The organism is Meiothermus ruber DSM 1279 (assembly GCF_000024425.1).
In the GTDB taxonomy this organism is placed as follows: Bacteria; Deinococcota; Deinococci; order Deinococcales; family Thermaceae; genus Meiothermus; species Meiothermus ruber.
Window position 1 is genome coordinate 934,842 of sequence record NC_013946.1, and the last position, 55,794, is coordinate 990,635.

At 62.8% G+C, this 55,794-nt stretch carries 53 protein-coding genes and 1 riboswitch (2 of these 54 running past the window's edge); of the genes, 25 read left to right on the forward strand and 28 right to left on the reverse strand.

The genetic code is table 11. From position 1 onward, the window contains the following. From pgeF to MRUB_RS04820, 5 genes are all read left to right on the forward strand, one after another. Window positions 1-87: the 3' end of a peptidoglycan editing factor PgeF gene (gene pgeF, locus MRUB_RS04800; RefSeq protein ID WP_013013231.1), read on the forward strand. The gene continues 648 nt to the left of window position 1, outside the view; 87 of the gene's 735 nt are visible here — the last part of the coding sequence; its start codon lies beyond the left edge, outside the window; its stop codon occupies window positions 85-87. A gap of 37 nt (window positions 88-124) precedes the next feature. Next, the gene (locus MRUB_RS04805) at window positions 125-682 is read left to right on the forward strand and encodes a YqeG family HAD IIIA-type phosphatase (protein WP_013013232.1); all 558 of its coding nucleotides are present in this window, start codon (window positions 125-127) and stop codon (window positions 680-682) included. A gap of 99 nt (window positions 683-781) precedes the next feature. Then, a complete protein-coding gene (locus tag MRUB_RS04810; protein WP_013013233.1) occupies window positions 782-3,439 on the forward strand; it encodes an ATPase, T2SS/T4P/T4SS family in 2,658 nt (885 codons plus the stop codon). 97 nt (window positions 3,440-3,536) lie between these two features. Beyond that, window positions 3,537-4,895 carry a dipeptidase gene (locus MRUB_RS04815; protein ID WP_013013234.1) on the forward strand — a complete coding sequence of 453 codons (1,359 nt, stop codon included), beginning with the start codon at window positions 3,537-3,539 and terminating at the stop codon, window positions 4,893-4,895. A gap of 144 nt (window positions 4,896-5,039) precedes the next feature. Further along, a complete protein-coding gene (locus MRUB_RS04820; RefSeq protein WP_013013235.1) occupies window positions 5,040-6,269 on the forward strand; it encodes a PEGA domain-containing protein in 1,230 nt (409 codons plus the stop codon). A 164-nt stretch (window positions 6,270-6,433) separates the two neighbouring features. On the opposite strand, the gene MRUB_RS04825 is transcribed toward MRUB_RS04820, so the two are convergent. After that, window positions 6,434-7,342, reverse strand: a complete 909-nt coding sequence (locus MRUB_RS04825) for a manganese catalase family protein (protein WP_013013236.1) — start codon at window positions 7,340-7,342, stop codon at window positions 6,434-6,436. Between the two features lie 105 nt (window positions 7,343-7,447). On the opposite strand from MRUB_RS04825, the gene MRUB_RS04830 reads away from it, so the two are divergent. Further along, entirely contained in the window at window positions 7,448-8,377 is a 930-nt protein-coding gene (locus MRUB_RS04830; RefSeq protein ID WP_013013237.1) for a LysR family transcriptional regulator, read from the forward strand. Here MRUB_RS04830 and MRUB_RS04835 read toward each other — a convergent pair. Further along, on the reverse strand, window positions 8,374-9,528 hold the full coding sequence (locus MRUB_RS04835) for a 23S rRNA (cytosine(1962)-C(5))-methyltransferase (protein WP_013013238.1): 1,155 nt from the start codon (window positions 9,526-9,528) through the stop codon (window positions 8,374-8,376). The two genes, MRUB_RS04830 and MRUB_RS04835, sit on opposite strands and share 4 nt — an antisense overlap. Window positions 9,529-9,773: 245 nt before the next feature. On the opposite strand from MRUB_RS04835, the gene MRUB_RS04840 reads away from it, so the two are divergent. The 9 genes from MRUB_RS04840 (at window position 9,774) to MRUB_RS04880 (ending at window position 18,387) form a co-directional block, all read left to right on the forward strand. Continuing rightward, on the forward strand, window positions 9,774-10,088 hold the full coding sequence (locus tag MRUB_RS04840) for a V-type ATPase subunit subunit G family protein (protein ID WP_013013239.1): 315 nt from the start codon (window positions 9,774-9,776) through the stop codon (window positions 10,086-10,088). Between the two features lie 8 nt (window positions 10,089-10,096). Beyond that, window positions 10,097-12,103, forward strand: a complete 2,007-nt coding sequence (locus MRUB_RS04845; protein ID WP_013013240.1) for a V-type ATP synthase subunit I — start codon at window positions 10,097-10,099, stop codon at window positions 12,101-12,103. A gap of 122 nt (window positions 12,104-12,225) precedes the next feature. Beyond that, entirely contained in the window at window positions 12,226-12,522 is a 297-nt protein-coding gene (locus MRUB_RS04850) for a F0F1 ATP synthase subunit C (RefSeq protein ID WP_013013241.1), read from the forward strand. Between the two features lie 67 nt (window positions 12,523-12,589). After that, the gene (locus MRUB_RS04855; protein ID WP_013013242.1) at window positions 12,590-13,156 is read left to right on the forward strand and encodes a V-type ATP synthase subunit E; all 567 of its coding nucleotides are present in this window, start codon (window positions 12,590-12,592) and stop codon (window positions 13,154-13,156) included. After that, on the forward strand, window positions 13,116-14,144 hold the full coding sequence (locus MRUB_RS04860) for a V-type ATPase subunit (RefSeq protein WP_043956428.1): 1,029 nt from the start codon (window positions 13,116-13,118) through the stop codon (window positions 14,142-14,144). Before MRUB_RS04855 ends, MRUB_RS04860 begins: the two co-directional genes overlap by 41 nt. Beyond that, window positions 14,141-14,461, forward strand: a complete 321-nt coding sequence (locus MRUB_RS04865; RefSeq protein WP_013013244.1) for a V-type ATP synthase subunit F — start codon at window positions 14,141-14,143, stop codon at window positions 14,459-14,461. Before MRUB_RS04860 ends, MRUB_RS04865 begins: the two co-directional genes overlap by 4 nt. A 29-nt stretch (window positions 14,462-14,490) precedes the next feature. Further along, window positions 14,491-16,230, forward strand: coding sequence for a V-type ATP synthase subunit A (locus tag MRUB_RS04870; RefSeq protein WP_197057647.1), 1,740 nt, complete (start codon window positions 14,491-14,493; stop codon window positions 16,228-16,230). A gap of 10 nt (window positions 16,231-16,240) precedes the next feature. Then, the gene (locus MRUB_RS04875; RefSeq protein WP_013013246.1) at window positions 16,241-17,641 is read left to right on the forward strand and encodes a V-type ATP synthase subunit B; all 1,401 of its coding nucleotides are present in this window, start codon (window positions 16,241-16,243) and stop codon (window positions 17,639-17,641) included. An 80-nt stretch (window positions 17,642-17,721) separates the two neighbouring features. Then, window positions 17,722-18,387 carry a V-type ATP synthase subunit D gene (locus tag MRUB_RS04880; protein WP_013013247.1) on the forward strand — a complete coding sequence of 222 codons (666 nt, stop codon included), beginning with the start codon at window positions 17,722-17,724 and terminating at the stop codon, window positions 18,385-18,387. On the opposite strand, the gene MRUB_RS04885 is transcribed toward MRUB_RS04880, so the two are convergent. From MRUB_RS04885 to nrdI, 7 genes are read right to left on the reverse strand one after another with little or no spacing between them, the layout of a single operon-like run. Further along, window positions 18,384-19,388 (reverse strand): pyridoxal phosphate-dependent aminotransferase, encoded by a 1,005-nt coding sequence (locus MRUB_RS04885; protein ID WP_013013248.1) that lies wholly within the window; start codon window positions 19,386-19,388, stop codon window positions 18,384-18,386. The two genes, MRUB_RS04880 and MRUB_RS04885, sit on opposite strands and share 4 nt — an antisense overlap. Window positions 19,389-19,446: 58 nt before the next feature. After that, window positions 19,447-20,349 (reverse strand): adenosylcobinamide-phosphate synthase CbiB, encoded by a 903-nt coding sequence (gene cbiB / locus MRUB_RS04890; protein WP_013013249.1) that lies wholly within the window; start codon window positions 20,347-20,349, stop codon window positions 19,447-19,449. A gap of 13 nt (window positions 20,350-20,362) precedes the next feature. Next, a complete protein-coding gene (locus MRUB_RS04895) occupies window positions 20,363-20,773 on the reverse strand; it encodes an acyl-CoA thioesterase (RefSeq protein ID WP_013013250.1) in 411 nt (136 codons plus the stop codon). Continuing rightward, window positions 20,770-23,022, reverse strand: coding sequence for a 5-methyltetrahydropteroyltriglutamate--homocysteine S-methyltransferase (gene metE / locus MRUB_RS04900; RefSeq protein WP_036199901.1), 2,253 nt, complete (start codon window positions 23,020-23,022; stop codon window positions 20,770-20,772). Before metE ends, MRUB_RS04895 begins: the two co-directional genes overlap by 4 nt. 16 nt (window positions 23,023-23,038) lie before the next feature. After that, window positions 23,039-24,328, reverse strand: a complete 1,290-nt coding sequence (gene nrdF / locus MRUB_RS04905; protein WP_013013252.1) for a class 1b ribonucleoside-diphosphate reductase subunit beta — start codon at window positions 24,326-24,328, stop codon at window positions 23,039-23,041. A gap of 10 nt (window positions 24,329-24,338) precedes the next feature. Then, window positions 24,339-26,414 (reverse strand): class 1b ribonucleoside-diphosphate reductase subunit alpha, encoded by a 2,076-nt coding sequence (gene nrdE / locus MRUB_RS04910; RefSeq protein WP_013013253.1) that lies wholly within the window; start codon window positions 26,412-26,414, stop codon window positions 24,339-24,341. After that, a complete protein-coding gene (gene nrdI, locus MRUB_RS04915) occupies window positions 26,377-26,757 on the reverse strand; it encodes a class Ib ribonucleoside-diphosphate reductase assembly flavoprotein NrdI (protein ID WP_013013254.1) in 381 nt (126 codons plus the stop codon). Before nrdI ends, nrdE begins: the two co-directional genes overlap by 38 nt. A 175-nt stretch (window positions 26,758-26,932) precedes the next feature. Continuing rightward, a riboswitch (adenosylcobalamin-variant (AdoCbl-variant) riboswitch) is annotated at window positions 26,933-27,004 on the reverse strand. A gap of 155 nt (window positions 27,005-27,159) precedes the next feature. Between nrdI and MRUB_RS04920 the strand changes: the two genes are divergently transcribed. Then, window positions 27,160-27,549 carry a SaoD/DsrE family protein gene (locus tag MRUB_RS04920; RefSeq protein ID WP_013013255.1) on the forward strand — a complete coding sequence of 130 codons (390 nt, stop codon included), beginning with the start codon at window positions 27,160-27,162 and terminating at the stop codon, window positions 27,547-27,549. Window positions 27,550-27,626: 77 nt separating this feature from the next. Continuing rightward, on the forward strand, window positions 27,627-27,977 hold the full coding sequence (locus MRUB_RS04925; protein WP_013013256.1) for a hypothetical protein: 351 nt from the start codon (window positions 27,627-27,629) through the stop codon (window positions 27,975-27,977). Here MRUB_RS04925 and MRUB_RS04930 read toward each other — a convergent pair. The 3 genes from MRUB_RS04930 to MRUB_RS04940 are packed head-to-tail and all read right to left on the reverse strand — an operon-like array spanning window position 27,944 to window position 29,373. Further along, window positions 27,944-28,711, reverse strand: a complete 768-nt coding sequence (locus tag MRUB_RS04930; protein WP_013013257.1) for a carbon-nitrogen hydrolase family protein — start codon at window positions 28,709-28,711, stop codon at window positions 27,944-27,946. The two genes, MRUB_RS04925 and MRUB_RS04930, sit on opposite strands and share 34 nt — an antisense overlap. After that, window positions 28,708-29,046, reverse strand: coding sequence for a hypothetical protein (locus MRUB_RS04935; RefSeq protein WP_013013258.1), 339 nt, complete (start codon window positions 29,044-29,046; stop codon window positions 28,708-28,710). The genes MRUB_RS04930 and MRUB_RS04935 overlap by 4 nt, the downstream gene beginning before the upstream one ends. 15 nt (window positions 29,047-29,061) lie before the next feature. After that, complete coding sequence (locus MRUB_RS04940; protein WP_013013259.1) at window positions 29,062-29,373, reverse strand: hypothetical protein; 312 nt, start codon at window positions 29,371-29,373, stop codon at window positions 29,062-29,064. A gap of 189 nt (window positions 29,374-29,562) precedes the next feature. Between MRUB_RS04940 and MRUB_RS04945 the strand changes: the two genes are divergently transcribed. Together MRUB_RS04945 and MRUB_RS04950 are read left to right on the forward strand one after the other, a co-directional pair. Continuing rightward, window positions 29,563-30,789 (forward strand): aspartate kinase, encoded by a 1,227-nt coding sequence (locus MRUB_RS04945; protein WP_013013260.1) that lies wholly within the window; start codon window positions 29,563-29,565, stop codon window positions 30,787-30,789. Between the two features lie 80 nt (window positions 30,790-30,869). Next, window positions 30,870-31,385 carry a phosphoribosyltransferase gene (locus MRUB_RS04950; RefSeq protein WP_013013261.1) on the forward strand — a complete coding sequence of 172 codons (516 nt, stop codon included), beginning with the start codon at window positions 30,870-30,872 and terminating at the stop codon, window positions 31,383-31,385. Window positions 31,386-31,459: 74 nt separating this feature from the next. Here the strand turns inward: MRUB_RS04950 and MRUB_RS04955 are convergent, their stop codons facing one another. Continuing rightward, window positions 31,460-32,449, reverse strand: coding sequence for a malate dehydrogenase (locus MRUB_RS04955; protein ID WP_013013262.1), 990 nt, complete (start codon window positions 32,447-32,449; stop codon window positions 31,460-31,462). Window positions 32,450-32,621: 172 nt separating this feature from the next. Between MRUB_RS04955 and MRUB_RS04960 the strand changes: the two genes are divergently transcribed. Both MRUB_RS04960 and hspR read left to right on the forward strand, forming a co-directional pair. Further along, window positions 32,622-34,355, forward strand: a complete 1,734-nt coding sequence (locus MRUB_RS04960) for an NAD-dependent malic enzyme (protein WP_013013263.1) — start codon at window positions 32,622-32,624, stop codon at window positions 34,353-34,355. Window positions 34,356-34,508: 153 nt separating this feature from the next. Further along, entirely contained in the window at window positions 34,509-35,240 is a 732-nt protein-coding gene (gene hspR / locus MRUB_RS04965) for a heat shock protein transcriptional repressor HspR, fused homodimer type (protein ID WP_013013264.1), read from the forward strand. On the opposite strand, the gene murJ is transcribed toward hspR, so the two are convergent. The 6 genes from murJ to mqnB form a co-directional block, all read right to left on the reverse strand. After that, a complete protein-coding gene (gene murJ, locus MRUB_RS04970; protein WP_013013265.1) occupies window positions 35,237-36,739 on the reverse strand; it encodes a murein biosynthesis integral membrane protein MurJ in 1,503 nt (500 codons plus the stop codon). The genes hspR and murJ overlap by 4 nt on opposite strands. A gap of 146 nt (window positions 36,740-36,885) precedes the next feature. Then, window positions 36,886-39,606, reverse strand: a complete 2,721-nt coding sequence (locus tag MRUB_RS04975) for an AAA family ATPase (protein ID WP_013013266.1) — start codon at window positions 39,604-39,606, stop codon at window positions 36,886-36,888. A gap of 8 nt (window positions 39,607-39,614) precedes the next feature. Next, the gene (locus tag MRUB_RS04980; protein WP_013013267.1) at window positions 39,615-40,778 is read right to left on the reverse strand and encodes a metallophosphoesterase family protein; all 1,164 of its coding nucleotides are present in this window, start codon (window positions 40,776-40,778) and stop codon (window positions 39,615-39,617) included. Between the two features lie 98 nt (window positions 40,779-40,876). Next, a complete protein-coding gene (locus MRUB_RS04985; RefSeq protein WP_015586461.1) occupies window positions 40,877-41,815 on the reverse strand; it encodes a DUF1385 domain-containing protein in 939 nt (312 codons plus the stop codon). A 57-nt stretch (window positions 41,816-41,872) separates the two neighbouring features. Then, window positions 41,873-42,475, reverse strand: a complete 603-nt coding sequence (locus MRUB_RS04990) for a cyclase family protein (RefSeq protein ID WP_013013269.1) — start codon at window positions 42,473-42,475, stop codon at window positions 41,873-41,875. Continuing rightward, window positions 42,472-43,140, reverse strand: a complete 669-nt coding sequence (gene mqnB, locus MRUB_RS04995) for a futalosine hydrolase (RefSeq protein WP_013013270.1) — start codon at window positions 43,138-43,140, stop codon at window positions 42,472-42,474. The genes MRUB_RS04990 and mqnB overlap by 4 nt, the downstream gene beginning before the upstream one ends. Before the next feature lie 558 nt (window positions 43,141-43,698). On the opposite strand from mqnB, the gene MRUB_RS05000 reads away from it, so the two are divergent. After that, a complete protein-coding gene (locus MRUB_RS05000) occupies window positions 43,699-44,616 on the forward strand; it encodes an ABC transporter ATP-binding protein (RefSeq protein WP_013013271.1) in 918 nt (305 codons plus the stop codon). Further along, window positions 44,609-45,361 carry a hypothetical protein gene (locus MRUB_RS05005; protein WP_013013272.1) on the forward strand — a complete coding sequence of 251 codons (753 nt, stop codon included), beginning with the start codon at window positions 44,609-44,611 and terminating at the stop codon, window positions 45,359-45,361. Before MRUB_RS05000 ends, MRUB_RS05005 begins: the two co-directional genes overlap by 8 nt. Window positions 45,362-45,445: 84 nt before the next feature. Here the strand turns inward: MRUB_RS05005 and MRUB_RS05010 are convergent, their stop codons facing one another. The 6 genes from MRUB_RS05010 to MRUB_RS05035 form a co-directional block, all read right to left on the reverse strand. Continuing rightward, entirely contained in the window at window positions 45,446-47,116 is a 1,671-nt protein-coding gene (locus MRUB_RS05010) for a glycerol-3-phosphate acyltransferase (protein WP_013013273.1), read from the reverse strand. 43 nt (window positions 47,117-47,159) lie between these two features. Then, entirely contained in the window at window positions 47,160-47,897 is a 738-nt protein-coding gene (locus MRUB_RS05015; RefSeq protein ID WP_013013274.1) for a TerC family protein, read from the reverse strand. Between the two features lie 207 nt (window positions 47,898-48,104). Further along, entirely contained in the window at window positions 48,105-48,653 is a 549-nt protein-coding gene (locus MRUB_RS05020; RefSeq protein ID WP_013013275.1) for a class I SAM-dependent methyltransferase, read from the reverse strand. A gap of 2 nt (window positions 48,654-48,655) precedes the next feature. Next, window positions 48,656-49,357 carry a TerC family protein gene (locus tag MRUB_RS05025; protein WP_013013276.1) on the reverse strand — a complete coding sequence of 234 codons (702 nt, stop codon included), beginning with the start codon at window positions 49,355-49,357 and terminating at the stop codon, window positions 48,656-48,658. 23 nt (window positions 49,358-49,380) lie between these two features. Then, a complete protein-coding gene (locus MRUB_RS05030) occupies window positions 49,381-50,340 on the reverse strand; it encodes an alpha/beta hydrolase (RefSeq protein ID WP_013013277.1) in 960 nt (319 codons plus the stop codon). A gap of 29 nt (window positions 50,341-50,369) precedes the next feature. After that, window positions 50,370-53,048 (reverse strand): phosphoenolpyruvate carboxylase, encoded by a 2,679-nt coding sequence (locus tag MRUB_RS05035; RefSeq protein ID WP_013013278.1) that lies wholly within the window; start codon window positions 53,046-53,048, stop codon window positions 50,370-50,372. 98 nt (window positions 53,049-53,146) lie between these two features. Here MRUB_RS05035 and MRUB_RS05040 point away from each other — a divergent pair, with 98 nt between their 5' ends. Both MRUB_RS05040 and ribF read left to right on the forward strand, forming a co-directional pair. Next, window positions 53,147-53,659 carry an NUDIX hydrolase gene (locus tag MRUB_RS05040; RefSeq protein ID WP_013013279.1) on the forward strand — a complete coding sequence of 171 codons (513 nt, stop codon included), beginning with the start codon at window positions 53,147-53,149 and terminating at the stop codon, window positions 53,657-53,659. Between the two features lie 3 nt (window positions 53,660-53,662). Next, a complete protein-coding gene (gene ribF / locus MRUB_RS05045) occupies window positions 53,663-54,550 on the forward strand; it encodes a riboflavin biosynthesis protein RibF (protein ID WP_013013280.1) in 888 nt (295 codons plus the stop codon). Here the strand turns inward: ribF and MRUB_RS05050 are convergent. The 3 genes from MRUB_RS05050 to mtnA form a co-directional block, all read right to left on the reverse strand. After that, entirely contained in the window at window positions 54,547-54,960 is a 414-nt protein-coding gene (locus tag MRUB_RS05050; RefSeq protein WP_013013281.1) for a hypothetical protein, read from the reverse strand. The genes ribF and MRUB_RS05050 overlap by 4 nt on opposite strands. Window positions 54,961-55,061: 101 nt before the next feature. Next, the gene (locus MRUB_RS05055; RefSeq protein ID WP_013013282.1) at window positions 55,062-55,688 is read right to left on the reverse strand and encodes a ComF family protein; all 627 of its coding nucleotides are present in this window, start codon (window positions 55,686-55,688) and stop codon (window positions 55,062-55,064) included. Window positions 55,689-55,691: 3 nt separating this feature from the next. After that, window positions 55,692-55,794: the 3' portion of an S-methyl-5-thioribose-1-phosphate isomerase gene (mtnA, locus tag MRUB_RS05060; RefSeq protein WP_013013283.1), read on the reverse strand. Its footprint extends 881 nt past the window's final position; only the last 103 of its 984 coding nucleotides appear in the window; its start codon lies off the right edge, out of view — the gene reads right to left on this strand; it ends in the stop codon at window positions 55,692-55,694.

The following is a 55,794-nucleotide window of genomic DNA, read 5'->3' on the forward strand; positions in this document are numbered from 1 at the left end:
TATGCCGATACGGCCTTCTTTTCGCACCGCAGGGATCGGGGTCAGACCGGCCGTATGTGGGCTGTCATAATGCTGCCCAACCATTAGCCCTGTTCTTCCTTATAGAAGTTTTCGTTACACTGGAATGGTGCTCAAGCCAAGGGCCCAGCTTAACTCGGTGACCGAAGTGACCCCCGCCTGGCTTCAGGAGCGGGGCTTGCGGGCAGTGCTGCTCGACCTGGACAACACCTTGGTGCCCTATAGAACCTATGGCGAGGTTCCCGAGGCCTTGCAGGCCTGGCTACAGACCCAGAAGCAAGCGGGTATCCCGGTGATGCTGGTTTCCAATGCCACTTCCCGGCGGGTGCGCTACTGGTGCGAGAAGCTGGGAATTCCGGGCTTTGGGCCGGCAGGTAAACCCTGGTTTGGTTTTCGCGAGGCCCTGCGGCGGCTGGGCCTGCGCCCTGAAGAGGTGGCGGTGGTGGGTGATCAGCTCTTTACCGACGTGCTGGGGGGCAACCTGGTGGGGATGTACACCGTGCTGGTACCGCCGCTGGCCCAGAAGGAACTGGGATACACCCGCCTGGTGCGAAAGCTCGAGCGCTGGATACTGGGCAATACCAACCGCAAACGTCCTGTGGGAGCCCAAGAGGAATTTGACCCAAAAGATTTTGCGCCGAACCCCAGAATAAGCAAAGACTAGGAGGAAGCCGCGTGATGCCTTGTAGGTATACAAACGTTGCCCTGTTCACTGGCTCATTGGTCTTGGGTATCCACTGCTTGGTGTAGGAGGACTGGTTGAATGGCCAACGTCTTGACAATTGGAGATAAACGGCTGGGCGCTGCCCTGTTGGACATGGGGCTGCTGGGGGATGAAGAACTGCAGCGAGCCCTCGAGCAGCACCGTGAAGTGGGGGGGAACCTCTCGGAGATTATCGTCGACCTGGGCTTGCTCTCTGAGCGACGCATTGCCCAGGCCATTGAACAGGCCTTTGGTATTCCGCTGGTGGAGCTAGCCGACATGGAAATTTCACCCGAGGCCAAGTCGCTCATTCCGGCAGAGCGGGCGCGGGATCTGGGTGCCATTCCCTTCAGCGTGGAGGGGGGCACCTTGCGGGTGGCCCTGCTAAACCCGTTGGACAACCTGGTGCTTGAGGAGCTCGAAGACCTCACCAATCAGATCATCGAGCCCTACCTGGCTACCCCGTCCTCTTTTCGCTACGCCCTGGCGGTGCACTACCCCGAGCTGGGCCTGCCGGTGCCCCCGCCGCCCTCGGCTGCCTCGCAGGGCGAGATGCAACTGGGTGAAATCCTGGTCAGCAAAGGCTGGCTGAGCCGGGAGGATCTCGAGGCCGCTTTGGTTGAGCAGGAGAAGACCGGTGAGCTATTGGGTCGGCTGCTTGTGAACAAATTCGGCCTGGCCGAGGAACGGCTTTACCAGGCCCTGGCCGAGCAGGCCGGTATCGAGTTTAGGGCGGAACTGGACGACCTCGAGCTGCAACAGGAGGTCTCGGCCTATTTGCTGCGCCCCGATGCGCTGCGCTACCAGGCTATACCAGCCCGTCAGGATGGGCAGCAGGTGCTGGTGGTACTGGCCGACCCACGCCACCGACACGCTGTGGCCCGGTTGATCGAACGCCCCACCAAGTTCATCCTGACCCTGCCCAAGGTTTGGGAAGCCTTGTTTGGCAAAGCCTATCCTGAAAAGAGCCGCCTGGGGGAAGCCTTGGTGCAGGAAGGTAAGCTGGGACGCGCCGCTTTACAGGATGCGCTTTCGGTGCAGCGCCGCATGGGCAAAACCCGGCCTCTGGGCGAAGTGTTGGTCGAACTGGGTTACGTGAGCGCCCAGGATGTGGAAGAGGCCCTGGCCAAACAGCGGCAGGGCGGGGGCCGCCTCGAAGACACCCTGGTGCAGTCGGGCAAGATCAAGCCAGAGATGCTGGCGAAGAGCCTGGCCACCCAGCTTGGCTACCCCTACATCGACCCCACCGACTCGCCCCCCGATCCTTCGGTGCTCACCATGGTGCCCGAAAGCACGGTTCGGCGCTACACCATTTTTCCCCACCACCTCGAGGGCAACACCCTGGTGGTCTTGATGAAAGACCCCCGCAATATCCTGGCCATCGACGACCTACGCATGATCACCAAACGCGATGTGATGCCGGCGGTCTCAGCGGAAGCGGCCATTACCAAGCTTATCGAGCGGTTCTATGGCAGCACCACCGGGGTGGAGGAGCTGGCCCGGGAGTTTGAGGGTAAGAAAAGAGAAGAAGAGGCTGCCGATACCAGCGCCCTCGACGATAACGCGGTGGTCAAGCTGGTCAACAGCATTATCCGCGAGGCCTTCTTGCAGGATGCTTCGGACATCCACATCGAGCCCCGCCAGTCGGATATCCTGGTGCGCATCCGAATCGATGGCACCCTGCGGGAGTACATGCGCCTGCCCAGGGGGGCCGGGCCGGCGATTGCCTCGAGGATCAAGATTATGGCCAACCTGGACATCGCCGAGCGACGCCTGCCCCAGGACGGCCGGGTGCGCTACCGCGACCGTTCCATTGACCTGGATCTGCGTCTTTCCACCCTGCCCACCGTATACGGCGAAAAAATTGTAATGCGTCTGCTGCGCAAAGCCGCCGACATCCCTGAAATTGAGCAGCTCGGATTCGCGCCGGATGTGTTTCAGCGCTTTGAAGACGTGATTTCCAAGCCCTACGGCATCTTCCTGATTACCGGGCCTACGGGCTCGGGTAAGTCCTTCACCACCTTCAGCATTCTGAAGCGCATCGCCACCCCCGACAAAAACACCACCACCATCGAAGACCCGGTCGAGTACGAGATCCCCGGGATTAACCAAACCCAGGTGAACCCGGTGGCCGGCCTGACCTTTGCCAAGGCCCTGCGGAGCTTCCTGCGGCAAGACCCCGATATCATCATGGTGGGTGAGATCCGCGACTCTGAAACGGCCAAGATTGCCACCGAGGCGGCCCTGACCGGTCACCTGGTGATCGCCACCCTGCACACCAACGATGCCGCAGGGGCCGTTACCCGGCTGGATGAGATGGGGGTGGAACTCTTCAACATCTCGGCGGCGCTGGTGGGGGTGCTGGCCCAGCGCTTGGTGCGCAAGATCTGCGAGCACTGCAAAATTCAGGTTGAGCCCGACCCAACCGTGCTACGCCGGCTGGAGCTGTCCAGGGAGGAGCTGCGTGGCAAAACCCTCTACAAAGGCACGGGGTGCGATAAGTGCAACGGCACCGGCTATAAGGGCCGTACGGCCATCCACGAGCTCATGGTGCTCGACGATGAGATCCGCCGGGCTATTGTGGAGGGGCAGTCGGCCACCCAGATTAAGGAGATCGCCCGCAGGGGTGGTATGAAAACCCTGCGCGAGGACGGTATTCAAAAAGCTTTCCTGGGCCTGACCACCCTGGAAGAGGTGATGGCCCGCACCAACGAGTAGGGCCGGTGGCTGCGGGAAGCCAATCAAGCGCTGTTTTCTGAGAGGGCTTATTGAGCCGATCCCCAGATGGGGCGCAAAGCGGTAGAATCGCTTTGCTATGAGCTGGCCCGATTACCTAAAACAACACCAAGCGGCTCACCTCGAGGACTTCCGTGCTTTTTTAGCCATCCCCAGCATCTCGGCCCAGCCCGCCCGCCAGGCCGACGTGCGGCGGGCTGCGGAATGGCTGGCCGGGCGGTTTCGCCAGGCCGGCTTTACCGCCGAGGTGTGTCCCACCGCCGGGCATCCGGTGGTGCTGGCCGAGTACTGCCCTTACCCCGACCGGCCCACGGTGCTTTTCTACGGCCATTACGACGTGCAGCCGGCCGACAACCCTGAGCGCTGGAACTCCCCGCCCTTTGAACCCACCGTGGTGGATGGGCGCATCGTGGCCCGCGGGGCCTCGGATATGAAGGGGCAGGTGATGGCCTTTCTGCTGGCCGCCGAGGCGCTGATCGCTACTGGGAGCCTCCACCTCAACGTGAAGGCCCTCATCGAGGGGGAGGAGGAGATCAGCAGCCCCAGCCTGCCGGCATTTATCGAGCAGCACCGGGAACGGCTGCGCTGCGACATGATCATCAACGGGGATAGCGGCCAGCTTTCCGAGACCACCCCGCTGCTGAGCCTTGGGGCGCGGGGTATTTGCGGCCTCGAGTTCGACCTGATCGGCCCCAGCCACGACCTGCACTCGGGCTCCTGGGGCGGCCAGGTGCAAAACCCCCTGCACGCTATGGCCGAACTGATTGCCTCGTTGCACAACCCCGACGGCAGCGTGGCGGTCGAGGGTTTTTACGACGATGTGGAACCCCTCAGCCCCGAATTGCGCGAGTGGTACAAGCGGATTCCCTGGAACGAAGCGGAGATGAAACAGAAGCTGGGGGTGCCCGAGTTTTATGGTGAGGCGGGTTATTCCCCCTGGGAGCGCATCACCGGACGGCCCACCCTCGAGGTCAACGGGATGTGGGGTGGCTACATGGGGCCGGGGGGTATGACGGTGATTCCCTCCACCGCGCATGCCAAAATCACCTGTCGCCTGGTACCCTACCAAGACCCCGATAAGATCGTGGCCCTGATCAGGTCGCACCTGGAGGCCCGCCTGCCCAAAGGTGTGCGCCTGGAGGTGCGGGTTAAGGAGTCGGGGGCCCCGGCGTTTCGCATGCGGGCCGACCACCCGGTGGCCCAGGTGGCCCGGGAAGTCCTCACCGAGCTGTACGGGGTGCCGCCGGTGGAGACCATGTTTGGTGGCTCGGTGCCCATTCTGAGTACCCTTAAGCAGCAGCTAGGCCACGATCCAGTGAGCTTTGGTTTTGGCCTCGAGGACGAGCTGATTCACTCCCCCAACGAGTTCTTCAGGCTCTCGAGCTTTGAAAAAGGCAAGCAGGGCTATGCCCGGCTGCTCATGCGCTTGGCTTCTTAGCTGTGGCCGGCCTGCCGCCAGAAACCCGCTCCAACAGGCCAGGCCCCACTAAAGAATTGCTCAACGCCAAGGTTAACTTTGGCTGAATGGGCTCTCACGACGGTCAGTCCCAGTATCCTACGCTGGGGGTGGAGGAGGCCATACATGAAGCGAATCTTCTCAACAACCCTTGGACTCTTGCTGGCAGGCTCTGCCCTGGCCGCACCCGAACTCAGCCCGCAGGGCATCATCGTCAACCCGGTGCCCACCGACCTCCAGGTGCGGGTCTGGGTCAACAAAGACCCCGGCAAGACCGGCAACCCGGTCTACCAGATTGGCGAGCGCATCCAGGTCTCGGTGCAGGTTAACCAGGACGCTTACGTCTACATTTTCAGCGTCAAGTCTACGGGCGAGATCGGCCTGATTCTGCCCAATGCCTTTGATCAGAACAACTTCCTGCGGGCCGGCGAGACCCGCACCTTCCCGCCCGCCACCGGCGCGCGCTATACCTTAGATGTGGCCGGCCCTGAAGGGCAGGATCGGGTGCTGGCCGTAGCCAGCCGCCAGCCCCTGTCGCTGGCCCAGATTGCCGATATCCAGACCGGGCGGGTGAACCTGCAGGGTGCGGACAACCTGGCCCGGGCCCTCTCGATTGTGGTGACCCCGCTGCCCCAGCAGGACTGGGTTTCCAACGTAGCATTTTTTATCGTGGGGCGGGCGGCCGTCACCCCTGTACAGCCTGTGCAACCCGCCACCGGTACCCTTAGTGTGAACTCGAGCCCCACAGGGGCCCAGGTGCTGGTGGAGGGCCGGGTGGTGGGCAACACCCCCCTCAGCCTGGTGCTGCGCCCAGGACGGGTGGATATTGAGCTGCGCCTGGGGGGCTACCAGACCTTCCGCACCTCGGCCCAGATCCGGCCTGGCGAGACCACGGTGGTCAACGCCAGCCTGGTGCCGGTGGTGCAAAACGGGCTGCTACAAATCAACTCCAACCCCCAGGGGGCCCAGGTGCTGCTCAATGGCCGGGTGGTGGGGACTACGCCGCTGAATCTGACCGTACAGCCGGGCCGCTACGACCTCGAGCTCCGTCTGAATGGCTACCAGAACTTCCGGGCCAGCCTGAGTGTGGGCAGCGGCCAGACCGTGCCGGTGAACGCCACCTTGCAGGCCCTGCGCGGGACGCTCGAGGTCTACACCAACGTGGAAGCGCGCATCTTCCTGGATGGCCGCGAGGTGGGCCAGACCCGGGGGGGCTTCCTGCGCCTGGAGGAGCTCGAGGGCGGCAGTGTCCAGGTGGTGGCGCTGGCCCCGGGTTACCGTGTGGCGTTTAGGGATGTTCGAGTCGAGGCCGGCCGCACGCAACAAGTGCGCCTCGAGCTAACGCGGGCTCGATAGTCAAAACCCGCCAGCCGCCCCTCTATTCTTCCTCCCCTCGCACTGCAGGGGAGGTTTTCTATATGGAGGTCGATTGAGCCCCAGCTTCCTTCAAACACAACACAAACAAACCACAATGGGCAGTGCTCGATACACTGCCCATTGAGCAAGCCCGTATTTTGCTGCTACTTGGCTTTCTCGTAGAGCTTCTTGGCGATCTCGTAGAGCTCCGCGGGGTGGAACTCGGGGGCGAACTCCGCCGCGTCGTGGCCGGCGTCAAACACCGGGCCGCCCTGGGGAGGCCCGTCCACCACCACCACCTCGCTCCCGTCCTCGGGGGAAGCCCCCCGCCAGATGAGGCCGAGGTCCTTGTAGTCCTCCGGGCTGAAGCGGTAGAGGTTGCGGTGGAAGCCCTGCTCCATGAACTTCTTGGCCTCGGGGAACTGGCTGTTGTCGATGCGGGGGATGGGCAGGAGCTTGGTCATCTCCACCCCGGTGAGGCTCTCCAGGGCCTTGCCGTAGGCGGCGGCGTGCACCCCGCCCCGCACCAACAGGTAGCCGATCATCTCCCGGGCCACGGGGTTGTCCGTCATCTCGTAGACCCGGAGCTTGTGGGTGCGGGCGGCCACCTCCAGGAAGAAGTTGTGCAGGAGATCCAGGATGAGGTTGCCGCTGGTGAAGACGTACTCCCCGTTCCAGTGCTCCCCCATGGCCCCCATGACCAGGCTGTTGCTCCCACCCGCGATGAAGTGGGCGGCGTTGCGGGCGTCCTTGGCGAAGCCCAAAGGCGCGGCCACGGGGTTTACCCCTTCCTCCTGGCCCTTCCCGGGGTTCTTGGCTAGGAGGGCGTTGATGGTGGCGGCTACCAGCTCAATGTGCCCCAGCTCCTCGGTGGCGATGTTGGCGATGAGATCGTAGTAGGGCTTGAGGGCCTGCTTCCCCCGGAAGTTGAAGGACTGGTACATGTAGTTCATCAGGGTGGACATCTCCCCGAACCGCCCACCTAGAAGGGCCTGTACAGCGCTCGCTGCATTGGGATCCTGCTCCTTGGGCGCGGGAAGTTCAATCTGCAACCGGTCGATCCTCAGGAACATCCTAGTCACCTCCTTGCCGGAGATTTGCTCCGGACGGTTTCAGGGTAGGATGCCGGAAGAAATAAGTCCAATAGATTATGACCCGTGCTAGTATAAACTAGATTTATGAACTTGGACCAGCTCCGCTATCTGGTGGCCCTGGACGAGGAGCGCCACTTCACCCGGGCAGCAGAACGGGTCTTCCTGACCCAACCGGCTTTGAGCATTCAGATTAAGCGCCTGGAGGAGGAGCTGGGGGTGGTGCTTTTTCACCGAAAAAAGCGCCCATTGGAGCCCACCGAGGTGGGCGAGCAGGTTATTGTCCAGGCCCGCAAGGTGCTGGAGGAGGTTGAGCGGCTCAAGGCCCTGGCCCGGGGGGAGGAGGGGTTCTTCCAGGGGCCTTTTCGACTGGGGGTCATCCCGACGCTGGCCCCTTATCTTCTGCCGCGGCTGCTACCCCGGCTGCGGGTGCGCTTTCCCGGCCTCGAGCTCTCCGTTCGGGAAGAACCCACCCCCAGCATCCTGCAGGGGCTGGTGGAAGGCCGCCTGGATGCAGGTCTGATTGCCACGGAAGAGGAGGCCCCCGGCCTCGAGGTTCACCCCCTCTTTAGGGAAGCCTTTCTGGCCTATGTCTCTCCGGAGCACCCCCTTTATGCCCGAACCGCCATCCATCCCCTCGAAATTCCCCTGGAAGACACCTGGGTTCTGGCCGAAGGACACTGTTTTCGGGAACAGGTGCTGGCTGCCTGCAGACCAGGCCAGGGTTCGAAAGGGGTGGAGTTCCAAAGCGGGGATTTGGAAACCCTCATCCGACTGGTAGAGGAGGTGGGGGGGCTTACCCTCCTGCCGGAGGTGGCCATCTGGACCCTGCCCAAGCCCAAGAAAATCCATCTGCGCCCTCTAAGCCCCCCTGGGGCCGGGCGTACAGTCTATTTAATTTTGCGCCAGGGAGCCCTTAAGCGACCTGTGGCCCTAAGGCTGGGTGAGGAAGGCAGGGCGCTGGCCCTGGCCTTGCAGCAGAGCGGGCATGGGGAAAAGCCACTCAGCAAAAGTTAGAAAACTTCCAGAATGGCAAACTTCAGATACTGGGTCTCGGGCACATTGAGCAACACCGGGTGATCCCAGCCCTGACCGCGTTTTTCTACCACCCGCACAGCGCGGTGGGCATCGGCGGCAGCCTCGGTGAGCATCTGGTAAAAGAGGGCTTCGCTCAGGTGGTGGCTGCACGAGGCGGTGGCCAGGATGCCGCCGCTGGGCAACAGCTTCATGGCCCGCAGGTTGATCTCTTTGTAAGCGGCGTAGGCCCGATCCAGGTCGCGTTTGCCCTTGGCGAAAGCCGGGGGGTCGAGCACAATCAGGTCGTACCGGGCTTTGCGCCGCTCCTCTTCGCGCAGAAACTCAAACGCGTTGGCCTCTCGGAAGGCGATGTTGGCGAGGCCGTTGGCCTGAGCGTTTTCCCTGGCTCTTTGCAGGGCGGCCGCCGAACTATCCACCGCTGTAACCTGCTTGAAATTTTGAGCGAGGTGGAGGGCAAAGGAGCCGTGGTAACTAAACACGTCCAGGGCGCTTTCTCCCCTAAAAGTTTTCAACCGGATGCGATTGTCGCGCTGGTCGATGAAGGCCCCGGTTTTCTGGCCTTCCATCAGATCGACGCGGTACACGATGCTGCCTTCCCGCACCATGACCGCGCTGGGTACCTGGCCCAGCAGGGGTCTGACCTCCAGGGGCAGGCCCTCGAGGCTGCGGGTTTTCTGGTCGTTTTTGGCTAGCAGACTTTGCAGGGGAAGCTCATCCTGCAGCACTTCTACCAGGGCGGGGGTCAGCGGCTCGAGGGCGGCCGAGCCTATCTGTAAAACCCCATGACCAGCGTAGTAGTCAAGCACCAGTGCGGGCAGCAGGTCGCCTTCGGCGTGCACCAGCCGGAAAGCCCCCTGGGGTTCTTGGGCAACCGCCTCTTTACGCCGCTGCAAGGCTTTACGCAGGTTTTCCAGCAGGGCCCTCTGGGGATCTGTGGCTGGGCCGAAGTGAAAAACTCGCACGCTGATCTCCGAAGCCGGGTTGTACAGGGCCCAGCCCAGCACCCTGGGGCCGGCCTGCACCGGGTAGAGGCCGGGCTGTGGGGGCCCTTCCAGCACGTCGCTTCGATATACCCAAGGGTGGCGGGCCAGCAACCGGGCTGCACCTCTGGCGTTCACGCGGACATTCATCCCGTGAGTCTATCGCTTTTTGCTGTTATATCAATCTGCAATCGCCCGATGCTTTTTGCCCTCGAGGCACTTTAATCTGTGCTTCCAGACCGTGCGTTCTTCAAGCTAACTAGTGTATGCTATCTCGCGTTGACACGAATCCTGAGAAGCCGCTATGATTCTTGGGGTTCATCTTTGAGCAAGTTTTCACTTGCTCGCTTTTTCGATGTGCCGAGCAAAGCGATGGCGACCAGAAAGGAGGGAACGTGGCTGGATCAGGACTCATAAAAAGCCTAGCGGAGCGCGAGCAGGCCCTGGCCAAGCAGCTCGAGGAGGCCAAGCGGGCCGCCGCCGCCAAGGTCCAGGAAGCCGAAGCCAAGGCCGCCCAGATTTTGGCCGAGGCCGAGCAGGCTGCACGGGACTTGGAGGCGCAGTACCGCGCCCGCACCACCGAAGCCGTGGCTAAAGTTGAGAGCGAAGCCAAGGCCAGGGCCGAAGCGGAGGCAAAGGCCATTGGCGAAGCGGCAGCGGCAAAGGTGGCCGAGGCGGTTCAGGCGGTACTGAAGGAGGTACTGCCTTGATCGCTCCTATGGAGAAGTTGATTGTGGCTGGCCCTAAGCGGCTGGCCCGGGAGCTTTTGGCCGAGCTGCAAAAGGCTGGGGTGGTGCACATCGACCCCCTGCGCCCGGATGAGCTGGGCGAGTATCGTCTATCCCCAACCGAAGAAGCCGAACTCAAGCGCTGGGAGGCGGTGGTTTCGCAAGCCGAACAGTCGCTGACGGTGGTTGGTCTGGCGACGGTGCCCAGCAGCAAACCGTTTACGGGCTCCCTCGAGGAGGCCGAGGCTGTGCTGCGTCCGGTGGCCAGCCGGGCCGAGGTGCTGGGCAAAGAGCGGGCGGCCCTGGAGGAGGAAATCCAGACCATCGAGCTGTTCGGCAAGGCCGCCGAAAAGCTGGCCGCGCTGGCGCATGGGCTCGACGAGAGCCCCCGCCTGGGGGTCATTCCCTTCCTGGTAGCCAAGCCCGAGGAGCTCGAGGCCGTTCGCAAGGCCCTGCAAGAGGCCCTGGCCGATCGCTTTGTGCTCGAGGCCGAGCCCCTGGAGAACCAGCTAGCCGCCCTGGTGGTGGTCAAGCGGAGCGAGCTCGAGGCGGCGCGCTCGAGCCTTTCCCGTCTGGGCCTGGCCGAACTGCGTTTTCCGGGTGCTTATGGGGCCATGCCCCTTGGGAAGGCGGCGGCCCGCATGAAGGAACGGGCCAGGCTGGCCCCCGAAGAGCTGGTGGGTATCCGCGAGGAGGTCGCCAGGCTTTCGCGGGAGTCCGGGGAAGCCCTCATAGCCCTGTGGACCCGGGCCAAAGACGAGGTGGCCCGCTACAAAGCCGTTGCCGATATGGCCGCAGGAAAGTATGGGGCCGCCCTGATGGGCTGGGTGCCCCAAAAGGCCAAGGGAAAAGTGGAAGAAGCCCTGGGCCGCCTGCGCGACCAGATCGTCTACACCTTTGAACCGGTAGATGAGCACCACGAGAGCCACCAGGTGCCGGTGACCCTGGAGAACCCGGCCTGGGCCAAACCCTTCGAGCTCTTGCATGGTTTTCTCAACACCCCGGCTTATGGCAGCCACGACCCCACCGTGATGATTGCCATCTTCTTCCCACTTTTCTTCGGAATTGTGGTGGGTGATATCGGAATTGGGCTGCTGTTCTTGCTGGCTGCCCTATGGCTGGCCGGGAAGTCCCGTCGAGGGGAGACCCTGCGCATCGATTTTCTGGGAGCTGCCTTCGGGCCCGATGTGCTGGGCAAACTAGCCACCATTGGCAAATGGATGGCGGGCTGGGCAATCTTCTGGGGGGTGTTGTACGGGGAGTTTTTTGGCACCTTCCTGGAGAAGTTGCGGCTGCCGGGCATTTTTGGTCTCAAAGACGGCTGGCGGGTGTTTTATCCAACCGGCCCCAGCTATGATCCCGACACCTATTACGGGCTAATTCCCATCATCATCAACCGCCTGGATTTTGCCCAAACAGCCAATGGGCTGATGGTCTTTGCTATCCTGTTTGGGGTGTTTCAGGTTCTTTACGCCTTCTTCCTGCGGATGCGCCTGGGCCTCAAGCATGGGCACATGAAGCATTTCTGGGAAGGCTTTGGCTACTTCTCGGGCCTGGTGGGTCTGGTGGCCTTTGCCTACAACTTCCTGACCCAGGCTAATATCCCCCTCCTCAACGTCATCTTTGGGGTGGGCATCATCTTATTTTTCGTCGGTGTAGCCCTCTCGCGTGAAGTGCTGATGATCGCTGAGCTGCCGGGCAAGGGTGGGCAGATTCTTAGCTATATTCGTTTGTACGCCGTGGGAGTGGCGGGGGGTGTGCTGGCCAGCCTGGCCAACCAGGTGGGTTTTGGCCTGGCAGAGCGTTTTGGCTTTATTGGCGGGATACTGGGCTTTTTGGTTGGTTTGCTCCTGATTCTGGCGATTATCGTCATTACCACCCTGGGTCACGTGATTCAGCCCATCCGTCTCTTGTGGATCGAGTTTTCCACCAACTTTGGTTTTTTTGAGGAGACCGGGAGGCCGTACAGGCCTTTTCGCTCGGTCAGGTCAGATTAAAATGCTCGGGTGCACCCTTATGATGTAGGGGTGCCCTTTCGTCGCCCAACGATACAAAGTCTCGTTCAGTCTAGTTCACCAACGTGCTGTAGCGCGTGAAATCAGTGAAGGAGAGAATCAGTATGAAGAACCTCAAGCTTACCAAGACTCTGTTGATCGTCGCTATCGTTATCCTGGCTACGGTGGCCTTTGCTGCTGAAGAAGGCGCGGCAACCGGCGCTTCGTTCGCTGCCATTGGCAAGGGACTGGCTATCGGCCTGGGTCTGCTGGGTACGGGTATGGCCCAGAGCGCGATCGGTGCAGCGGCTGTGGGTGCGGTGGCCGAGGATCGCCGCAACTTCGGTACGGCTCTGATCTTCTTCCTCATTCCCGAAACGCTGGCTATTTTCGGCCTGGCCTTCTCGTTCCTCATCAACTAGCGCGATGCCAGATAGCCAGTGGTATATCCGCCATTGGCTATCTGCAAGAAGCTTATAGAGGAGCCCAATGTCAAAACTCGAGGACATTCTGCAAAGTGAAGTGGCCGCCGAGATCAGCGCCATTGCTTCCGAAGCCGAGGCAAAGGTTCAGTCGATTCTAAGCCAGGCTGCGCAGCAGGCCGAGGCCCTCAAGGCCAGCAAAGAACGCCAGCTCGAGGCCGAACACGCCGCGGCTTTGCGCCGGGCCGAGAGCGCGGCGGAGCTGCTGGTCAACCAGGCCCGAATTGCGGCCAAAGGGCGGGTGGTGGATCAGGTTAAGGCCGAAGCGCTGCGGGCCCTGCAAGACCTGGCCGCGCAGCCGGGTTTTGCCGATACCCTCCAGAAGCTGGCCGAAGAGGCGCTGGCCGAGCTGGGGCAGGCCGAGGCGGTGGTGGTCAACCCGGCCCATACCGCCTTGCTGGCCGACTGGGCTCGGGCACGGGGGCTGGAGCTCAGGGCCGATGAGGCCATCCGGGATGGGGTGCGCCTGGTGGCCCGGGGCGGGCGCTCGTATGTGCAGAACGCCCTGACCGAACGCCTTGAGCGGGCCTGGGATGCGCTTTCCGCCAAGGCTGCCAGGGCTATTTGGGGGTAGTGTGCTGACCCGTAACGCCTTTGCCTATCTCAACGCCCGGGTGCGCTCGAGGCGAAGCCAGATGGTTCCGGAGTCTTTCTTTCAGCAAGCCTTGGGCCGACCCTTCCCCGAATTCATACGTCTGTTGTCGGAAACGGTCTACGGTGCCGACTTGCTGGGCGATACCCTGGACGATGTGGATCGGGCGGTTTCCAACCACCTTGCCCGCACGGTGGGCGATCTGCCAACCCTGGTATCGGGCGAGATGCGCGAGCTGGTGAGTCTGCCTCTGCTGCGGGCCGATCTGATCAACCTCAAGGCCATTCTGCGTGGCAAGCAGAGCGGCAAGGCCCCGGAGGAGATCAAGGCTGGGCTGGTGGGGGGAACCCTCAAGGAACCCATCCTTAACGCCATGTTGCAGGCACCCGATGCGACCAGCATGGCCCAGGTGTTGCAGCTTCCCGGACATCCTTTAGCCAAAGCGCTGCGCAATGCCCTGATTGGTAACCCTGAACCGCTGGCCCTCGAGGTCGCGTTGGATCGCGAGTTTTTTGCTGCTACTTTCAAAAAGGCCAAGAAGCTACGCCAGAACTTTATTGCAGCCTTCTACGCTTTGGAAGCGGATGTCACCAACCTGTCCACCGCTTTCAAGCTGCAGGCCCTGGGCGCGGCCAACCTCAACCTGGACAATTACTTTGTGCCAGGCGGTAAGCACCTGAGCCGGGCGGTTTTTGGTCGGATTGCAGCGGGGGATCTGGCGGCCCTGGAAGCGCTGAATGGTACCCCGCTGGCGCCTGTGGTGGGGGTGCGTACCTTGGGGGAACTCGAGCGCACCTCCCGGAGGGTTCTACTCGCCAAAGCCAGCACGGGTGCCACCGATAGCCTGGGGGGTGGATTGGTGCTCGACTACATCCAGCGAAAACTGTGGGAGGGTGCGCGCATCCGCCTTTTGGCCCGGCGGGCCTACTACAACCTGCCGGCTGATGCGGTGGCGAAGGAGGTCGCATGAAAATTGGGGTGCTGACCGATGCCGAAACCGCTTCTGGCTACCGCATGGCCGGCCTCGAGGCCGTGGTTGCGGCCCCCGAGGAAGCGGCCCTCAGGCTGGTTGAGATGATTCAGTCCAACCAGTACGCGCTGGTGGCGGTAGACCAGCGCCTGCTGAGTGATCCCAACAAGGCCGCCGAACGGGCCATGCGCGGGCGCAGCGCGCCGGTTTTGCTTTCGCTGCCCAACCTGCTCGATACCTTCAGCGGTGGCGGCGATGCCAAGGCCTACATGCGCCGGCTGGTGCGCGAGACGATTGGGTTTGACATCAAGCTGTAGTTTGGCTATCAGCCCTCCGAAGGAGGAACATAGTGGGAACCATCAAAAAAATCGCAGGGCCGGCGGTGATCGCCGAGAACCTGCAAGGCGCCAAGATGTACGACATCGTGCGCGTCGGTCACGAAAAGTTGGTGGGTGAGATCATCCGTCTGGACGGTAACACCTGCTTTATTCAAGTCTACGAAGACACCAACGGCCTCAAGGTGGGTGAGCCGGTGGTGACCACCGGCCTGCCCCTGGCCCTCGAGCTGGGCCCCGGCCTACTGAACGGCATCTTCGACGGGATTTTGCGCCCGCTGGACAAGATCCAAGCGGTGTCGGGCATCTTCATCAGCCGGGGTATCGAGGTTTCGTCGCTGGATCGCACCCGCAAATGGGACTTCACCCCCCTGAAAAAGGTGGGCGACGAGGTTAAAGGGGGCGACATCCTGGGCACCGTGCCGGAGTACAGCTTCACCCACAAGATTCTGGTGCCACCCGACAAGGCCGGCCGCATCAAGCACATTGTGGAGGCCGGGCAGTACACCATCGACGATACCATCGCCGAGCTCGAGGACGGCACCAAGCTGCGTCTGGCCCACTTCTGGCCGGTGCGCAAGCCCCGCCCCTTCACCCGCAAGCTCGACCCCAACCAGCCCTTCCTGACCGGGATGCGCATCCTGGACGTGCTCTTCCCCCTGGCTGCCGGGGGTACGGCGGCCATCCCCGGCCCCTTCGGCTCGGGTAAGACCGTTACCCAGCAGTCCATCGCCAAGTACGGGGATGCCAACATCGTGGTGTATGTGGGCTGCGGCGAGCGCGGCAACGAGATGACCGACGTGCTGGTGGAGTTTCCCGAACTGGAAGACCCCCAGACCGGCCGCCCCCTGATGGAGCGCACCATCCTGGTGGCCAACACCTCCAACATGCCGGTGGCGGCCCGCGAGGCCAGCCTTTACACCGGCATCACCCTGGCCGAGTACTTCCGCGACCAGGGCTACAAGGTCTCGCTGATGGCCGACTCCACCAGCCGCTGGGCCGAGGCGCTGCGCGAGATCGCCTCGCGCCTGGAGGAGATGCCCGCCGAAGAAGGCTACCCGCCCTACCTGGCCTCGCGCCTGTCCAGCTTCTACGAGCGGGCCGGCAAGGTGATCACCCTGGCCGGTGAGCAGGGCGCGGTCTCGGTGATCGGCGCGGTCTCGCCGGCGGGCGGTGACTTCTCCGAGCCCGTCACCCAGTCCACCCTGCGCATTACCGGTGGTTTCTGGGCCCTGGATGCCCAGTTGGCTCGAGCCCGCCACTTCCCGGCCATCAACTGGGCCCGCTCGTACTCCCTGTTCCTGAACATCCTCGAGCCCTGGTACCGCGAGAACGTGGCCCCGGACTACCCCGAGGTGCGCACCCAGATCATCACCCTCTTGCAGCGCGAGGCCGAACTGCAACAGGTGGTGCAGCTCGTGGGCCCCGATGCTCTGCAGGACGCCGAGCGGCTGGCCCTGGAAATTGGCCGTATCGCCCGCGAAGACTTCCTCCAGCAAAACGGCTTTGACCCGGTGGACGCGAGCTGCTCAATGGCCAAGGCCTACGGCATCATGCAGATGATCCTGGCGGCCTACAAGCAAGGCGAGCTGGCCCTGGCCAAAGGGGCGACCATCGCGGACTTCCTGAACGACCCGGTGATCGAGAAAATCGGGCGGGCCCGCTACGTGCCCGAGGAGGAGTTCCCCGCCTACAAGGCCGAGTTCGATCAGATGATCAAGACCGCTTTCCTGGGTGCGGTCAAGGCGTAAGGAGGTTTTGATGCTCAAGAAAGAATACAACGCCGTAACTTACGTCTCCGGCCCGCTTTTGTTCCTGGAGGGGGCCGCCGATCTGGCCTACGGCGCCATTGTGAACATTGACGACGGCACCGGCCGCATCCGCGGCGGTCAGGTGATTGAAGTCTCCGACCAGTACACGGTTTTGCAGGTTTTCGAGGAGACCTCGGGGCTGAACCTCGAGCGCACCACGGTATCGCTGGTGGAAGACGTGGCCCGCCTGGGCGTATCCAAGGAGATGGTGGGCCGGGCCTTCAACGGGATTGGCAAGCCCATTGACGGCCTGCCCCCGGTGGTGGCCGACAAGCGCCTGCCCATCAACGGTGCGCCCATCAACCCGGTGGCCCGCGAGAAGCCCGAGGAGTTCATCCAGACCGGTATCAGCGCCATTGACGTCAACATGACCCTGGTGCGCGGCCAGAAGCTGCCCATCTTCTCGGGCTCGGGCCTGCCCCACAACGAGCTGGCCGCCCAGATCGCCCGCCAGGCCAAGGTGCTGGGCGAGGGCGAGGGCTTCGCGGTGGTGTTCGCAGCGATGGGGATTACCCAGCGCGAGGTGAGCTACTTCATGCAGGAGTTCGAGCGCACCGGGGCTCTCTCCCGCTCGGTACTCTTCCTCAACAAAGCCGACGACCCCACCGTGGAGCGCCTGCTCACCCCCCGCATGGCCCTGACCGCCGCCGAGTACCTGGCCTTCGAGCACGACTACCACGTGCTGGTCATCCTCACCGACATGACCAACTACTGCGAGGCCCTGCGCGAGATCGGTGGGGCCCGTGAGGAGATCCCGGGCCGCCGCGGCTACCCCGGCTACATGTACACCGACCTGGCCTCGCTCTACGAGCGCGCCGGTGTGGTGCACGGTAAGAAGGGCTCGGTTACCCAGATTCCCATCCTCTCGATGCCCGGTGACGATATTACCCACCCCATCCCCGACCTCACCGGCTACATCACCGAGGGCCAGATCTTCATCGCCCGCGACCTGGCCCAGCAGGGCATCTTCCCGCCCATCAACGTGCAGCCCTCGCTCTCGCGTCTGATGAACAACGGCATCGGTAAGGGCAAGACCCGCGCCGACCACAAGGAACTGGCCGACCAGCTCTTCAGCTCCTACGCCCGCGGGGTGAACCTGCGTCGTCTGGTGGCCATCACCGGTGAGGACGCCCTCACCGAGATGGACAAGAAGTACCTGCGCTTTGCGGATAACTTCGAGAAGAAGTTCATCAACCAGGGCCAGAAGGAACGCTCCATTGAGGAGAGCCTCAACATTGGCTGGGCTTTGCTCTCGGACTTCCCGCCCTCCGAGCTCAAGCGCATCCGCCGCGAGTACATCGAGCAGTACCACCAGAAGACCGGCAAGCTGGAAGAGCTGGTGGGGGCGTAAAGCATGAAAGGCGGGGAAGGAGAAAAATAGAAAAGCATGCGACCGTACCTTTCTCTTTCCACGCCTTTTAGGGGTTAACTATGGCTGAACAAGTCTCACCGACACGCTCAACCCTGCTGGCCAAGCGCGACCAGAAGCGGCTGGCCTTGCAGGGGGTGGAACTGCTCAAAAACAAGCGGGATGCCCTGATTGGGGAGTTTTTCGCTCTGGTGCAGGACTCGCTCAAAGCCCGTGAGGCCCTCAACGACGCGGCCAAGGAGGCCTACTTCAGCCTGTTGATCGCCAAGGCCTTCGACACCCCCGAGGCGGTGGAGTCGCTCTCCAGCACCCCCCTGGAGGTGCACATGGAGGTGGAGAGCCTGTATGGGGTCAAGGTGCCCCGCATCTCGGCCCCCGAGGCCGGGGGTGGGCTGTCCTTCAGCCCCATCGGGGTGGGTGCCAAGACCCTCGAGGCCGCCACAGCCTTCCGCCGCCTGGCCGAGGCCATTGTCGCGGTGGCCAACACCGAGAACCGCCTGCGCAAAATCGGCGAGGAGATCAAGAAAACCAACCGCCGGGTGAACGCCCTGGAGCAGATCTCCATCCCCGAGATCAACGAGCAGATCAAGTTCATCACCGACACCCTTGATCAGCGCGCCCTGGAAGAGGTGACCACCCTCAAGCGCATCAAAGCCGCCATCCTGGCCCGCGAAGCCGAGGAGCAGGGCATCGTCTCAGCGCACATCGAGAAGGGCGCGGGGCTTTAGGTGGGGGCTGCCTCCAGGCAGCGGGGCAGGGCCTCGAGCAGGGCTTCTTGAGCCTCGACAGGCTGGGCCGAGAGCCGGAGCCATTCCGGCAGACCAAACGAGGTGCAGTCGCGCACCCGGATGCCTTCCGACCGCAACCGCCGGGCTACCAGGGTGGCCCGGCCTACTTTAACCAGCAGAAAATTGGCTGGGCTTTCCTGCACCTCGAGGCCCAGCGCACGCAACCCGTTGGCGAGCTGCTTACGCAGACGCCATAGTTCTTCGCGGGTGCTGGCCAGCCAGCCCTGGGAGCTGGGCTGCAGGGTGGCCTGTAAGAAGGCCTCGCCATGCACCCCCACGACCCAGGAGGGCGCCAGGTTGCGGAAGTGCAACAGGCTTTGCGGCGCAACCAGATACCCAGCCCGCACCCCAGTAAGGCCGTGGGCCTTGTTGGGGCTGTACATCCGCCAGGCGTTGGGCGGCAGGGCGGGGGGGTTGGGCAGCAGGTGGTAGTAGGCCAGGTCGAGCACCAGGGCAATACGGTACTGCTCAGCGATGTGGGCGGCTTCCTCGATAAAGGTGTAGATCTCGCCGGTGGGATTGTTGGGCACGCATAAAAAGGCCAGGGTGGCCCTGGGCAGCAGACTCAAAAAGCTTTCGGCATCAGCAGCACGCAGCAGGGGTAGCTCGGCCGGCTGGGCCGCCCGGGCATACTCGCTGAAGGTAGGGGGAAAGATAAGCATGGGCCCGCGCAGATAGCGCCAGCGTGTCAGGCGGTGGATGATTTCGCTGGTGCCTCCTCCCACCGCAACCTGCTCAGGGGCCACCCCATGAAACGCGGCCAGGGCCTGGTGCAGTTGGGTGTACAGGGGATCGGGGTACCGGCTGGGATCAGCGGCCTGGATGGCTGCCAGGGCGTAGGGATCGGGGCCCAGGCTGTTGGCGTTGGTGGAGAAGTCGTAGCGGGGGGCGGGGCCTGCATCGGTGCCCCCATGAATGGGCGTGAGTACGTCGTCGATCATGTGCCACGATTATGGAGGATAGCCAGGGCGGTTTATGTGGGCTATCCTCAAGTCGTATCTAGAACAGTCCCAGAATACCCCTACCCACCACCCAAGTGCTCAGGCCGGCCAGAATCCCCGCACCCCAGCCGACCCAGGCAGCCCGGCGCAGCCCGGCCTGGAGGTCGCGGGTGGTGGGAACGCGCCCGTTGGGGTGCAGGGTGTACGCACCCGGCTTGGACAGGCGCAGGCCCAGACATAGGGCCAGGCCGGCCATGGGCCAGCCGCTGTTGGGCGAGGGGGTTTTGAGCGCTTCCCTGGATAGGGTTTTCCAGGGACAAGCCAGGCCGCATAGCAACAGGCCGGTGATACGGGCTGGGATGTAGTTAAGGAGGTCGTCGGCCCTGGCGGCGAACTTACCCGCCCATTCCCAGCGGCCTCGGTACCCCCACAGGGCGTCGGCGGTGTTGGCAAAGCGGTATAGGGCGGCCCCTGGCAGACCTAGCAGCACGAACCAGAAAAGCGGGGCTACCAGGGAGTCGTTGAGGTTTTCGGCCAGGCTTTCCAGGGCGCTTTCGCGTACCTCACTTTCCGATAAGGACTCGGTGGGGCGGCTGACCAGGTTGCGCAGGCGCAGCCGGGCGGCCTCGAGGTTTCTTTGCAAAGCCTCCTCCACCGCAACCACCTCATCCAGAAGCATTCGAAGGGCAAAAAGGGGTTTGAGCAGGAGAGCAGCCAGGATGGCCCCAGCCCCCTCGCCTGCCCTGGCGATTAGAGCCTCGAGGCCAGCATACACCCCAAGGACCGCGCCACACCCCAGGAGCCAGTAAAAGCTACCCAATAGAAAGGCTTTGATGGGAGGATGGGCGATGAGGTTGCTGCCTACCGTCTTCAGATAGGTTCCCATCCAGACCACCGGGTGCAGCCGGGCGGGGGGTTCGCGGAAAAACCAGTCCAGGAGTAGGGCCAGAATAACCGCCATGCGACCTTGGAGGCTATTTTGCTGTGCGCGGTGCGAGGGCGTCCTGATTGCGAATGGTTTTGGGCCGCCCATCCTCACCCAGGGCCACCATGACGAAACCGGCCCGGCAGGCCAGAATGCGCTCCTCCTTGTCGATGGGTTCCACCCACATCTCCACCTCGAGCCGCATGGAACTACGCCCAACCGAGGTGACCCAGGCCACCAACTCCACAATCGAGCCTTGAGGAACCGGATGATGAAAGTCGATGGCGTCGGTGTGTACCGTGACCACTTTACAGCGCGCATAGCGGGTGGCGGCCACAAACGCGGCCTCGTCCATCCAGGCCATGGCCGTGCCCCCATACAGGTTGCCGTAGTGGTTGCAGTCGGGGGGGCGCACCAAGTGTACGGTGCGGGTCAGCTCTCGCTTGGCCGAGGAACTCATTGCTCACCTCTTGCACGCATTGCTTGTGCTGCTAGAACCATGTTTTTTAGAGCGACGCGCACCTCTGCCCAGCTTCGGGTTTTGAGGCCACAATCGGGATTGACCCATATCTTCTCAAGGGGAATATAACGCTCAATTTTTTTCAATAACTGGATTATCTCCTCGACCGAGGGTATTCGAGGGGAGTGGATGTCGTAGACCCCTGGACCGATGTGGTTAGGGTAGCGCCCCTCTCCAAACGCTTCCAATAACTCCATTTGTGAACGAGCAGCCTCAATGGAAATCACATCAGCGTCCATGGCAGCAATGTATGAAATAATGGAGTTAAAGTCTGAATAGCACATGTGGCTGTGGATTTGGGTGGCATCGGCTACCCCGGATGTGGCAAGACGAAAGCACTTGACTGCCCAGTCGAAATATTCAGGCCAGTCTTTTGGGCGCAAAGGGGCCGCTTCCCTCAAAGCGGGTTCGTCTACCTGAATTACCCGGATTCCTGCAGCCTCGAGGTCTTTTACTTCGTCTCGTAAGGCCAGGGCAATCTGGGTACAGGTGTCTTGAAGAGGCTGATCATCTCGTACAAAAGACCACTTCATTAAGGTTAATGGCCCCGTCAACATTCCCTTAACAGGTTTAGATGTGAGGGACTGTGCATAACCAATCCAATGGACTGTCATGGGAGCACTGCGGTGCACGTCTCCATAGATGATGGGGGGTTTGACCGCTCGAGAGCCATAGCTTTGCACCCAACCATGCTGGGTGATGGCAAAGCCCTCTAACTGCTCGGCAAAATACTCCACCATATCGCTGCGTTCGGGCTCACCATGCACCAATACATCCAGTTCGATTTCTTCCTGAAAGTCAATTGCTTGGGCGATCTGTTCTCTTAACAAACTTTGATAGGCTTCCTCTGAAAGCCGCTTTTCCCTTAATGCGGCTCGTGCAAGACGTAGCTCAGCTGTCTGAGGAAAAGAGCCTATGGTCGTGGTGGGGAAGGTGGGTAGGCGCAGATGCTCTTGCTGACGAGGCCAGCGTTTGTCAAAGGGGCTTCGCCGCTGGTAATCCTCGGGCCGTATCTGGGCTAGCCGCCGGCGCACCTCGGGATTTTGAACCACAGGAGAGTTCCTGCGTTCCTCCAGGCTTCGCTGGCTTTCCGCTCTTACTTCAGGAGGTATGCCTTGGGCTAGGAGGGTGAGTTCATCCAGCTTTTGAACGGAAAAGGCCAACCAGGATTTGAGCCTGGGGTCTAGTTGGGTTTCGAGCCTTAGATCGTAGGGCACGTATAGCAAGGAGCAGGAGGGCGCGACTTCGAGAAGATCTGTACCAAGCCTGGCCTGGGCTTTTTCAAGCAAAGCCTGGGCCTTAGCCAGATCGGTTCTCCACACATTGCGCCCATCCACCAATCCCAGAGAAAGAACCATTCCCGATGGCACTTCGGCCAGTGCGGGTTCGAAATCCTCTGCGCCACGTACCAGATCAAGGTGTAGGCCTTGGCAGCCCAGTTCTAAGGCCAAACCGAGATTCTCGCGTAGAGGAGAAAAGTAGTTGGCTAGAAGGCAGCGGGGCCAGTGGGGCTTCCGGTGCTGGGCAAGGTAGGCATAGCTTTGACGGAAGCTTTCCACTTGGCGGGGGGAGAGCTCGAGGCCTAGCAGTGGTTCATCCATCTGTACCCATTGGGCGCCTAATTCTCCCAGAGAGTCCAGCACCTGAACGTAGACAGGAAGAATACCTGCAAGCACATCTTCCGGCTCCACTTTTATGTGGCGACCCAACCAAACCAAGGTAACGGGCCCCAAAAGCACTGGACGGGTGTGTATACCTTGTGCTAAGGCCTCTTTGAACTCGTTCAACACCTTAGGGTCGGTGAGACTGTAGCGCATTCCAGCCTCAAACTCGGGAACCAGGTAGTGGTAGTTGGTGTCGAACCACTTGGTCATTTCCAAGGGGGGCTGCTCTTTGAGGCCGCGTGCCATGGCAAAATAGTTGGATAGTGAGGGTTCTGGATTGAAGCGCTCTGGGATTGCCCCCACCATCCAGGCTGCGTCCAGCACATGGTCGTACAAAGAGAAATCGTTGCTAGGAGGACAGGTTACACCGTGTTCTTGCTGCAGTCTCCAGTGTTTTAGACGTAGCGAGGCGGTTCTTGAACGTAGCTCGTTTTCATCGATTTTGCCTTGCCAATAGCCCTCGAGTGCCCATTTGAGCTCCCGCTTGGCTCCAATTCGGGGAAATCCCAGGTTACCGACTTTCATAAAACTCCCGTGTGACTTAGCAACCATAGGGCTGGTCTCGGCGTGCTTTGGCCCGCTCCTCCCGGTACAGGATGTAGGCCCGGGCCACCGCCGGGTAGCTTTTCATCAGGCCCTCCTCCACCAGGTTCTGAATCTCTTCGATATGGAGCCGCTGCTGCCGGGCTTTGCGCTTGATGGGGCCCAGCACCTGCCGCTCGATCACCCCCGGGTCCAGGGCCACCCCGGTGGCCGCCCCGGCCTTCTCCACCGCCCGCACGATGCGCAGCTCGTCGAAGGGCACCACCCGCCCATCCCGCTTGACCACGGGCTGGTACTCGGGGGCCAGGCCCTCGAAGATAAAGTCCTCGTCCTGGATGGGCTCCACCCGGATGGCCTTCACATACCCGTTGCCTTTGGTGGAGAAGAAGTCGTGGTTCTTGGTATGGGTGGAAAGACCCGCCAGCACCACCGGGTTGACCGCCTCGGCGGAAACGCCGAAGTAAGGTTCCAGTCCCAGGTTCATCAGGGCCTTATCGGCGTTGTAACGGGAGAAGGTGACCACCGCCTCCGTGAGCCCCAACGGGGTGTAGAGCATCCGGCTGTAGCGCTCCTCCAGCCCCGCCAGGTGCTCCAGCATGCTGTACACCCCCTCGCGGGCGGTTTTCTGCTGGGCTTCCGGCAGTCCGGCGTACACCTCCTGGGCCAGCAGGCCCACATACACCCCGTGGATGCTCTCGTCGCGGATGATCAGGTTGATGATCTCCCCCGAGCTGGTCATCCGGCCCTGCCCGGCTAAGAGCAAAGGATAGAAAAACCCGGAGTAAAACAGAAACGACTCCAGCAGCACGCTGGCCGCCAGGCCCAGGTACAGGCTCTGCTCGTCCTGCACCCCCAGGTAGCGGCGGTGCACGAAGGTCTGCTTCTCCTGCAGAACCGGCTCGCTGCGCACCCAGTCGAAAAGCTCCGCGATGCGCTCGCTGGTGCAGAGGGTGGAGAAGATGCTGCTGTAGCTCTTGGCGTGCATGTGCTCCATGGCCCCCATGAAGCCCATCACGGCCTTGGCCTGGAGGCTTTCGATGTGCTGCGACAGCAGGGGCATCCCCACACTGCCCTGCACGGTGTCCAGCAGGGTCAGCCCGGCCAGCACCTGCTCGTAGACCCGCTGCTCTTCGCGGGAAAGGGTCATCCAGGTCAGCTTGTCGTCGGCCAGGGGGATCTCCTCGTCCACCCAGAACTGCCGCACGTTCTGATCCCAGAACATCTTGGTGTAGCCGTCGTCCGGACGGTTCCAGTTGACGGCGGATAGAACGGATAGGCTCTGTGACATCTTGGCTCCTTCAAACCGCACAGGTCAGGCATTCTTCCACGCTGAGGTTCTTGGTGCGGGTGTAGTACAGGCTCTTCAAACCTTTCTTGGCGGCGTACACATACAGCCGGGCCAGCTCGCGGGTGCTGGTCTCGCTGGTCACGAATAGGACGGTGCTGATGCCCTGGTCCACGTGCTGCTGGGCCTCGGCCACCAGGTCGATCACCCGGTACATGTTCATGTGGTACGCCGACTTGTAGAACCAGTAGGTCTCCTCCGAGAGGAAGGGCATGGGGTAGTAGGTGGTGGCGTTGCCGTAGGTGCGGGTCTCCACGTGCTCCACGATGGGCTGGATGGAAGGGGTGGCGTTCTGGATGTAGCTAATGGAGGCGGTGGGGGCCACCGCCAGCCGGTAGGCGTGGTAGAGGCCGTGCTGCTCTACCGCTTCCTTCAGGCGGGCCCAGTCCGCGGGGCTGGGCAGGGGGATGCCCTCGAAGAGCTTCCGCACCGTCTCCGTCCGGGGCCGGAAGTCCTCCTGGTACTTCTCGAAGTACCGCCCGCTGGCGTACTCGCTTTGTTCGAAGCCGTGGAAGGTCTGCCCCCGCTCGCGGGCGATCTCCATGGAGCGCTCCAGGCTGTAGTAGTTCATCGCCGCGAAGAAGCTGCGCACGAAGTCGCGGGCCTCTTCGGACTCGTAGCGGATCTGATTTTTGGCCAAGAAGCCGTGCAGGTTCATCACCCCCAGGCCCACCGAGTGGAAGGCCTGGTTGGCCCGCCAGACCCCGGGCACCTGCCGCACCGCGCTGGCGTCGCTGACCGCGGTAAGGGCGTCCATCGCGGTGTGCACGCTCTCGGCCAGGTTCTGCTGCTCCATCACGTTCACGATGTTCAGGCTGCCCAGGTTGCAGCTAATATCGAAGCCCGCCTCCACCACCTCCCCGGCGTCCCCCACCAGGGTGGGGGTCTGGAGCTGGAAGATCTCGGTGCAGAGGTTGGACATCTTGATCTGGCCCAGGGCTTTCAGGGGGTGCTGGCGGTTGGCGTTGCTGCGGTAGACGATATAGGGGTAGCCCGACTCGAACTGGGTCTGGGCGATCCGGGTGAGCATCTGGCGGGCCGAGAGGGGCCGTTTCTTGACCTCGGGGTGGGCGACCAGGGCCTCGTACATCCGGTCGAGGTCCATATCGTCGAGGTGTTCGCCGAAAGCCCGGTAGACCGAGTAGGGCGCGAAGACGTAAAAATCCTCCCCGGCCTCGGCCAAGTCGAAGAACTTTTGCGGCACCAAGAGGCCCAGCGAGAGGGTTTGCAGGCGGCTTTTCTCGTCGGCGTTGATCTTCTTGGTGTCGAGGAACTCCTCCACGTCCCAGTGGAAGATGTTCAGGTAGACCGCCCCGGCCCCCTTGCGCTGGCCCATCTGGTCGGCGTAGTTGAAAGCGTCCTCCAGCAGCTTGGCCACCGGCACCACCCCCTTGGCGGCGTGGGCCACCCCCTTGATGGGCTCCCCGCGCGCCCGCAGCTTGGAGAGGTTGAGGGCCACCCCGCCCCCGATCTTGGAGAGCTGCATGGCCGCGTTCAGGTTGTAGCCGATGGAGTTGAGGGAGTCGTCGAGCTCCAGCAGAAAGCAGGAGACCAGCTCGCCCCGCCGGGCCCGCCCCGCGTTCAGGAAGGTGGGGGTGGCGGGCTGGTAGCGCTGCTCCATCATGGCCCGGACATAGGCCTCGGCCTTTTGCACATCCCCCTGCCCCAGGTGCAGCGCCACCGCCAGTACCCGCTCAAAGTAGCGCTCCAGGTAGAGCTTCTTGTCGTCGCTTTTGAGGGCGTAGTCCTTGTAGAACTTGGAGACCGCCATGAAGCTCTGGAAGCGGAAGGGGTAGCTTTCGGCCAGGCGGTAAAGCCGCAACAGGTCGGCCGCCTCATACCGAGCGAAGAAATCCTCGTAGTAGCCCTCCTGGATCAGCGCCTGGAAGCGCTCCAGCGGATCTGAGAACCGCCGCAGCCGCAGCAGCACCTCCTCCTCGAAGGCCTGGGCTGCCTCGAGGTCTTTCTCGAGCTGGAAAAAGCCGTTTTTCTTATGCAACAGCGCACTGTTCAGTTCCAGATAGCGCATGGATGGCCTCCTTGATGATCTCTATATCCCTTGCAGTACCGGATAGTTCAAACTTGTGGATCACGCGAATCCCGTAGCGTTCGGCCAGCAGGTCGGCGGCCCGGGCAAAGTTAGCCCCCCAGTTGCGGTTGCCGCTGGCCGCCACCCCCACGATCAGGTGGCGGTTGTTTTCAACGAACCTCAGCACCTCCGGGGGAACCTGGCCGAAGCCGGTGGTGTAGGTGATGAGCAGGCAGGGTTCGGCGATTTTTTCCGTGCCGTCGCCAAGGCGCAGGGCCGGCAGGCCCAGCCGGGCGACAAAGCGGGCGACGTTGCCGGTCTTGGAGGTGTAGACGACTAGCAAAAGAGCCTCCCTCTGCAAATGCAAAAGCCGCCTTGCAAGACAAAGGATTCTGTCCTGGATTAAGGAAGGTTGACCAGCAGAGCAGATGCCAAAGGTCTAGCCGCTACCTGTTTGTATGGGAAGACTCATTCAGACCATCCTTTCCGCCCCTTGCGCGGAGGCGAGCGATGAGGACTCAAAGCAGGCATTCGGGCTATAACCGTTGCGCGACAGCGGCGGAATTGCACCGCACTTCCCCTGTCTTTGAACCCAGAAACCACATTTTGTGGTTTCTGCGGAGAAGCATACTATATGTTGTTTCATTTCGTCCAGATACCCAACCGCGTGCGGCTTGCCATTTATTGATAATGCATTATCATTATTGTGATTATGAAACTGAATCAAAGGGCAACGGGTGAGGTTATGAAGGTGGCGTATGTGTTTGCTCATCCTCGAGCCGCCAGCTACAAGCTGGGCCAGATGATATTGCCCCAGCTCGAGGCTGGCACGCACGGGGTGGAGGTGGTGGGGATGTTCTTCTTCGACGACAACGTGTACATCCTGCGCCAGGGGGATGCCGTGGGTGAGCGGCTGGCCCGGCTGGCTGAAGCGGAGGGCATTTTGCTGATGATGTGCGATATGTGCGCGCTCGAGCGGGGCCTGGCTACAGGGCAGCCCCGCTGGTGCGAGGGCCGTACCAGTCCGGCTGCCTGCAATCCACAGGGAACCGTACCGGGGGTGCAGGTGGGCTGCTTCCCCGATCTGTACGCCGCCCTGGCCTCCAACCCGCCGGATCAGATCATCACGCTTTGAGCACCTCACGGGAGGCCGCCTCCCGTTGTTCGAGGGCTTCGAGCAACTGACCGGACAGGGCGTAGAATAACCCCTCGATGCTGGATGGATTGATTGCGCTGGGGCTGTGGTGGGCGGGCGCCGCCTGGGTGCGCCGGTTTGGCTGGGCCTGGGGGGTGGTGGGGGTCTGGCTCAACCTGCTGTGGTTTATCTACCAAAACGAGCTGGGGCAGGGCTGGCTGTTCTATCTGCGGGGGGTGGGGCTGGCTTTTTTGCTGGCGGTGGGCTACCGGCAGTACGGGCTGGCCTGGGCCCTGCTGCCCTGGCCGCTGCTTTTTGCAGGGCGTTTCGAGCTGCAGATGCTGTGGCCTTACTTCCCAGCCTGGGGCGAGGGCCTGATGCTGGGGGCGGTGGTTTATTTGCTGGTGGGGCTTTTCAGAAGGCCCTGATACAGCTCGGGTCGGCGCTGGGGAAAGACCGGGAACTCCTGGCGCAGCCGGGCCGGGAAGGCCGGGTCTAGCTCGACCAGCCCAAGGCCCTCAGCTTCGACCCGCAGCAGCTCCTGGCCCAGGGGGTCCACGGCCAGGCTGGCCGCCCCGAAGGGGTTTTCGGCGTGGTTAACGGCCACCAGGTAGGCCTGGTTTTCGGCGGCGCGGGATTTGCAGAAAAGCTCCCAGGCGTAGCCGCGGCTCTTGGGCCAGGCCGAAGGAATCAGGAACAGGTTGACGCCTTGCAGCGCATAGACGCGGAAGAGCTCGGGGAAGCGCAGGTCGAAGCAGATGGCGAGGCCCACCTTGAAACCCTCCAGCTCGAGCGTAACCAGCTCCTGTCCCGGAATCATGGTCTCGGGCTCGCCGAAAGCGGGGATCAGGTGGGTTTTGGTGTAGGTTGCCAGCACCCCAGCCGGCCCCACCACCCTGGCCCGGTTGGCGTGGCGCGGGCCGGCCTGCTCCAGCACCCCGGCCACCACGCTCAGACCGGTCTGGGCGCAGAACTGCTCGAGCCGGGCCAGCACGCTGGGGGTAAAGGCGGCGTCGGCGAAGCGGTAGCCGCTGGGGAAGAGCTCGGGCAGTACGGCCACCTTTGCGCCTTGCTGGTGGGCTTGCGAAAGGAGCTCGAGGGCCTTTTGCAGCGTGGCCTCGGGGGTCTCGAGGGTGGCTAGGTGAACCAGGGCAACCTTCATGCTTTCTCCTGTAAACGGTAAGCCAGATAAGGCAGGCCCAGCCCCAGGGCCCCGCCCAAAAGCGCAGCACCCACCTGGCCGCCCACCCCCAGGGCCAGCCCGGCCAGTTGTACCAGGATCAGGGCTGCCAGCACGTAGACGTACAGGGGGATCACAAAGGGTTTGCCGCTGCCGTACTGCACCAGTCCGGCCCCCACCAGGGTAGTTACGGAAAGGGTGGTGCCAAAGGGGCTGGGTTGAAGGAAAAAAAACCAGATAAAGCCGGCGATCCCGGCGTAGATGAGGGTGCGGGCCAGCCGGTCAGGGGCCAGCAGACGTGGGAGGAATCCGCGCAACCCACCCTCCAGCTGTCAGGACTTGATAAAGCGCCAGACAACCAAACTGGACAGGATAAGCCCCAGACCGCCCCAGGCCACCTGCGGCTCCTGCCCGGCAAACCCCAGGAGGGTCGCCAGCACCCCGGCGCTCAGAAAGCCCAGGGCGTACTTGGGGTTCACCGTCAGGCCCAGCAGCAGGGCCACCAGAAAGCCCGAGAGCGCCGGCGGCATACCGGCCCCTACCGCGACGACCACGATCAGCAAGCCCAGGGTGATGAACAGGCCTACAAAGTAGGCACCTGCAAAGGGCTCCTTGCTGGGTTTATCCGTTGCTTTGTTCGCCATATTCGCACCTATCCTCGAGGTTGCTGCGATTTTGCAGCACAAACCACCTCTCGCTTGGGGTAAGGCCACCCCAGGGTAACCTAGCTTACCGCTTTTAGCGGTGTTTTGCCCGGGGCTTTCCCAGAAACTGGTTGGGAAGCTTTTACTATTGGCTATCGGCATGGGGCATGTTAGCATTCTTTGCTAGCTATGGCCCTTATCGTGCAAAAATACGGCGGAACCAGCGTGGGCGACCTCGAGCGCATCCACAAGGTGGCCCAGCGCATCCACCACTACCTCGAGAAGGGACACCGGATTGCCGTGGTGGTCTCGGCCATGGGCCGCACCACCGACGAGCTGATCGCCCTGGCCAGGCGGGTCAACAAACGCCCGCCTCAGCGCGAGCTCGACATGCTCACCACCATCGGCGAGCAGCAGTCGGTGGCCCTGCTTTCAATGCAGCTCCACGCCATGGGCATCCCCGCGCGGGGTTTTACCCAGCACCAGATTGGCATCACCACCGACGGACGCTACGGCGACGCCCGCATCCTGCGGGTGGAGCCCACCCTCATCCAGCAGGCCCTGGATAGGGGGGAGGTGGCGGTGGTGGCGGGTTTTATGGGCACCACCCCGGAAGGCGAGCTGACCACCTTGGGTCGGGGCGGTTCCGATACCACCGCCGTAGCCCTGGCCGCGGCCCTGGGAGCCCAGGAGTGCGAGATTTTTACCGACACCGAAGGGGTCTACACCACCGACCCCCACGCCATTCCCGAGGCCCAGAAGCTGAGCCGCATCGGCTACGATCAGATGCTGGAGATGGCCGCCCTGGGGGCGCGGGTGCTGCACCCCCGGTCGGTCTACTACGGCAAGCGCTATGGGGTGAAAATCCACGTGCGCAGCAGCTTTTCCTACAACCCTGGCACCATTGTTACGGAGGATGGAATGGAACTCGATCGCCCAGTGACGGGGGTAGCCCTCGACGATGAAATTGCCCAGATTGGCCTGGTTGGCATCCCCGACCGGCCCGGTATCGCCGCGCGGGTCTTTGAGGCCCTGGCCCGCAAGGGGGTGGCGGTGGACATGATTATCCAGGGCGTGCCCGGCCACGAGGCCAGCCGCACCCAGATGGCCTTCACGGTCAACCAGGACTTCGCCGAGGAGGCCATGGAGGCCCTCGAGCCGGTTCTGGCCGAGATTGGCGGCGAGGCCCAGCTAAGGCGGGACATCTGCAAAATCTCCATCGTGGGCGTGGCCCTGGCCTCGACCCCCGGCATTCCGGCCCGCATGTTCCAGGCCCTCTCGAGCGTGGGGGCCAACATCGACATGATCGCCACCAGCGAGGTGCGCATCTCCGCCATCATCCCCCTACAGTTCGCCGAGGCCGCCCTGCGCGCGGTGCACAGCGCCTTCGAGCTGGATAAGCCGGTGGAAAAGTAAAAGGCGAGGAAAGGGGAAAGAGAAACCAAGAGGCTTGACTTTGCTTTCCCCTTCTATCTTTCCTCGGCTTCGGGGGTCATATGAGTGAAACCGCCAACTACTCCGGCAAGCAGTACCTGACCTGGCAGGACATCACCAACCTGGTCTCCAAGCTGCTGGGCCAGCTCAACCCCAACGACTTCGACTGCATTCTGGCGGTCACGCGGGGCGGCATGATTCCGGCCTGTCTGGTCTCGGAAGCCACCGACCAGCGCAATATCCTGACCGCCGCGGTGATGTTTTACACCGATGTGGGCGAGACCATCAAAGACCCGGTGTTCTTGCAGTTCCCCTCGGATAGCCTGCTCTATGGTAAACGGGTCTTGATTGTGGACGATGTGTGGGACTCGGGCAAAACCGCCGTAGCGGTGCGGGAGCGCATCAAGATGGCGGGAGGGCATCCGCGGGTAGCGGTCTTGCACTACAAACCCCTAAAAAGCCAGTTCCCCGGTGACGCCCCCGACTACTACGCGGCCGAGACCGACGCCTGGATTGTGTACCCCTGGGACCCCGTGCAGGGCTGGACGACGCTGGGCCAGGGGGCCAGCCAGGCCTGAGCCTGGCTCCATTTGCTAGTTTAAAGGCGGCTCGAGGGCCTGCTATGGGCCCTCGAGCGCACTTTTGCAAGGCCTTACTTGATGAGCCCCAACTGCAACACCGCGTCGCGCTCGTCGGCCAGCTCTTTGGCGCTGGCGTCCATCTTGCTGCGGCTGAACTCGTTGATCTCCAGGCCCTGCACGATTTCAAAGTCGCCGTCTTTGCAGACGCAGGGGTAGCTGTACACCAGCCCCTCGGGAATGCCATACGAACCGTCGGAGGGGATGGCCATGCTCACCCAGTCGCCCGCCGGGGTGCCCAGGGCCCAGTCGCGCATGTGGTCAATGGCCGCACTGGCCGCCGAGGCCGCCGAGGAAGCCCCGCGGGCCTCGATAATCTCCGCGCCGCGCTTGGCCACTTTGGGGATGTAGGTGTTGGCGTACCAGTCGTGGTCGCCTACCAGCTCGTAGGCGTTTCGCCCGCCCACCTCGCAGTGGAATAGGTCGGGGTACTGGGTGAGGGAGTGGTTGCCCCAGATGGTCATCTTCTTGATCTCGCTGACCGGTACCTTAAGCCGGGCGGCGAGCTGGGAGATGGCCCGGTTGTGGTCGAGGCGGGTCATGGCGTGGATCTGGCGCGGCGAGAGGTTGGGGGCGTTTTTGTAGGTGATGAGGGCGTTGGTGTTGGCGGGGTTGCCCACCACCAGCACCTTGACGTGCTTGCGGGCGTTCTCGGAGAGGGCCCGGCCCTGGGCGGTAAAGATGGCGCCGTTGGCCTGGAGCAAATCGGCGCGCTCCATGCCTTGCTTGCGGGGCATGGCCCCGACCAGTAAAGCGTAATCGGCATCGCCGAAAGCGATGTTGGGGTCGTCGGTGGCAACGATGCCGGCCAGGGTGGGGAAGGCGCAGTCCTCGAGCTCCATAATCACCCCGCCCAGGGCCTTGAGGGCCGGGGTGATCTCCAGCAGTTGCAGAATCACCGGCTGGTCTTTGCCCAGCATCTCACCCGCAGCAATGCGGAACAGCAGACTATAGCCAATCTGACCGGCTGCACCGGTAACTGCCACACGTACAGGGGGTTTCATCTGAAAACTCCTTTCGTTGGGCCGCAGCCCATTTCTACCGCCCACGATAATAACGCGACCACTGCCGAATGTCGAAGGACAGCGGTTGGGGGTAGTTACACCGGTTGGGGAAGGGGTTTCAGCAAATCAACGCTCTAGACCGCAAATACCCTGTGGGCGTAACATTGCCTACATGACCGTCAGTCGCTACTACGATGTGAAGCGTGATGAGCGAGGCAAGCGCTATCTGGAGCCTTTTATCGAGGGTTCGCTCTTGCTGGGGCTGCCCCTGCTGAACAAGGGCACCGCCTTCACCCACGAAGAGCGCAGAGCCCTCAAGCTCGAGGGCCTCCTGCCGCCGCACGTGACCAGCCTCGAGGAGCAAAAGCAGCGCAACTACCGGCGCTACCGCCTGATCGAAAACGACCTGGAAAAGCACATCTTCTTGCGCAACCTGCAAGACCGCAACGAGGTGCTGTTCTACGCGCTGTTTGTAGACCACATGAGCGAGATGCTGCCCATTCTGTACACGCCCACGGTGGGCGAGGCGGTTAAGCAGTTCTCGCACATCTACCGTTACCCGCGGGGCTTTACGGCCTCCACCGACAACATCCACGAGATCGATCAGGCTCTGGCCAACGTGCCCCTCAACGACGTGCGCCTGGCCGTGGCCACCGATTCCTCGGCCATTCTGGGCATTGGCGACCAGGGCTTTGGGGGCATGGCCATCGCCATCGGCAAGCTTTCGATCTACACCGCGGCGGGCGGCCTGGGGCCCGACAAGGCCCTGCCCATCGAGCTGGACGTGGGCACCAACCGCGCCGATCTCATCAACGACCCGCTCTACCTGGGGGTGCGGCACCGCCGGCTCTCGGGCGAGGAGTACTACGCCTTTATGGATCGTTTTGTGGAGGCTTTCTGCAAGCGCTACCCCAACGCGGTCATGCAGTGGGAGGACTTCGGCAAGGACACGGCTTTTACCGTGCTCGAGCGCTACCGCAAGGTGCTCCCTTCCTTCAACGACGACATCCAGGGCACCGGCGCAGTTACGCTGGCCGGGGTGCTCTCGGCCTGCCGGATCAAGGGCCAGAACCTTTCTGACCAGCGCATCCTGGTCTATGGGGCTGGGGCCGGGGGCATTGGGGTGGCCCAGGCCCTGCTCGACGGCCTGATGCGCGAGGGTCTGACCGAGGCCGAGGCCCTGGAACGCCTGTTTGTGCTGGATTCCAAGGGCCTGCTGCTCAGCAACCGCAGCATGGAAGCCTACAAGCAGAAGTTCGCCAAAGACCCAGCCCTGATCAAGGACTGGCGCATCGCCGGGGAGGCCCCCAACCTGTACGAAACGGTGGTGAATGGCCGGATTACGGTTTTGCTGGGGCTGTCGGGCCAGGCAGGTTCGTTTACCGAGCCCGTCGTCCAGGCGATGCAGGCCAACACCGAGCAGCCCATTATCTTCCCCCTTTCCAACCCCACCAGCTCGTCGGAGGCCATCCCCGAGGAAATCCTGCGCTGGACGGGCGGCAAAGCTCTAGTGGCCGCGGGGAGTCCCTTTGCGCCGGTGGAGCTGGATGGCCGGGTTTACCCAATCGGCCAGGGGAACAATGCCTTTGTGTTTCCGGGCCTGGGCTTTGGTACGGTGCTCTCCAAAGCCAAAGAAGTCTCCGATGGTATGGTGCTCGAGGCGGCCTACGCCCTCTACGACTACACCCGCCAGCACCACCCCGACCGCATATACCCCCCCACCTCGGAACTGCGCGAGGTCAGCCAGTTGGTGGCCTCGAGGGTGATCCGCCAGGCCATGAAGGAGGGGCTGGCCCGCGAGGAGCGCTTGAAGGGGCTGGGTATGGAGGCCATCCAGGCCTATGTGGCCGAGCGCTTCTGGCAGCCCCGCTATCTGCCTTATAAGCCCGCCGCCCACAACAGATAACCCAGACTGCTGTAGCACGGCCTTTGCAAAGCGCGCCCCATTCCCGAAGCAGATTGGTACAGGCTGGTTGGCGAGGCGCTAACCCAATCTGGTATAAAACCTGGCAGATTTTCGTATACTTAAAACGTCAAGGGCTTTTAGCCCTGTTTATATATGGATAAGAAAGACCGTCCGGTGTACATCATTTCGGTTGCCGCCGAACTGGTGGATATGCACCCCCAGACTTTGCGCCTGTATGAGCGTAAGGGCCTCATTCAGCCCAAGCGCTCGGGGGGCAAGACCCGGCTGTACTCCGAACGGGACGTGGAGAAGTTACGGGAGATTCGCCGCCTGACCCAGGAGCTGGGGGTCAACCTGGCCGGGGTGGAGGAGATTATGAAACTGCGCGACGAGCTATGGGCGCTCGAGCAGCGGTTTCGCGAGGAGGCCGAGCGGCTCAAGCAGGAGCTGGGGGAGAAGCTCGAGGCCCTCAAAACGCCCCCGGCCCTGCCACCCCCTGGTGAGTCCAAAAGCAAGAAAACCGACGACAAAGAACGGCCGGTTTATATCATCTCGGTGGCGGCGGAGCTGGTGGGCATGCACCCCCAGACCCTACGCCTCTACGAGCGGGAGGGCCTGGTCACGCCCAGCCGCACCTCTGGCAAAACCCGTCTCTACTCCGAACGGGACGTAGAAAAGCTGCGGGAGATTCGTCGGCTGACCCAGGAGCTGGGGGTCAACCTGGCCGGGGTGGAGGAGATCATCCGCCTGCGCGATGAACTGGATATCCAGCAAAACCGGCTCGAGTCCGAAATTGCCCGCCTGCGCCTGGCGCTTCTGCGCGAGCTAAAGCCGGAGAAAAGCGACCAAAGCGACCAGAAGAAAGCCAAGTCCTCGGCGGGTTAGCGCAGCTTGAGCGGCAGGCGCAGGGCATAGGCCAGCCCCACAAACACCAGCAGGCCTGCCGACCCCCCCAGGGCAAGGGGCAGGATGTTGTGTAAAAAGAAGGCCGGGACTCCAAACTGAACTGCCACCAGGTAGGCGACCCCACCCGCAGGGGCGGCGGCCAGCGTGGCCCTGGCGGTTATTCCCCATACCTGGGCTGGGCGTACCATCTGAAAAACCTGTAGCCGCTGGGCGTAGATCGCCAGGCCTAGCCAGCCCGCCAGCCCGGTGGCCAGGTTGAGCACAAACAAACCCTGCTCCCGCAGCAGCCAGTAGCCAAAGGTATTTAGCAAGGCGATGGTGGCCGTCACGCCAACCGCCTGACCCACCTGCCCCACGGCATAGAAGCCCCGCAGCATGAGCTGGTTCAGGCCCCAGGGGAGGAGCGCAAAGCCCAGGGCCATCACGGTCTGGGTGGTATAGGCCCGGTTGGCCTCAGAGAAGTGGTCGGTAAAGGCGTAAAGCGTTCCCACAATCCAAGGTGCTAGAGCCACCAGCATGGCCGAGGCGAAAGCCAGCGGCACCGCAAGCCGTGCCATGATGCGGAAGAGCAGCTCGCGGGCTTTGCTAACCTCGCCGTTGCCGGCCAGGGCGGAAAGCCGGGGAAAGGCGGCCATGGCCGGTGAGACCGCCAGCAGGCCCAGCGCGGTGGTGAAAAGCAGCTCGCCGTTTTGAAAGCCCGTCACGGCGGCGGTGGGGTAGGCGGCCAGAATGCTCAGCAGAACCAGGTTCAAAAACTGCCGCACCGAGGTGGTGAAGGCGAAGGGGCCAATCCGGCCCAGGGCGGCGCGGAAGGCGGGATGCCACCTGAACTCGAGGCCATAGCCTTTGAGGGCGGGTAGCTGTACCAGGGCTTGCAACGCCCCCCCCAGCGTAACCGACAGACCCAGGGCCGCAATGCTGCTGGGAAACAACAGCATCAAGGCAATGGAGCCCAGGTTGAAGGCCACGGGGCTGAAGCTGGTGAGGCCAAAGCGCTCGCCCGATTGCAGCATCGAGGAAAACAGCGAGGCCATCGAGATCGAGAGCAAAAATGGCATCACCAAACGAATCAGCAGCACCAACTGCTCGAACACTGCCGGGTCGCGCAGGGGGCTGGGCTGGGCCAGGGATAGCTCGGCCAGCCACAACAGCGCGCCGGCAATTTGAGGGGCGAAAAGCAGGCCCAGGCCCAGAATTACCAGATTTACCCCCAGCAGAAAGGCCCCAAAACGCCGGGCGAAGGTGCGGGCCTCTTCGGGCGGAAGGCCGGTCAGCACCGGAATCAGGGCGTTCTGGATGGCCCCCTCGGCCAGCAGCTCGCGCAGCAGGTTGGGAATGCGGTAGGCCACCCAGAAGGCATCCTTGGTGGTGTCTGGGAGCGGAAGGTTGGTCAGGATGGTCTGGCGCACCTGGCCCAGCAGGCGGCTGGCGAGGGTACCGGCCATGACCAGAAGGGTGTTGCGAAGGATGCGTGACATGAGGGGCTCGAGCCTCCAATACTTCCAGGGTTATACCAGACTCATTCCGTTTTGGGCCGAACAGGCTGGTAAGAGACAGCACCCACAAAGCCTGGCGTGGCTTGGGGTTCTCGCTATACTGGCCGCAATCCAACGCTTGGAGTCAATCAATCCCTCCAGCGCACGCGGCTCCCCGCTGGCGATTTGGAGACCTCCAGGCGCGCAGGCATTCGCTCGGCCAGGGCCTCGACGTGGGTGACGATGCCCACTAGGCGGCCCTGGCTGGGCAGGGCTTCCAGCACCCCGGCCACCTGTTCCAGCGTTTCGGCGTCGAGGGTGCCGAACCCTTCGTCCAGAAACAGCGCGCCGATTCGGCCACGGGAGAGGTGCTCGGAGAGCGAGAGCGCCAGGCACAGGCTGGCCATGAAACTTTCCCCCCCCGAAAGGGTGCGCACCGGCCTCAGGGCCTCAGTCCAGCGGTCGAATACGAAGTAATCGCCGTCCTCGAGCCGCAAGGTATAGCGGTTATGCGAGAGCGACTGGATGAGTTCGGAAGCCCTGGAGAGCAGGCCGGACTGATAGCGCTCCAGCAAGAAGTCCTGGAAGCGGTTGCCCTTGAGATCCAGCTCGAGCTGCTCCCAGAGGTCGATCTGTTTGTCCAGATCCGCTTTTTCTTTCTGGATCTGACGCTTGCGCTCGAGCTGCTTCTGCAGGTGTTTGAGCGCTTCCTTTCTGGCGCCCAGGCGCTGCTTGGTCGAGTCGAGGGCCTCTTTCAGTTCGGCCAGGCGCTGCTTTTGTTCGGCCACCTGGGCTGCGTCCACCGGCTCCTGGCCCTGTAGCTTTGCTTCTAACTCCCTGAGCTCGCGGGCTATCTGGGCCCCCTCGAGCTCGTGATCCTGCACCCGTTTGCGTAGGGCCGCTACCTCGGCCGGGCTCAGGCGGGCCGCCCGGACGGCCTCGAGGTCTTCGAACCGGGCCTCGCGCCAGAGGGTCTCTACAGCCTCCTGCTGCCGGGCCAGGCTGGCTTCCAGCACCCGCACCACCTCGGCCTGGCTCTGGACTTTGCCCCTGGCTTCGGTCAGGCTGGCCTCGGCCTGGGCGATCTGATCGGCCCGGTCCTGGGCAGCTTTGAGCTCTTTCAGAAGCTGCTGCTCGTAGGCTGCTGGGGTCAGGCCGCCAGCAACGGCGCGGATTTCCTGCGCCAGCGCGGCCAGGCGCTGGGTGCGTTCTGCCCGAACCTGCTCGAGGCTGCCCAGGGCCCGGCTTTTGGCTTCCAGGTCTGCATAGGCCTTGCCGGCCTCATCGGCCTCGGCTTGAAGGGTTTGCACCTGCGTTTGTAGCTTTGGCAGTTGCTCGTTCAGGTCGTCGAGGCGCTTCTGTGCGGCTTTGTAGTCGGCCCGCAGCTCGGTGAGGGTGGCCTCGAGGCGTTCCACCCGGGTTTTGAGGGCCTGGAGGTCGGCCTGGGGCTGGGCCGGGGGTAGGGCAGCGACCGGATGGCCGCAGAGGGGGCAGGGCTCGCCCACCTTGAGATGGGGGTGGTAGTGTGCGATGCCCTGCCGGAGTTTTTCACGCTCGAGGGCCGCTTTGGCTTCTTCCAGCTCCGTTTTTTGGCCCTGGCCCTGGTCTTTGAGGCTCTTGAGCTTGTTTTCCAGCTCCGCGTGCTCGGCCTGGGCTTTTTCTGCTTCCCGAAGAGCGGCCTGCAGGCGGGTCTGGGCCCGTTCGGCCTGGGTGCGGGCTCGGGCGAGGTCGGCAAAGAGCCGCTCAGCCTCGCGCAGCTGCTCGAGGCGGTCTTCGTCAAAGGGCAGCGGGCTGGGGTGGTGCAGCTCGAGCTGGCCCCCGTAGCGCTTGAGGCGGGCCTCCTGGTCTTTGAGCAGAGGTATCTGGGCCTGGCTGCGCTTGAGCCCCTCCAGGCGCTCGGGATCGAAGCCCTGGCGCAGCTTCTCGAGCAGGGCCTCGAGCTTTGCCAGCTCTGACCGGTGGGCCTTCAGGATGTGCTGGGCCTGCTCGAGGTCACGCTGGCTGGTCTGTAAAGCCTCGAGCTGGGGCCAGATGCGCTCGGCCTGCTCGGCGCGTGCGAGTTTGGCAATGGTTTCGGCGATGCGGGGTTGTTCGCTTTCCCAGGTCTGCTTGCGGCGGCGCAGGGCCTCGAGGGTGCTATAAAGCTGGCTCAGCTCCTCGAGTTTTTTCAGGGTTCGCTCGATTTCTTCCACTCTTTGGCCCAGCTCACGCTCGCTTTGCGCTAGCCCTGCGATTTCGTCTTGCAGCGCCGCAATGCGCTCTTCCTCAGCCTCGGCCAGGGTATCCAGCTCTCCTTCCAGACGGTCTTTCTGCTTGTTCAGGGCCGCGAGGCGGGCCGCTGCCCGTTCCCGCATGGCCTTGAGGCTCTCCAGACCATACAGCTTGATCAGGGTCTCGCGGCGCTCTTTAGGCGAGCCGCGCAAAAACAGGTCGAACTGGCCCTGGGGCAGCAGGATGGCCCGGGTAAAGGTCTCGTAATCCATGCCCAGAATCTCGGCCAGTTTGGCGTCCAGCTCCCGCACCCTCTCGGAGGCGGGATGGGTTTTCCACTGGTTTTGTTGGAGGTACTCGAGGCGGCTCTGGCTCTCCTTGCCCACCACCCGCACCACCCGCCAGACCTGCTCGCCCATGGCAAAGGTCAGCTCCACCTTGGCCGATTCGGCCTGGGGGTGCTTGAGGTCTTTGAGGCCGCTCGAGCCGATGCGCGGGGTGGCCTTGTAAAGGGCATAGGTAATGGCGTCGAGCAGGGTGCTTTTGCCTGAACCGGTGGGGCCGGTAATGGCAAACAGGCTCACATCATGGTCGAACTGAACGGCTTGCGCTTCGGCGTAGGGGCCAAAGCCATCGAGGAGTAGCTTGAGGGGTTTCATGGCAAAGCTCAGTGCGCGGGCTGGTTGCTGGGGGTGTGGGCCTCTTCGTAGACCTGCTTGAAGGCCTCCAGCAGTTCGGGGCTGGCCTCCTTGGCGGTGGTTGTCCGGCGGTATTCGGCATAGGCTTCCACCCAGTCCAGGTTTTCGGTGTCTACCGGGGTGGGGCCTTTTATTTCTGCCTCTGGGGTGTGAAACTCCACCTCGAGCAGATCCGGCAGCTCCTTGAACAATCGCTCGCGCAGGGCGGCGTTGCCGGGGCCTTCGATCACAATTTTGCTGTAGCCAGGAAAAGTCCGCACCTCCTCCCAGCGGCGATCCAGGGTTTCACGGCTCAGCCGGAAGGTTTTGAGCGGCTTGCCCCAGCGCTCACGGATGGGGTGTACCCGGGCTGGTAAGCCTGGCGCCACCTCCACAATCAGGGCGCCCCGGTCGCTGTTTTCTCCCTCACCAAAGTCGAGCTGGATCAAAGAGCCCGCATACCAGGCCAGCGGGGCCTCGCAGACCTGCTGCTGGCGGTGCAGATGGCCCAGGGCCACGTAGCTCAGGGTCTGGGGAAAGTCGCCCGGCTGGATGGCGTAGGTGTTGGTGGTGTGAAAGGTGAACTCGCCGCCCCCCAACTGGCCGCCCTCCACGGTCAGGTGGGCCATCAGCAGGTTGAGGTCGCCGCTAAAGCCGGTAGCCAGGTTTTTCAGAATCAGGCCCATGCCCTGGCCATAGGTTTTCTTCCACTCCGCGCCGTCGCCCTGCAGCAGGTCGCCCGCCTTGACCAGCCGTCGCTCCGACAAAAAAGGCAGCAGCGCCACCCGGGCCCCGAGGGCCTCCACCACCCCGCCCTGTTCGGCAAAGCGCAGGTTGCCAAACACGGTGGCCCCGGTCAGGGAGAGCAGGGGCGAGAGGGCCTCGAGGCGCTCGCGGCTGTCGTGGTTGCCGGCAATTACCAGGGCCGGAACCTGCAGCTCGCGCAGGCCCACAAAAAACTCGAAGGCAGCGGCCTCGGCTTCGGTGGACACCACGCTCCGGTCGAAGAGGTCGCCGGCCACCAGCACCAGCTCGATGCGCTCGGAGCGCACCAGCCCCAACAGGGCTTGCAAGGCCTGTCGAATTTCCGGGGTGCGCTCCCGCCCTTTGAGCACCTTGCCCAGGTGCCAGTCTGCTGTGTGCAGAATACGCATGGGCTGATTGTACTTTTACCTGCTGGTTTTGGGTATTGAGTTTGCTAGGTGCCCTACCGCTGATTTTCCGCGTCCGGGGGCTCCTACGTTCGCAGCGCTCAGGCCACCGCTACGGGCTTTTCGGCAGGTTGCTGGGCCAGGGCGGCCTTGGTGCTCTCGATGGCGACCTCGATCATATCGTCGGTGGGTTCCCGGACGGTGAGCATCTGGAACTTGAAGCCCAGCCAGCGGAAGAACCTCGAGAGGGGGTCGTGGTGGGCGGCGGAGTAGCGCAGCACCTCGAAGGAGACCGCGGCCACCACCGGAATCATCAGAAGGCGCGGGAAAATCCAGTACCAGGCCACCGTGAGGGGTGGGAAGAAGCTGTACACGAACACCCCCACCACCGCGGTGAAGGCGATGAAGCTGGTGCCGCAACGGGGGTGGTAGGCCGGCTGGGCCCGCACGTTTTCCACGGTGAGCTCGAGGCCCTTCTCGTGCGCGGCGATGGCCTTGTGCTCGGCCCCGTGGTACATGAAGAAGCGCTGCATATCCTTCATGCGTCCGATAAACACCAGATAGCTAATCAGAATGGCGGTCTCGAACAGCCCGGCCACCACGTAAAACAAAAAGCGGAAGCGCTCCTCGTCCACCAGCAAACCCGCCAGCCGGGCCGGCAGCCACACAAACAAAGCCAGGCCGATCACCAGCGAGACCGCCAGGGTGCCGTACATGGCCGCCCCCGAGACCTTCTCGTCTTCTTCCCCGGCCAGTTCGGCGCTGCGCGACAGCGACTTGTAGGAGATGCTCATGGCATCCCACAGCGCCACCACGCCCCGGATGAGGGGCAGCCGGGCCCAGGGGTACTTTTTGGTCAGGGCCTCTTCCTCGTGTCGCTCTACGTGAATCTGCCCGTTGGGCAGCCGCACCGCCAGGGCCCAGGCGTCGGCGGCCTTCATCATCACGCCCTCGAGGGCCGCGCTACCCCCTAGAGCGGCCTGATTGAGAAAAAAACCCAGTTTGCGGAAAAGTTTTATGCCGGGTAATCCAAACTTCATCCGAACCATCTTAGCGCATTGGCGCAATCGCACGACAGAAGGGGATGAGAAACAGCTCTATCGCAAAATGGCCCGCACCGGCGCGGCGTCGGCCCCCTCGAGCTTCAGCGGCAGGCAGACGAGTTCGTAGTCGCCCGGGGCCACCCCCTCCAGGGCCAGTCCCTCCACGATATAAACCCCGGCCTGGGCAAAGGCCTTGTGGGCGGGCAGGTCTTTGGAGGTGAGGGGGTCTACGCTGGGGGCGTCGGTGCCGTAGAGCCTGACACCCTGCGCGGCCATGTACCCGGCGGCCTCGGGCAGCACGTGCATAAAGGTGTGGGGGAAGCTCGGCCAGATACTGGGCTGTCCGGTGTAAAAGAGGGTGCGCTCGGCGAGCTGGATGGTTTTGAGGAAGTCGGCCGTGAGGGCTTCCTGTCCACGCGCATCCACCACCCGGCAGGGGCCTATGAGCACCTCGAGCGGGACGCTTTCCAGCTTGCCGCCGTCGTCCACGTAGTGCCAGGGGGCGTCGAGGTGGGTGCCCAGGTGGGTGGTGGTGGTAAATTTGCCCACGTTCACGCTGTCGCCGCCTGCGATTCGCGCGACCAGCTCGTAGCTAAAGGGGGTATCGCCGGGCCAGACCGGCACGCCAGGGTGGATGGGGCGGGTGATGTCGATCATGACCCGATGATACGCAAAATGTGGTGCTCGAGGGCCTCCACCGCCTGTCGGATGCGCCACTGGGCCTTGTCGCGCACACCGGCCATGTTCGATACCGCCCGTAGCTCGGCCCCGGCCAGGCCCAGCCACAAACAGGTCTGGGCAAAGGCGGCCCCCTCCATGTTCTCGAGGTCGGCCTCCCATTTGCGCGCGAGCTGGTGGGCCTCGGTGGGGTTCTCCGAGACCAGGTCGCGGGTCAGAAACTGTTTGCCAGGCAGGCCCAGTTTGCTCTTAAGTTCGTCCGTGAAGGCTTTGTCCAGCGGAAAGCGGTTGTGGTAGGGCCTGGAGGCCACCACCAGGCTGGGGAAGCCCAGGCCCTTCAGGCCCCCATCCCGCACGCCCAGGTCGGCCTGAATCTCCCGCTCGGCCAGGGCGCAATCGCCTAACTGCAAGCCCGAATCGGCATAGGCCCCCGCAATGCCAAAGAGCAGCACCCGCTCGAACCTGCGTCGCTGGACGAAAGCGGCCAGGGTGGCGGCGGTGTTGACCTTGCCAATGCCGCACTCCAGCCAGACCCAGCCCGCCCCGCGCAGCCCCGCGCGTCCGTGAAAATCGAACTTCTGGCCTTTGAGGAAAGGGGCCTCGAGGCGCGTGGGAGAGAGCAGGAGCAACGGTAGGGTGGGCACGATTTAATATTTTAGCATTGACTTTAGTTTGCCCTCTATCAAAAAATGGTCATCAACTCGACAAAAAAAAATAAGATGCTAACCTCCGCTCGAGGTACCTCAGAAAGGAGGTGAAAGTTGCGCCCTAACTTCGAAATTGCTTTAGCGGCTTCTCATACCAAGAACAAGGAGGGTATAGGTGGGTTTCATTGAATGGTTTGTCAATCTACTTGAAGGTATAGTGTGCGCGGTTTCTTTGTGTTAAGTGCCGTGAACTTTTTATCTCAATAACCACCGTAGGGGTATCACGACTGTGCGTGACTTGATAATTGCCATCATCGTGGAAGGTTTCTGCTTCCTGGTTCCTGTCTGCTAGAAGACTAAGTTATAGCTAAGGGGGATAGCAATGCGAGACTACCTTTATACATTGGTTGACTTCGTTTTGTGTGTTTTAGGCTGGTGCTAAACTGCATTAAGCGCCTTCGAAAATAGCTCTTTGGTTGCCGGAACTATTCTGGCAACCGCTTTTGCGTGAGTGTTTAAACTGCGTGAGTGTTTAAACAATGTAAGGGTGTCCAAATGCTCAAGGTTGACTCAATAAGTAAAACCTTTCGTTCGCTGCGTAATGTGGTAAGAGCCCTCACTGGTGTTTCCCTGGAAGTAAAGCCGGGTGAAATTGTAGCCCTGTTGGGGCGCAATGGAAGCGGTAAAACCACCACCATTCGCACCGTGTGCGGCCTGGTGATTCCAGATGAGGGTTCGGTAAGCATCAACGGTTTGAGATTTGGGCAGCCAAATTACATGGCGCAGTTGGGAGCTCTGATAGACACCAATCGAGTACTTTTCCCGCGCCTATCGCCCTTCGAAAACCTAGTTTATACCTGCGCCGTCCGGGGTATGCGGCGTCCGAAGGCCCGGGAGCGGGCCAAATACCTTTTAGACCTATTGGGTTTGTGGGAAAAGCGAAACGCGCCAGCGCAAACACTGTCCAAAGGCATGGTGTCAAAGATGGCTTTTGCTGTGGCTATCGCCCACGATCCCCCTTTTGTGTTGCTTGATGAGCCGACGCTGGGTCTGGACATTGACGCGGCAGAGGTGCTCGAGGCGCAAATTTTAGGTATGGCAAAGGCGGGTAAGGGTATTCTGCTCACAACCCACCAGTTGGAGGTTGCTGAGAGGCTTTGTACCCGAGTCGCTATCCTTTCGGGTGGGCGCATCGTGGTGGATAAAGCCAAAGAAGAGCTTTTAGAGATGTTTGACCTGCAAAGCTATCGAGTTACCTTCAAGGAGCCGGTGGGCTTGCCCGAGCTACCTTTTCAACATACGCTGGATGAGTCGGGTAGGGTGCTCGAGGTGATTTTGGATTATCCTGAGCAGCTCTACGAACTGATGAGGCGACTGCACCCCAGGCCGCTCCGCTCCATTGAGAAACGAGAAGTCGAGCTAGCCGAGATATTCAGAAGCTATACAGCGCGAAAGGAGTCGCACAGTGCGTAGACTGGTTATTTTGTTTAGCGCCGAGGCCTGGCGCGCCTGGCTGGAAGAGGTGCGTTATCCGCTGCAGTTTGTGATGGGCCTGGTTTTTATGGGCCTCATTTTCTTCTTGCTGAAAGGCGTGGCCCAGCTCTCGGGGGTATCAAGCTCCAATCCAGACACGATTTTCAGACTTTTGGTGGGTTATCTGCTGGGCCTACTTGCGATATCTGCTTTAGGTGGCATAGCCGCGCAAGTTAGCAGAGAAGCAAAGTCCGGTACGCTGGAGAACATGGTGCTGTCCGGGCATGGCCTTACAGCTTTTTTTGTAACGCAGGCCCTCGCCCGCCTCGCGCCAATTTTGCTCAACACGGTAATTTTATTTCTGGTACTGACCAACCACAATAAGATCAACTTTAGTCTGAGCTGGGAAATGCTCCCTGCCATCGGATTGTTTTACATTGCGGCCCTGGGTCTGGGTCTGGTGGTGGGGGCGGTTGCGTTGCTGTTCAAGGAGATCAGAACGTTTTTTATGCTGGCGCAGTTATTGGTTTTTCCGGCAGTCATTGCCAACCTGCCACAGCTCGAGTGGTTTCCGCTGGTGCTGGGTGCTTCGGTAATTCGAGACTTACTGCAAGGCAGCGCCGTTGAAGCCTACTGGTGGATCCTGCTTCTCGCCGAGACAACGGCGGTGTTCTGCATTGGCGTTCTATTATTTGAGCTTGCAGACCGAGAGGCCAGAAAGCGGGGCCTTCTTGGTCACGAGTAGTACTTCGCTGCTCATCCGACGTCCCGGGAAGCGCTGGCTTCGGTATATCTAGCTGGATACATTGCGGATAAGGCAAAGACGGTATCAGTCCACCACCCTGAAACCCAGGGCCTCGGCCCGCTCCACGAAAAACTGGATATTTTCGCTTTTGGTCTCGCCACCCAGGCTCTTGCGTTCATAGGCTTTTTCGGCGGCTAGAATCATGGTCTCGGCTAGGCAGGCCGGCACCGCCCCCTCGCCGAAGTGCAGGTCGAGGTTGCCGGTCATGGCCCCCGGCGGCCGTACCACCCCACCGGGAATCACCCGCACCCCCGGCACCTGCTTCACCGAGGCGTCCACGTCGGGTGGCACACCTTCGTCGTAGATCCAGGCGCCGGGCTTGACGTGCTGGGGGAAGATAACCGGCTGGGGGTCGGAGGTGGCGGTGAAGATGAGGTCGGCCTCGCGGATGGCCGATATATCGGTGCTCACGATAAGCTGGGGGACGGACTGGCCTTTGCGCTCGAGGTTCTGCTTGAGGGTGGCGGCGCTTTTCTCCAGGCGTTCCTGGTTGCGTCCCACCAGAATCAGCTTCCCAACCAGCGGCGCAATCTGCCGGGCAATCCCAAAGGCCACCACCCCGTTGGCCCCTACCACCGCCGCGGTGGCTTCCTGAAGGTGGCGCCCGGACTGCTCGAAGTGGGCCAGGATGCCCGGTATGGCCGCCTTCACCGTGCCGGCGGTGTAGGCCCCGCCGTTGGTCACCTCGATCTCCGGCACGGCCTCCTGCACCATCCGGCCCTTCTCGCCCACCACGCTCCAGAAGGCCCCTAAGCCCACCACTGTGCAGCCCAGCTCCCTAGCCAGCCGGGCCCCCTGGATGGCCCGCTGGGTGGCCAGCTCGGGCTTGCCGGTAATCTGGTGGGGCAAAAGGGGGGCCGAGATCAGGTGACAGCGAATCTCCCGCCCGTCGCTGGTCTTGACCCCGCGCAACTCCCCCACCTTCATGGGCCGGATGGCCTCGGCGAGGTTTTCCACCAGGCTTTGGGAGATGAGGCCCCGCTCTACCAGCGGTCGGGCCCAGCGGAAGCGGGGGCTCTGGAACAGGTCATCTAGCGTGAGGGGATGAATCATAAAGGCGCAGACCACCTGCTTGTCCGATGGCAGCGGCGGTGGTTCGCCCAGGCGGGGCTCAGTGCCTTCCAGCATCCGCCCGATGTTTTCCTTGTAGCGCCAGAGCGCGGCCAGGAGCAGCCCCCAGGCCGCCAGCCTGGCCCAGCCGGTAATAGGCTCGAAGCTGAGCAAGAGCGCCAGCGCGCCGGGGATGGTCAGGGCGGCCAGCGAGGCGTAGCGGCTGAATAAAAGGCTCAGGGCCGCTACCAGCAAGACCACCAGGGTGAGCAGGTAGGAAAGTCCGCTCAGATGCAGGCCCAGCACCACCCCCACCAGCACGCCCGCACCCCGTCCGCGCAGCAGGGTTCCCTGGGCCAAAAGCCGGGGAGGGTAGAGGTGGCCCAGATAGACCAGGAACGCAAAGATTACCGCCCAGGAGAGCCCAAACTGCCCTCCCATCCAGACCGCCAGCAGCCCCTTGAGAAAGTCCAGCCCCCAGGCCAGGAGCACCGGGCCTGAACCCAGGCGTTCCAGGGCGTTCTCGAGGCCCAGGTTGTAGGCCGAGGCCAGGCGGGGATCCTGACCGGTCAGGCGTCGGATGGCCCAGTAGCCGAGGGGCAGGGCGCCCAGCAGGTAGGCCAGGATTGCCAGTACCAAAACCATCGGCACAACCTTACCAGATTTTGGGCGTATCGGGCATAGGCTTTTATCGGTGCTCGAGCGGCTCTTGAGGGGCTCGAGGCTTCTGGCTCATGGCCCAGATGGCGCCCAGTACCAAAACCACCAGAATAAAGATAGAAAACTGGGTCTTGTCAATCCCCGTGACCCATTCCGGGCGGCTCAGGACTTCCTTGGCAAACTTGTCCCAGCCGCCAATGGCCAGCTTGACCCCGGCAAAGCCCACCACTGCAAAAGCCACACTCTCGAAGCGCGGGTATTTTTCCAGCAGGCCCACAAAGAGCACCGCCACGAAGCGCAGGGCCAGGATGCCGATAAACACACCGGTGAAGATAATCCAGAGGTTGTCCGAAAGCGCCACCGCCACCAAGACCGAGTCCACCGCGAAGGCCAGGTCGGCCAGCTCGATCTGGGCCACGGTGGCCCAGAACTGGCGGGGGGTGACCACCTGGAGGGTCTGGGGGGCCTCGAGGTGGACTGCTTCTTTGGGCTTGGGTTTGCTGAAGTGCCGGATGGCGATGTAAAGCAGATAAACCGCCCCCAGGGCCTGAATCCACCAGAACTGGATCAGGTATACCGCGAAAACCAGGGCCATCCCGCGCAGGACATAGGCCCCCAGGATGCCGTAAAACAGGGCCCGCTGCCGCCAGGGCGGCGGTAGCTGCCTGACCATCACCCCCAGCACCATGGCGTTGTCGGCTGAGAGCACCGCCTCCAGGACAATCAGGATTCCAATAACAATCAGCGCTTGTCCGAGCTGTTCCATTGGCACCTCTGGCCGTGGCTAGGCAAAAATACAAAGCCACCACGGCCTCTTCGTGTCGTGGTGGTCTCACCTGGGCGATAAGCCCTGATTAACCGGAAGCGTACGCTTCGTACTGACGATTAATCAAACCCAAAACCGGGTGGTTACTCCCCAACCAGCCTGTAGGGTAGCAGAGTTTACGGGATGAAAAGCGAATGAGGCCACCATTTAGCTGGGTTTTTGCCAGACCGCCCAGGTGCGGTGGTGTCCCTCCATCCAGCCCTCGGCCCAGGCCCGCAGGTGGAGGCCCTGGGGCGGGTGCAGGAGTTCGCCAGGCTGCCAGTAATGTGCGGCTTGGCTGCCGCGCCGCCGGGCTTCTACTACCGTAAAACCCTCGAGGAGCACCAGACCGCCCGGCATCAGCCGCTCGACAAACATTCCCAGCAAGGGGCGGTGCAGGAAGTACGACTTGACGATCCCAGCCAGCGGGCCCGGGGGCAGGCTGGGGGAGGGGGCTTCCAGGTCGGCCTCGAGGGCCCAGACCGGAAGCTGTTGGTGAAGGGCCTCACGTTGCACGAACTCCAGGGCCACCCGGCTTTGCTCGAGCAGAATGACCGGATGCCCCCGCCGGGCCAGAAAAAAGGCGTTGCGGCCCAGGCCGCCGGCCAGGTCGAGCACCGGCCCTGCTGGAAGCTGGTGGGTATAGGCCGCTACCACCTGAGCGGGCTGGCTATGGGGCGGCTGGCTCAGGTAGTGGGCGTCCCAGTCTTTGGGCATGGTCAGGATGAGCGGCGGAAGGCCCACAGGCTGCCCAGCACCAGGATGGCGAAGGTGACGCTGAGGAAAAAGGATTGGGGCAGGTGCAAAGCCAGCTCGGGGCGGTGCAGCCAGACCTCGCTGCCGTGGCCCCAGCCTTCGAGCATCAGCTTGAGCCCGGCCCAACCCACCACCGCGTAGGCCACCGTCTCGAGCCTGGGGTAGCGCTCAATGATGGTGACCATGATGCCGGCGGCCAGCCGGATGAGCAGAATCCCGATGGCCACCCCGGTGAATATCACCCAGAATTCCCGGCTGAAGGCGACCACCACCAGCACCGAGTCCACCGCAAAGGCCAGATCCACCACGTTGATCATCACCACAACACGCCAGAAGCTGGCGGCAGCGGCCTGCTGTAGCCGGGCCTGCTCGGACTCGGAAGCCTCGGGCGGCTTGGGCCGGAAGAGGTGGTTTGCTGCCAAATACACCAGATAAAGCCCGCCCAGCAACTGAATCCACCAGATCTGGAGGATGACGGTGGCGAAGAGCAGGGCCAGTCCGCGCAGCACGTAGGCCCCGATGATGCCGTAGAGCAGGGCCCTCGAGCGCAGGCGCTCGGGCAGGGGCCGCACCATTACGGCCAGCACCATGGCGTTGTCTACAGATAAAACAGCCTCGAGCGCGACGATGATCAGAATGGCTGCGAAAGCCGATCCAAACTCCATAAGCCTAAGCCTATCATCCTGTTTCAGTTTCCGAACAGGTACACCAAAGCCGGGGCCAGCCCCTGCCGCCAGGTCATCCAGTTGTGGCCGGAGGGGCGCTCGAGGTAGGCGTGGGCGTAGCCCTTATCGGCCAGCATGGCGGCAAAACGGCGGTTGGGGGCCAGCAGCCACTCGATCTGCCCGGTCTCGCAGTAAAAGCGCAAAGGCAGGGCTGGGGTGGTCTGGTACTGCTCGGTGAGCCACTCGGGGTCGGTGAAGGAGTCGCCCCCCTCGGGCGCGGCGGTCAGACAGGCCGACTGGGTGGCGATTTTCTGGAAAGTCTGGGGATGCCGCCAGCCCAGCCAGGCCGAGACCAGACCCCCCAGGCTGGCCCCCAGCAAGCCCTTTTCTGCTGTGGGGCCGTAGTGGGCCTCCACGGCTGGGATAATCTCCTCCAGCACGTGTTGTTCGTAAGCAGGGCTGAACCAGTACTCGCTACGGCGATCCTCAGGCTCGATGAACACGATTCGCACGGGTTTGATCGCACCCTGCTCCAACAGCCCCTGGGCCACCTCGGCCAGCCTGGCGGTGCGGTAGTAGGCCACCCCATCGTGGACGAAGAGGGTGGCCTGGGCCGGCGGTTCGGGGTTGTAGACGTAGTAGCGGCGGGTGCTGCCAAAGGCCCGCGACTCCAGCCGGTGCCGGTGCACCTCTACCGCGCGCGAGGGCTGGGGTGGTGCGTTGTAGCGAAAACCGGGCAGCTCAATGGCCCTGGGATACGTCCACCAGGGGTTCTGGGCCTTGTGGGGGTTGTCGGGGTCGGGGAAGGGCTGTTGGTTTTCGTCCAGGAAGGCGTACTCCACGTAGGCCCCGGCGGGGAACTCGAGGGTCAGGGGTGCTTGGATGGGTATGGGGCGGCGGTTCCAGTCGGTAAAGTCGCCAACCAGAAACCGGGCCCCGGCGGGGGGGTGAAAAGTAACGTGGCGGTTGTGTACCTCGACCATACCGCTCCCATCATATGAGGGACGATAAGCTAGCCTGCGTTGCGCAGGCCGGCGGCGATGCCCAGCAAGGAGAGCATCAGGGCCCGCTCGAGGCCGGTGCGCTCGGGGGCCTCGGGCGGGGTGCGCCGGTAGCGCTCCAGAAGCTCGACCTGCACCAGCGAGATGGGGTCTACGTAGGGGTTGCGCAACTCGGTCTGGCGGGCCAGCACGGGGTGCTTGAAGAGCAGGGTGCTCTGAAAAGTTTCCTCCAGGATGGTTTTGGTCTGCTCGAACGAGCGGGCGATATCGGGGAAGAAACGTTCGGCCAGCTCGGGCTTGACCAGCCGCAGGTACTCGCGGGCGATGCCCAGGTCGGCTTTGGCCAATGCGATGGCGGCGCTGTCCAGGGTGGTGGCAAAAAAGGGCCACTGCTGAAACATCTCCTGGCGCAGCGCCAGCGGAATTTCCTGTAATCCTTCGGCCAGCCCGTACCAGCCGGGCAGCAGCAAGCGAACCTGCGTCCAGGACATCACCCATGGGATGGCCCGCAAATCCTTGATCTCGCGCACCCGCCCCGAGCGGTAGACCGGGCGGCTGGCGATGTTGAGCGCCCCAATCTCGCGGATGGGGGTGAGCTGTTCGTAAAACTCGAAGAAGCCCGGGCGCAGCAGCAGCTCCCGGTAGACCTGGGTGGAGCGTTCGGCGGCCCGTTCCATGGCCTCGAGCCACTCGGGTTTGGGCGGCTCGGCCTGCCCGTACAGGTCGCGGGCCGAGGCCAGGGCCATGTGGTAAAGCATCTGCTCGAGGTTGCGGTAGGCCAGCTCGGGGTGGGCGTAGCGGTCGGCCAGGGCCTCGCCCTGCTCGGTCAGGCGCATCCGGCTGCCCACCGTGCCGGGTGGCAGGCTGGCGATGGCCCGCCCCGCGGTGCCCCCGCCGCGGGCGGTGGAAGTGCCCCGCCCGTGAAAGTAGTAGACCGGCACGCCGCGCTCCCTGGCGACTTTGGTGATGGCCTCCTGGGCCTGATACAGCGCCCAGTTGGCCGCCAGGAAGCCCGCGTCCTTGTTGGAGTCGGAGTAGCCGATCATGACCTCGAGGCCCCCCCGCCCCTGCACGTGGGCCCGGAAGACCGGGTTGTCCAGCAGCCGTGCCACCACCTCGGGGGCGTTTTGCAGGTCGCCCAGGGTTTCAAAGAGCGGCACCACATCGAAGGGCAGGGCCCGCCCGGGGCGGTAGAGCCCCACCTCCCGCGCCAGCAGCATCACCTCGAGCAGGTCGCTGGGGTAATGGGTCATCGAGACCACATGCGCCCCACGGGCCTTCCACTGGCGCAGGGCCTCGAGGGCGGTTTGCAGGCTTTTGCTCTGGGGCCGGTAGCCCACCGGGGCCAGGGGCCGGGCCGTGGCCAGCTCCCGGGTTAGCAAGGCCTCCCTTTGCTGGGGAGGCAGCGCGGCGTACTGCTCGTGCACACCGCCGATTTTGAGCAGCTCGGCGGCGGCCTCGGTCAGCGCGCGCGACTCCTCGCGCAGATCCAGGCTCACCAGATCCAGGCCGAAGGCCTCGGCGTTGAGGCGGATGGGCTTCAGGCAGGCTCGAGCGATCGCCCCCAAACCAAGCTGCTCCAGGCTGCGCTCGGCTTTGCCAAGGTCGCTCACAAACTCCGCGGTGTTGTTGTAGCCGGGGCCCGGCTGCTCGCCCAGCAGCGCCCGCAGCTTGTAGCGCAGACCCATGCCAAACTGCCGGTAGGGCTCGCCTTGAAACCGCTCGGGCAAGGCCAGGCGCTTGGCGTGATCCTCCAGGGCCAGCCGCAGCTCGTGGGTGATGGTGACCCGTTCGTCGCTGAGGGATAGATCCCGGATCAGGCTGTCCACGTCCTCCACAAACCTGCGCAGGGCGGTTTCGCGGGCGTAGGCCTGGGCCCAGCCTGTCACCTCGGGCAGCACGTTGGGGTTGCCATCCCGGTCGCCCCCAATCCAGCTACGAAACACCAGCGGGGGCGAGAGGTTGGGCCGCCGGCCATAATGGGCCTCAACGGCCCGCTCGAGCCCATCCACCAGCCGGGGAACCGCCTTCCAGAGGGTGTAGGTGATATAAAAAAGCCCCCCCTTCACCTCGTCCTCCACGCTCGGGCGGGACTTGCGCAGCTCAGAGGTGCCCCACAGCAGGGCCACCCGCGCATCAAGGACCGAGCTATCCGCAGCCGCGGTCAAGTCGTCGAGGTAGAGGCTGTCCAGCAGCTTCTCGATCTCGTTGATGTGGTGGCGCTGGGTGCGGCGGCGGGTCTCGGTGGGGTGGGCGGTAAAGGTCAGATGCAGCCGCAGCCGGGAGAGCAGATCGACGGTCTGGTCATAGCTCAGCCCCTGCTGTTTGAGCGCGCCGACCAGGGCCAGAAACGACTCCCCCCTGGGGGCCCCCGGGGTGCTGTTTTTCTCACGTTCCCGATTGACCCGCACGCGGTGGCGCTCCTCGGCCAGGTTGACCAGGTGAAAGTAGGTCGAAAAGGCCCGGACCATGTTCTCAGCCTCGGACAGCGAGAGACCCCGCACGATCTCGAGGAGCTGCTGCCGGGCCTCGAGGGAGTAGCCCTGCCGCAGGCTTTTGGTCAGCTCGCGCACCTGTTCTTCCAGTTCGAAGATGCGCGGCCCGGAAAGTGTGCGGATGGCCTTTCCCAGAGCCCGACCCAGCACGTCTACTTCGCGTTTGAGCTGTTCGAACAGCCGTTCCTCGTTCATCCAGCGATAGTCTAACCGGTATGGAAGCGATTCCCCAATATTGCTTGTCGAGGACAGTTCGATTTGACGCCGGCACCGTTTGCCTTTAGCTTGATGGCATGCCCGAACGGCAGTACCTGTACAAAGGCCGCATTCTTAATCTGGCCCTCGAGGGCCGTTACGAGATCGTCGAGCACGCCGACGCGGTGGCGGTGCTGGTCGAGCAAGGCGGCAAACTGCTTTTTGTGCGCCAGTACCGCCCGGCCATCGGCAGCGAGACCCTGGAGATTCCCGCGGGCCTGATTGACCCCGGCGAGACGCCCGAGGAAGCCGCCCGGCGGGAGCTGGCCGAAGAAGCCCAGCTCACCGGAAACCTCGAGTACCTGACGGGTTTTTACCTCTCGCCAGGGTTTTGCGATGAAAAGCTGCACGTTTTTCGGGCCACCCACACCCGCCCGGCCTACGCCAAGCCCGACGACGACGAGGCCATCACGGTGGAGTGGCATTTTCCGCGCCAGGTTTTGCGGGACGCGCGCGAGGGTAGGGTGCAGATCTCGGCCTCGGCGCTGGCCGGAATCCTCTTCCACCTCAGCGCGCAGGCCCTCGAGGACGAGCCCACGGCCTACGAGTAGCCCATGCTGCTGATCAACGACCCCTCCGACGCACCCGCGGGCCCCAAGGTGGTGGCCATTGGCAGCTTCGATGGCCTGCACCTCGGGCATCAGCACCTGATTCACCAGGCCCAGCAGGCGGCCAAGCGCCTGCATGCGCCGCTGCTGGTTTACACCTTCGACCCCCCCAGCAAGGTCTTCATGAGGGGGGAGGGCTTCCTGACCGATTTGTCGGAAAAGCTCGAGCTCTTGAGGGGCCTGGGGGTTGAGATCGCCCTGATTGTGCCCTTTACCGAGGCCTTTGCCCGGCGCAGCAAGGACGATTTTTTGGAGGATTTGCGCACCCTCGAAGCCCGGCAGATCTATGTGGGGGCCGATTTCCGCTTTGGGCAGGGGCGGGCTGGGGGGCTGGAAGACCTCAACACCGTGGCCCCCACCCAGATTCTTCCGCTGCTCGAGCTGGGCGGCAGCCCGGTGAAGTCGAGCCGCATCCGCGACCTGCTGCGCAGGGGCGATGTGGACGAGGCCAGGCTCCTGCTGGGCCGGGCCTATACCGCCCGGGGCATCGTGCGCGAAGGTGATAGGCTGGGGCGACAGCTGGGCTTCCCCACCGCCAACCTCGAGGTCGCCCCACTCAAGATTCTGCCGCTGGGCGTGTTCGCGGTGCGGGTGCAGACCCCCCAGGGCCGGTTTGGCGGTATGGCTAATGTGGGCTACCGCCCCACGGTGGCGGGCCAGACCCTGCGCTTCGAGGTTCACCTATTTGGCTTTGCGGGTGACCTGTACGGCCAGGAACTCACCGTGGAGTTTCTGACCCGGCTGCGCGGGGAGATGAAATTCGAAAGCCTGGAAGCCCTCAAAGCCCAGCTCGCCCAAGACGCCGAGGCGGCCCGCCGGTTGCTGGGCATCTAGCGGGGGATGTCCTCGGCGCTCCAGAAGCGGGGCCTGACCCAGCGCACCTCTTCGAAGGTGCCGTCGAAGCGCAGAATGGCGGCCATGCGGGCCCTCGAGTACACCTGGTGGGGCTTTTTGGGGATAAAGGCGGTGACGATATCCACCCAGCGCGGCTCCCGGTACTCCAGCACCACGTGCAGCGGCAGCTTGAGCTGCGGCGGAAAGACCATATAACCCAGCACCAGCATGCGCTGATCTTCGGGGTAGACGGCCATCTCACGGCCCCACTCCACCGCCTGCAAGACGTCCTGTTCAATGAAACCCTCTTGCAGCATGTGCTTGGCTACATGGGGGCCCAGCCGGTAGCGGCCCTCGCGGATGTAGGGGAGGAGTTCCTCGAGCCTACGGATGCGCGGTCGTTTGATCACGGTTCCCCCCTTTAGCAAAAACCCCCACGCTCGGAGGAGGTGGGGCTGGGTATGCGCCTGCCAAAAACCCCAACAGCACAGCGGGGTTCTGTCGCTTTCGATTATAGAGAATACCGCGACAGATCGTGTGGGCTTTTGACCGCAATTGCCGCGCCGTAAACCTTGGCAGCCCCCGCCTCGAGCAGGGCTTTGCGCGCGCGAAGGAAAGTGGTTCCAGTGGTCACCACGTCATCCACCAGCAGCCAGAGGCCCTTGATCCGGCGGGTTGGCTGAAAGGTGGTCTCAGCGAGCTGCAGGCGCTGGTACAGGGTCTTCTGGGTTTGCGACCTGTCCCAGGCGGCGCGCTGGAGCACCCGCTGGTAGGGAACTTTCAGCGTCTGGGCCAGCGCCTGGGCCAGCAGCTCGGCCTGGTTGTAGCCCCGCTGGAGCTGGCGGTGGGGTAGGGTGGGCACCGCGGTTACACCGTCCAGCCCCCACTCGGCCTGCCGCACCCCCAGGGCCAGCAGCTCGCCCAGGTAGTGGGCCAGTTGACGCTGACCCCGGTACTTGATGGCCTTGGGCAGCCGGCTCAACCGCTTGTAGTCGCCCAGGTAGACGAAGTGGGGCAGATGGCGGGGTACGAGGGCCGCCCGGCAGCTCGAGCACAGCAAAGGCTGGCTTAAAGGTGCTCCGCAACCGGGGCAGCGGGCCCCCGTCAGCTGCTCCCACCAGCCCAGCAACGGCTTCATGCCTTACTCCACGCCCAGGGCGGCCCGCAGGGCCTCGTCGAAAGGGGGGTAGAGCACCCCCTTCTCGGTTACGATGCCGGTAATCAGGTGATGGGGGGTCACATCG

Excerpts from the sequence above, each read along its gene's own strand:
- MRUB_RS04865 (WP_013013244.1), top strand. The coding sequence starts at position 14,141 with ATGAAAATTGGGGTGCTGACCGATGCCGAAACCGCTTCTGGCTACCGC.
- MRUB_RS04845 (WP_013013240.1), top strand. The coding sequence starts at position 10,097 with ATGGAGAAGTTGATTGTGGCTGGCCCTAAGCGGCTGGCCCGGGAGCTT.
- MRUB_RS04980 (WP_013013267.1), bottom strand. The coding sequence starts at position 40,778 with ATGCGTATTCTGCACACAGCAGACTGGCACCTGGGCAAGGTGCTCAAA.
- MRUB_RS04810 (WP_013013233.1), top strand. The coding sequence starts at position 782 with ATGGCCAACGTCTTGACAATTGGAGATAAACGGCTGGGCGCTGCCCTG.
- MRUB_RS04940 (WP_013013259.1), bottom strand. The coding sequence starts at position 29,373 with ATGGCGAACAAAGCAACGGATAAACCCAGCAAGGAGCCCTTTGCAGGT.
- MRUB_RS04930 (WP_013013257.1), bottom strand. The coding sequence starts at position 28,711 with ATGAAGGTTGCCCTGGTTCACCTAGCCACCCTCGAGACCCCCGAGGCC.
- MRUB_RS04825 (WP_013013236.1), bottom strand. The coding sequence starts at position 7,342 with ATGTTCCTGAGGATCGACCGGTTGCAGATTGAACTTCCCGCGCCCAAG.
- MRUB_RS04875 (WP_013013246.1), top strand. The coding sequence starts at position 16,241 with ATGCTCAAGAAAGAATACAACGCCGTAACTTACGTCTCCGGCCCGCTT.
- MRUB_RS04990 (WP_013013269.1), bottom strand. The coding sequence starts at position 42,475 with ATGATCGACATCACCCGCCCCATCCACCCTGGCGTGCCGGTCTGGCCC.
- MRUB_RS05020 (WP_013013275.1), bottom strand. The coding sequence starts at position 48,653 with ATGCCCAAAGACTGGGACGCCCACTACCTGAGCCAGCCGCCCCATAGC.
- MRUB_RS04960 (WP_013013263.1), top strand. The coding sequence starts at position 32,622 with ATGACCGTCAGTCGCTACTACGATGTGAAGCGTGATGAGCGAGGCAAG.
- MRUB_RS04820 (WP_013013235.1), top strand. The coding sequence starts at position 5,040 with ATGAAGCGAATCTTCTCAACAACCCTTGGACTCTTGCTGGCAGGCTCT.
- murJ (WP_013013265.1), bottom strand. The coding sequence starts at position 36,739 with ATGTCACGCATCCTTCGCAACACCCTTCTGGTCATGGCCGGTACCCTC.
- MRUB_RS04815 (WP_013013234.1), top strand. The coding sequence starts at position 3,537 with ATGAGCTGGCCCGATTACCTAAAACAACACCAAGCGGCTCACCTCGAG.
- MRUB_RS04895 (WP_013013250.1), bottom strand. The coding sequence starts at position 20,773 with ATGAGTTCCTCGGCCAAGCGAGAGCTGACCCGCACCGTACACTTGGTG.
- MRUB_RS05025 (WP_013013276.1), bottom strand. The coding sequence starts at position 49,357 with ATGGAGTTTGGATCGGCTTTCGCAGCCATTCTGATCATCGTCGCGCTC.
- MRUB_RS05015 (WP_013013274.1), bottom strand. The coding sequence starts at position 47,897 with ATGGAACAGCTCGGACAAGCGCTGATTGTTATTGGAATCCTGATTGTC.
- MRUB_RS04805 (WP_013013232.1), top strand. The coding sequence starts at position 125 with ATGGTGCTCAAGCCAAGGGCCCAGCTTAACTCGGTGACCGAAGTGACC.
- MRUB_RS05040 (WP_013013279.1), top strand. The coding sequence starts at position 53,147 with ATGCCCGAACGGCAGTACCTGTACAAAGGCCGCATTCTTAATCTGGCC.
- metE (WP_036199901.1), bottom strand. The coding sequence starts at position 23,022 with ATGAAAGTCGGTAACCTGGGATTTCCCCGAATTGGAGCCAAGCGGGAG.
- MRUB_RS05010 (WP_013013273.1), bottom strand. The coding sequence starts at position 47,116 with ATGGTTTTGGTACTGGCAATCCTGGCCTACCTGCTGGGCGCCCTGCCC.
- nrdE (WP_013013253.1), bottom strand. The coding sequence starts at position 26,414 with ATGCGCTATCTGGAACTGAACAGTGCGCTGTTGCATAAGAAAAACGGC.
- MRUB_RS04855 (WP_013013242.1), top strand. The coding sequence starts at position 12,590 with ATGTCAAAACTCGAGGACATTCTGCAAAGTGAAGTGGCCGCCGAGATC.
- MRUB_RS04830 (WP_013013237.1), top strand. The coding sequence starts at position 7,448 with ATGAACTTGGACCAGCTCCGCTATCTGGTGGCCCTGGACGAGGAGCGC.
- MRUB_RS04850 (WP_013013241.1), top strand. The coding sequence starts at position 12,226 with ATGAAGAACCTCAAGCTTACCAAGACTCTGTTGATCGTCGCTATCGTT.
- MRUB_RS04945 (WP_013013260.1), top strand. The coding sequence starts at position 29,563 with ATGGCCCTTATCGTGCAAAAATACGGCGGAACCAGCGTGGGCGACCTC.
- cbiB (WP_013013249.1), bottom strand. The coding sequence starts at position 20,349 with ATGGCGGTTATTCTGGCCCTACTCCTGGACTGGTTTTTCCGCGAACCC.
- hspR (WP_013013264.1), top strand. The coding sequence starts at position 34,509 with ATGGATAAGAAAGACCGTCCGGTGTACATCATTTCGGTTGCCGCCGAA.
- MRUB_RS04885 (WP_013013248.1), bottom strand. The coding sequence starts at position 19,388 with ATGATCGACGACGTACTCACGCCCATTCATGGGGGCACCGATGCAGGC.
- MRUB_RS04860 (WP_043956428.1), top strand. The coding sequence starts at position 13,116 with ATGCGCTTTCCGCCAAGGCTGCCAGGGCTATTTGGGGGTAGTGTGCTG.
- MRUB_RS04955 (WP_013013262.1), bottom strand. The coding sequence starts at position 32,449 with ATGAAACCCCCTGTACGTGTGGCAGTTACCGGTGCAGCCGGTCAGATT.
- ribF (WP_013013280.1), top strand. The coding sequence starts at position 53,663 with ATGCTGCTGATCAACGACCCCTCCGACGCACCCGCGGGCCCCAAGGTG.
- nrdF (WP_013013252.1), bottom strand. The coding sequence starts at position 24,328 with ATGTCACAGAGCCTATCCGTTCTATCCGCCGTCAACTGGAACCGTCCG.
- MRUB_RS05030 (WP_013013277.1), bottom strand. The coding sequence starts at position 50,340 with ATGGTCGAGGTACACAACCGCCACGTTACTTTTCACCCCCCCGCCGGG.
- MRUB_RS04835 (WP_013013238.1), bottom strand. The coding sequence starts at position 9,528 with ATGAATGTCCGCGTGAACGCCAGAGGTGCAGCCCGGTTGCTGGCCCGC.
- MRUB_RS05055 (WP_013013282.1), bottom strand. The coding sequence starts at position 55,688 with ATGAAGCCGTTGCTGGGCTGGTGGGAGCAGCTGACGGGGGCCCGCTGC.
- MRUB_RS04880 (WP_013013247.1), top strand. The coding sequence starts at position 17,722 with ATGGCTGAACAAGTCTCACCGACACGCTCAACCCTGCTGGCCAAGCGC.
- MRUB_RS04950 (WP_013013261.1), top strand. The coding sequence starts at position 30,870 with ATGAGTGAAACCGCCAACTACTCCGGCAAGCAGTACCTGACCTGGCAG.
- MRUB_RS04985 (WP_015586461.1), bottom strand. The coding sequence starts at position 41,815 with ATGAAGTTTGGATTACCCGGCATAAAACTTTTCCGCAAACTGGGTTTT.
- MRUB_RS04975 (WP_013013266.1), bottom strand. The coding sequence starts at position 39,606 with ATGAAACCCCTCAAGCTACTCCTCGATGGCTTTGGCCCCTACGCCGAA.
- MRUB_RS04925 (WP_013013256.1), top strand. The coding sequence starts at position 27,627 with ATGCTGGATGGATTGATTGCGCTGGGGCTGTGGTGGGCGGGCGCCGCC.
- MRUB_RS04920 (WP_013013255.1), top strand. The coding sequence starts at position 27,160 with ATGAAGGTGGCGTATGTGTTTGCTCATCCTCGAGCCGCCAGCTACAAG.
- MRUB_RS05000 (WP_013013271.1), top strand. The coding sequence starts at position 43,699 with ATGCTCAAGGTTGACTCAATAAGTAAAACCTTTCGTTCGCTGCGTAAT.
- MRUB_RS05035 (WP_013013278.1), bottom strand. The coding sequence starts at position 53,048 with ATGAACGAGGAACGGCTGTTCGAACAGCTCAAACGCGAAGTAGACGTG.